The organism is Mesorhizobium sp. SARCC-RB16n, assembly GCF_008520305.1.
Taxonomy (GTDB): domain Bacteria; phylum Pseudomonadota; class Alphaproteobacteria; order Rhizobiales; family Rhizobiaceae; genus Mesorhizobium.
Genome location: NZ_ML703278.1, coordinates 1 through 57,671, shown reverse-complemented (window position 1 = coordinate 57,671; position 57,671 = coordinate 1). Strand labels below are relative to the sequence as shown.

The window sequence follows — 57,671 nt, the reverse complement described above, 5'->3', positions numbered from 1 at the left end:
CTTTCTCTTTCCTTTCCGGAGCGGCGCCCCATGAAAAAGGCCGGTCCGTCGTAGGACCGGCCTCGTCAACGATGTGACGGGCGAGGCTGAGGCCTCGCCCTGGCGGGCTCAGCCGAGAGCCGCCATCTGCAAATCGGCCGCCTTGCGGTCGACGGTCTGGCCGGGGTTCTCGATGGCGCGCTCGAAGGGTTTCCAGCGCTCGCCGACGACCTGCTCGTAAGCGGCGACCGCACCCTCGGCCGCCACGCGCAGCGCATGGGACTGGAGTGCCATATCGGCGGCGAACTCGCGCTTGCGCTGGGCGGCGCTGTCGAAACCGACCGGCCCGTCGAGGTCCTCGTCGCGGGCGTCGTTGGCGGACTTGGCCGTCGCATCGCGCGCTTCGGTCACGGCGCGGCTGTAGAACTGGCCGGCGCCGTGCGCCGATCCGACGAAGGCGCCAACGATCCGCTGCAGGTGGATCTGCATCGCGCGTTCGCCCAGGCCCTCGCTCAGGGCATCGGCCGTCTCGATGATGAGCTTTTCGTGAAGATCGCGAATGCCATCACTGTCGAGAAGGGGCAGGCCGAAGCTTTCGGAGATGAGGCTGGCCTGATTGGCGTCCGGGCAACAGAGCCGGACCATTTCGATGGTGGTGCCTTTGCGCAGCGGCACAACGCGGGCAGACTGACGGGAAGTACGAGCGGTCTTGGTCATGGGAGTTCCTTTGCTTCGGTTCCGCCGAAGGCCTGGACCGGCTCCCTGGCCGGCCCTCCCTTCGGGCGAGGTCCAGACAAAACCGGCGGAAAGACGGGCGCTTCAGGGTCCGGGAGGGCCAATCGAGCAGGGTGGGTTTGCGTCCAAGCAGGGCTTACCAGCCCTCGCGCGGGACGCGGGCCCGCCGTGCCGAGAGCGGCCTCTACCGGCCGCCCCGCGGCGCGGAACGCGGCCTTGAAGCGCACGGCCGCCGGTTTAGGACCGCACACCGAACGAAGGGAGGCCGGCCAGGGAGCCTGATCATCGACAATGAGGACCGTAGGACAGGTTGCCGTGACCAACCGCCTTCAAAACCAGTCTGATTGTTGTTGTACCGCATGTGTCGCCACCGGATGAACCGGCTATGCCCGTCAATTCGGCTGCCGCGCCCGCCGGAAGGCACCTGCTTCACCTCGCGGCAAACAGGCCGATCGTCACGCCGCGCGTCAGAAGTATAAGGTCGACAAGGGTTGCAAATCGAGACAACCGCCATGCCGCTCGAGGAATCGGGCGATCGCAAGATCCTGGCGTGCCAGCTTTCGGGACAGGGCATCGATCTCCGGCTGGCGCTCCGCGGTCAGGCCGGCAAGATGTGACCGATAACGCTCGAGGAAGGCGCTCGCGTCCGGCGCCCTCCCGCGACGATAGCCTGACTGGCGCGGCTGCAATTGCGGGATCAGCGCCGTCATGCAGCGTGTGATCTGCCGGTCGATCATGTCGAGCTGGCGCTTGACGGCGGGCTTCCTCCATGCGCAAGAGTTCGGCGCGGCGCTTAGGCGACAACGTCATGAGCCCAGCCTCCCCTGCCAGCCGACGAAGCTCGACGGGCCGCCATAGACGACGTGGCGATCCGGATCGATGACGAAGCCAAAACGGCCGATCTCGTACTCATCGGCGGGGACGAGGAAGCGGCGTTCCTCAATGCCGACGCCACGCCTGCCACCTGGCGTGGCAATGCATTCGACGAAGCCCTTTTCATGGTCCGACGTGATTGCGGAAACCACGATCCAGTCGTCGGCGTGTTGCGCCTCGAAGTCACGTTGATCTTTCTCGCGGGATTCGCCGGGTGTAAGCACCTTGCCGGTGATCGCTTCCCAGGCATCGGGAAAGCTGTCCTTCATGGTACGTTCCGCGCTACGGCGCTCGAAGCTCGTGAAGAGATGAGGGAAGGTGAAGGCGACGATCGCCCAACAGACATCTTCCTCATAGAATCCATCGGCCGCGCGCAGCCGGGCGTGGACCTTGGCGTTGCGTTCCGGCGAGAGATGGAACCCGCCATGGCTCGCGGTCGAATGACAGGTCACCCCGTCCGCGAAGACCGTGGCGCCCTGCGATGGCCCCATGGCGTTTGCGCCGTGGACCAGATCTCCCGCCGTCCGAGCGCGCGCCTCTCGCGTTGATCCCCGGCGTTCTGCTCGACTTTTGTCCGGAACGCGGCCTCGTCGGCGAGCGCGCCGCAATGGCCGTAGAAATCGGAGCGCATCCACTCGGCGATAGGACGCCGGATACGCCAGCCGGTTGCCAGATAGTGCCGCCCGTCGCTCGCGGGCAGCATCGCAAACGCCGTATCACCGGTGCGAGCGACCAAGAAGCCGTCAGCGCTGCGGCCGATCTCCACCTCCGGATATCCGGATATGGAGTTTTCGTTCGAACTTGCAGGAGCATAGGTCATCACGCGGCCCTTCCCTCGACATGGTCGGCGGCGACCTCGTCCGCTGTGATCTGATCGAGCACCGCGTTCGGATAGCGGTGCTGCGTCAGCCATTCTTCGGCATCGGCGCGATTTCGGGCGAGATGGACCAGTTCGGCGTTCTCGCCGGGCCGATCAAGCACGCGGACCGCGCCGATGGCCGGGCGTTCGAGAACCATGAAGCGCAGTCGGCAATCAAGCGAGAATGTCCGATAGATGCGGACAGCGACGACCCCGCTGGCACCGTAATCCGCCTCATGCAGCGTGAAGCTCGCCGGCAGGCCGACGTTGGCGACGGCTCCCTCGCGCTGCTTTCGGATCAGGCGACCCCTGCTGTTATTGGTCTGCCATTGCGACAGCTTCTTGTGGTGGCGTTCCGGCGGTCGTTTCGTGCCGTCGGACCAGGCGATGAGCGAACCGATGGGTGCGCGGAAGATGAGATGCGCGGACATGCATGTCCTCCATGTGCTGATTGTCAAAACAGGACCGCCGCCAGCGTTTGCCGGCGGCGGGATGGCGATCAGAAGAAAGATGCGGGAGCGCTATTCGGCGGCCTCGCGGAAAGCCTGCTCGGCCTCAGCGTCGCCAGCGTCGGCAGCCGCCTGCGGATCCTCGAGCTGATCGTCGGGATCGTCTTCCCCGCTGGCGGCCTTCCTGGTCAGCCACGACGAAAGCCTGGCCTTGTCCGGCGCGAACAGGGCGGCCGGATGAATGAGGCGCCCTTCTCTGAAGTGCTCGACGAGCGCGGCGCGAGTGTCCTTGACCTTCTGGCGCGGCAGGACCGGCGTGTCCTTGCAGGAGCCTTCCAGTGCCGGCCGCGACAGGCAGGAGAGGAATTCTTCGCTGCCCATGTTGGGCAGAAAATTGTCCGCGCCGATCGCATCGCCGGCCACGCGCGCGACAATGCCGCTGTTCGACCTGTTCTCGCGGCAAGAGAGCACGTCGATCAGCACGGACCGCACCGCGGAGCGCAGCGTGTCCATGTCGAACTCGAAGACGCCCTCCGGATTGAACAATCGCGCCGCGTGTTGCCCGAGGCTTGCGGATCCAAAATACGAGATGTCGCGGGCGCCGGATGCGACGCTGACATTCTGGCCGGCGAAGGCCAGAACAAGCAGCGCCATCAGCGTGTCGTCCTCGATCGGGGCGCGGGCAAGCGCCTCGTGGAGCGCGTCGGTACGCAAATCGCCGATGATCTCGATTCCCTTGCGGGTGACATCCGGGCGCGACGTCGAGACGATGCCGGTGTCGTCCGCACCGCCAGCGCCGGGGCCGCCATCGTCCCTGGCTTTGGCCTTCTTCGCCTCGGGCATGCGGTAGTGCACCGACTGCACCTTGCCGTCGCGGTCGAGATACATCGCCGTGCAGTCCGACTTCGCGGGCTTGCCGTGGACGCGTTCTGCCTTCTGCGGCAGTTCCGGCTGGCCCCAACCGTTGACTTCGACGAGCATGCCCTTCTTGGGCAGATTGTTCGTCATCCATTCCTGCTGCGCGCCGAGGAAAGCCTCGACGTCGCTCGTATAGCGGCTGTCCTCGTCGGCTGGCGCGAACAGGTCCTCGACCCAGGCGATGCCATAGGCCTGGGCCAGGTCATCGCCGAAGCTCGCATCGCGCGCATACATGCGGGTCTTTGTGAGGCCCTGCGCCACACTCCACCACGACACCTGCGGATCGGCCTTCGACGGCCTATGCTTCTTCCAGACCTCTTTCTGCTCCTCGAGCGAGGCGGCCGCAATGGTGCGGAGCTGGCGTTCGTCGGGCATGTCGCCCTTGGCCATATGGTCCAGCATCGCCGGCAGCACGTTGGCGAGCAGCCTCAGCTTCTTGATCTGGCGCACCGACTGAGCGAGCGCGACGCCGATCGCCTCCTCGGTCCAGCCCAGGGCAACGAGCCGTTCGATCGCGCGCCACTGGTCGACGGGATTGAGCTGCTCATGCGCGATCGTCGTGACCAGCGAGCGCATGGCGCCGCCATCCTCGGCACGGGGAACGACCAGGACGGCGATTTCCTCGAGGCCGGCGGCGATTGCCTGCTTGACGCGCCGGTGGCCCTCGTCGATGACGAAGCCGTTGCCGCCGTCCGCCTCGGCGGCAACGACAGGGGGCTGCACGATGCCGACAGCCTTGATCGTCGCCAGCAGCAGCGCGTCAGCCTGCGGGCTGGACTTGGAACGGCGCGCCTTGTCGGGATTATCCTTGAGCGCGCGCGGATCGACAAATTTCAGTTCCATGGAGATACTCCTTTGGGGATTGCGGACGCGGCCTTTTCGCCCGTCCTTTTCCGTCTTCTTCCCGAAGACATCCCCCGGCACCGCGGAGCGGGCGGGCCGGTGCAACTGCGGTCGAGCATCCCTGCCTGGCCGGACCAGCGGGGCTTTCAGCCCTGCGCAGGACGACGGGCCGGGATCGCGAGCGGCGCGGTTGAGCGTAAGCGCCACTGGTTCGGGCGATCGGCGAACCGGTTTTTTTCCCCCTCCTCCTCTCCTTCCATTTCCATTGCTATTCCCATTGATTGCCACGTTGGCTGGCACTATATTGCGTCAAGTTGAGTGGCATCAAACCGGCAAGAGATAGCTTATGGGTCTCATCCAGTATTCCGATAATGGCCTCTTCGCGCCGCGCAAGATCGCGGAGGCGTTCCGTACGACCAGCGAGGAAGTCGCGCGCACCGCGGGGCTCGGCAGGGACGCGGTCCAGCGCAAGGACCGCATTCGGTCGGACAAGACCCAGCGTCGACTGCGCGAGATGGTCGAGGTGATCAACAAGGTCGAGCCGCGCTTTGGTTCGCAGTTGATGGCCTATGCCTGGTATCGTTCGGAGCCGCTACCGGGCTTCTCCGGCCAGACGGCTATGCAGCTGGTGCGCGGCGGTCGTGCCGATGACGTGCTGGACTATGTCGACGCGGTCGACGCCGGCGTGCACGCCTGACCCGGTGTTTTATCGTGGAAAGCTCTATCGGGCGTTGAATCCCATTTATGCGCGCGAGCCGCTGTCGGGCCGTGGCGCTGAACTCTACGGTGGACGATTCAATCCGAAGGGTGTTCCGGCGCTCTATGCGTCACTGTCGGTGATGACCGCGCTACGCGAAGCAAACCAGGTCGGCAATCTCCAGCCGACGACGCTCGTCTCCTACGACGCACAAATCGATGATGTCTTCGACGGCCGTGACGCAGAGGCTTTGTCGGCCCAAGACATGGATGCGGCCACGCTCGCCGACGGCACATGGCGTGACCAGATGAAGGCGACCGGAGAAGCGCGGACGCAAGCCTTTGCCCGCCGCCTCATGGACAAGGGTTGCAACGGCCTGCTTGTCGGCAGCTTCGCACCTGGCGCAACCAGGCAGGATCTGAACCTCGTGCTCTGGAAATGGGGTGATGCGGCCCCGCACCGCCTCACGCTGATCGACGACGAGAATCGCCTGTCAAGATAGCAAAGCCGTCAGGCCGCGATCCGATCGCTCCTGGGTTTGTCGCCCGATGCCTCGACATCGCGGGCAAGATCCGCGTCAACCTTTGCCAGTTGTTCCAGCTTCATCTTCAACTCGGCCTCGAAGGCAAAGGCTTCACCGACGCGCGGTCGATACGACGCAAGACGCTTGCGAGCATCGTCGAGCCGCAGGCGATAGTTTTCCTGTTCGCCCTCGAAGTTGTCCAGTGCGTGCTCGAGCCGGGCGATGGCGCCGATCGGCGTCGTGGTGACGGGCAACTCGACCTCATGTCCGGCGCCGATGCGCAGCAGCATGGTCGTGTAGCGGAAGCCGTCCTTGCCGAAGCGCTCGCCGGCAAATTTCAGATCGAAGTCGCCGATCGAGGCAATAACCTGTTCGCCATCATGCTGGAGCTGGACCAGCGTCAGGATCTCTTTCATCAGCGCGCGGCCGGCGCACTTGCGCTCGGTGAACGCCTCGCCTGTCACGGTCATGGCGAAGGCATCCCCTGCCGTTGGCACCAGCCGCTCGATGTCCTGTGCGATCTCACCGATCCTGCGGATCGCCAGTTCAATGTCGCGCTCGGCATCGCGGATCTGGCGACGGATAGCATGCTGATCGTCGATATGGGCCGCGCAAAGACGCTCGAGACGGGCGATCTCGGCCTCCAATCCGGCCTTCTGCATCAGGCGCGGATCGCCGGACGCGATCGCCTTGGCTAAAGCGAACTGGTTGGCCTGGCCCTCGCCGATGTCTGCCAGGCGGCGGATCGAGGTATCGCCGGAAAGGGCCGCGGCGATGAAGCGGGCCTTGCGCTCGTTGTTCTGCCACATCGTGGCATCAAGGCTGCCGAGCGTTGCGTAGGCGTAAATGCCCACCTCATCGTGCTGATTGCCTTGCCTGATTATACGCCCCTCACGCTGCTCGATCTGTGAGGGGAGCCACGGGACATCAAGGTGATGCAACGCCTTCAGCCGAAGCTGCGCGTTGACCCCGGTTCCCATCGTCTCGGAAGAGCCGAGCAGGAACCTCACCCGGCCCGACCGGACATCGCCGAACAGGCGCTGCTTGGCCTCAGACTTCCGAAAATCCTGCATGAACGCGATTTCGGAAGCGGGGACGCCCATCCGGACCAGTTCATCGCGGATCCAGCGATAGGCGGAGAAGCCCCGGGTCTTCTCGACGTTGATGGTGCCGAGATCGGAAAAGATCATCTGGGCCGCCCCTGGCAGCTCAAAGACTTGCCCGTCTGGCCGGACATAGATGTTTTGCGCCGTGTCGCGCCAGATGTGAAAGGCGTTGGCTATAAGCGCGTTGAGCTTGTTGCCAACTTCATTGTCCATGGCCGGCATGACCAGCCGAAGATCGATTGCCGCATGCCGTCCGTCGGTGATCACCGACAACAGGATGTCGTCGCCCGGCTGCGCCGGTCCGTCACGTTCCTCGATCGCCTTGATGCGTTCGGCGAGCACCAGCTGATAGGCCTTGAAGGCTCGGGTCGGCTCTGCCGTGATGATCTGGCGCTTGCCGCCGGTGATCTCCGGCACCTTGACATAGTGGCGCAGGTCCGCCGGCATCACCACATCGGCAAACGACCGGAATATCGCGATCAGTTCGGGAACGTTCACGAACTGGGCGAAGCGTGTCACCGGCTTGTATTTGCCGGACGGCTGCAGTTCGAGCTCGGTCGAGGCATCGCCAAAGGTCGAAGCCCAGGCGTCGAACTCGTGCAGCCCGCGCTGTGCAAGACCTGCATTGTCCATCAGCCGCTGGACGGTGAACATTTCGCCGAGCGTGTTGGTAATCGGGGTGCCTGACGCCAGCACCAGCGCCCTGCCCGGATTCCTGGTGTCGACGAAGCGGGATTTTACATAAAGATCCCAGGCGCGCTGCGAGCCGTTCGGATCGACACCCTTCAGTGTCGACATGTTGGTGGCGAACGACAGTTTTCGGAACTCCTGCGCTTCGTCGACGATGATCTGGTCGACGCCGATCTCGCCGATGGTCACGAGATCGTCCTTGCGCGTCGACAGCGCCTCCAGCCGCTCCTTGTGGCCCTCCTTCATGCGCTCGATGCGCTTGCGCGACAGCCGATCCTCTCGCTCGACCTTGGTCAGCAGCTCCTCGTAGGCTACGAGTTCATCTTGGATCATCTGGGCCTCGAAGGCCGAAGGAACGGCAATGAAGCGAAACGCCGAATGGGTGATGATGATCGCGTCCCAGTTGGCGGTCGCGGCGCGCGACAAGAAGCGACGACGCTTCTCCCTCACGAAGTTCGTCTCGTCGGCGACGAGAATGCGGGCGGAAGGGTAGAGCGCGAGAAACTCACGCGCGGCCTGTGCCAGGCAATGGCCGGGCACGACCATCATCGCCTTGTTGATCAGGCCGAGCCGACGCTGCTCCATGATCGCGGCGGCGATCGACATGGTCTTACCGGCGCCGACGGCGTGGGCGACATAGGTGCTGCCGGCGGCAATGATCCGCCAGATGACCCGCTTCTGGTGGCCATAAAGAGAAAAGGCGCCCGAGGCGCCTGGAAGTTGCAGGTGGTCCCCGTTGAATCTTCGCGGCACGATGTTGTTGAAACGGTCATTGTAGATACGGGCCAAGCGGTCGGTGCGATCGGGATCGGACCAGATCCAGTTCTGGAAAGCCGTCTTGATTTTTTGCAGCTTCTCCTTCGCCGCCTCCGTGTCGACGACATTGAGGACACGGCGCTCGGTATCGCCGTCCTTCACCGTGTCGAAGATCTGCGGGATCGAGGAGTTGAGCGCATCGGACAGAAGCTGACCGGCGTCACGGCGATGGGTGCCCCATTGCGTCGTGCCGGCGGCCGAATATCGCAGGCCATGGGCCATCACCGTCCAGCAGGCAAGCTCCGGGGTGTGGTGGATGGTGATGTCGGCGTCCATCGTTTCCTTGACGAAGCCGATGATGTCGGCCGCCGGTATCCATGGTGCGCCAAGACGCGCGGTGATGTCGGAGGGCCGGAGATCGGCAGGCTGCACAGCCTTCAGCGCCGAGACATTACGGGCGAAAACGGGATCAAGTGCAGCCGCGGCCTCGGCAACCGCAAGCTTCGAGCGGACCGCGCCGGAAAGATAGGCGTCCGCCGCCTGCCATGCTCCTGAAGCCGGGTCCTGGAAGATCGCCGGTCCCAGTTCCTCGATGATGGCGGCGACATCGCGATGCAAAAGCTCAGCGATGTGATCGGGATCGACATGGCCACGTTCGTTGAGGACTACCGCGAGCGCGTCGGCGGCATTCGTGATGACCGGCGCCGGCGGCGGCGCGATCACGCGCTCGGAAAAGATCGGCCCGGGCTTGGCCGTATTGCTCTCCAGGTCATAGTCCTCGATCGAGGCGACCAGCCAGCAATCCGGATCATCGAGAAAGGGCTGGATGTTCGGCCGACGATGCGTTTCGCGAACCTCTCCGGTCTCGTCGTCCTGCGACGTCGAGACGGTGGTAAAGTTGATCGGCCCGAACTCGCGCACGAAGTTCGACCAAGCGATGCGCAGCGTGACTTGTGCCGGCTTCCACGGCCGATGCAACTCTTGGCACCTCAGCACCTCGCGCACGGCATCGCGGATCGGGATGAGCTTGCGGAGGATGCGCGCATGCTTGTCGAGGATGCCATCGGTCCCCCGGCCCCGCTTCACATTGACGGCGACAGGAATGCCGTCAATCATTTGCATCAGGGCGCCACTTTTCGCCAGAAAATAGCTGCCCTCGCGGATCGCCATGCCATCGGCTGCCGGACTGGCGGACGGCCCGGCAAGATCCTCGTCCAGACTGGGACCGATCTCTTCAGGATCGCCGCCGTAGATGGCTTCCGGAAGAAAAAACATCGCCGCGTTGAGAGCAGCATCGAGGTCCTCACCGGCGCGCGGCAGGCAGGTATAGGTCTCGTCGGGACCATGGATGCCGCGCCGCAGCGCATGCTCACCCAGCACCATGTCGGGGTGCTCGGCGAGCCAGCGGTTGACGCGGATTGCGCCCTCGTCCTCGGTTTCCGCCCGCACCTGCGCCAAATCGAGCCACGCATCGGAACCGGGCATCTCCCCGGGGCTACGCTTGCGGAAGAACAGGATATCGACCACGACGTCGGTACCCGCGTCGGCGCGAAAGCTGCCTTCAGGCAGGCGGACTGCGGCGATAAGATCGGCCATGCCGGCTATTGCTGCGCGGGCGCGACTATCCGCCTTGTCCATCGTACCGGCCGAGGTGACAAAGGCGGCGAGGCCTGCAGGCTTCAGACTGTCTATCGCCTTGACGATAAAATAGTCGTGCAGGCGCAGCCCAAGCGAGCGGAGCGCCCGGTCGCTGCGCACGATGCGGTCCGAGAACGGGGGATTGCCGATGGCCAGATCGAAATGCGCCGGCAGATCGACATGCGCGAAATCCCGGTTGAGGATTTTTGCACGTGGCTGCAGCAGCCTGGCGATCCGGGCAGTGACCGGGTCGAGTTCGATACCGGTGATGTGGGAGACCGCGCGGAACCGTTCGGGCATCAGCGCTGCAAATAGCCCGGTGCCAATACCCGGTTCCAGAACGCGGCCGCCGCGCCAGCCCAGCCGCTGTAGTCCGTTCCAGATGGCCCGGACGATGTATTCCGGGGTGAAGTGAGCGTATTGCGTGCACCGGGCGAGCGAAGCGTAGTCACCGCTGTCTGTTGCAGCCTCCAGCTGCGCGCCGATTTCGTCCCAGCCCTTGCGGAAGCGCTGTTCGCCCGGCCGGCGGAAGACGCCATTGGCGAGCTCGCTGGCCCCAAAGCCGGTGAACTTGATTAGCGCCGCCTGTTCATCGGCTGTGGCCGCGCGTTGTTGGTCAACGATCCCGGCGGCAAGGCGAATGGCGGCGAGATTGTCCCGGGCTCGGTCGCGCCAGGATCTGGCGAGGCAGCGCGCGCCGGCGAGATAAAAGTTCGTTCCGCTTGGCGACTTGCGCACGGACCCCGCATCCGCCGCGATGGGCTTGGCGGGTGCGAGGGGCGAGGGTGTCGGGTCATCATCGTCAGGATCGTCGGCAAATGCGGCCGAAAAGGCGGTAACGCCGAGGCCAAGACCGGAAGAAAGAGCGGTATTGCCGAACAGGTCGAGGGTGAAGGGGTCGTCTTGCGCCATCGAAAAATCTCCTTGGAATTTTGGCGAGCACGATCACGCGGACGGCGTTGTCGGCCGCGTGAAAGGCTGGCGAGGGGGAAGGGGCTAGCGGGCGATCAACGACAGCGAGACTTCTGTCTCGGTCAGCTGCACGTGCAGATGTGTGCAGTGCAAGTGCCGATCAAACAGCGGTATAAGCCTCTCGGCGTCGATGAATTCGATCCCGTCATCACCGCCGAAATGGCGGGTTTTGTAATGGAACCAGTCCGGATTGCCGACCGGATGGCACTCGTCCGAATAGATCACGAGCGGACGGTCGCTGTCGGCGAGTTTGCCGTTCGAGATCATGTAGACCCCCTGGTCGCCAACCAGCCATAGGCCGGGGATCTCGCCCTCGCCGTAGTACGGGTTGCGAAACCCGCCATTGGCTGCGGCGTCGGCAATACCGCGATCGACGACCTTGCGAACGCCGGGAATGGGAAACGTGAACATGGCTGCTTCCTCACGCCGCGATTGCATCAGGGAGGTAGCGCAGGTGCACCGGAAGCTTTGCGGAGACCTCTGCGTCAGTGAGGCGGTCAAGCAGCTTCAGGGCGCTGCCGCGACGGCCGCAATAGACAAAAACGGTGCGCGCGCCGCGATCGGCTTCGGCCCAACCTTCACTGGCATAGCCGCGAAAATCGTCATGCGTGCTCGACCAGATGTGATCGAGCCGCTCTTGGCGCGTCATTGCGCGAACCGGGCGGGATTCGCGCTCGACAATCGCGTCGCGCATGCGCTTGTAGGAGCCTCTGTCCGACAGGTCGCAATAGCCGTGATAATGACGGAGTTGGGCGTCGATCGTCAGCGCGAAGAAAACGCTGGTGACGCTGCCGGTCAGGAATTCCCGCAGCGCGAACATGCCCTCACGCATCCAGAGTGGCGGCAGAATCTCGAACATATGGTCGTGGTCGCGTTCGCTGATCGCGAACCACTCGCCGGTGTAGAGCGCGCCGGCATCGTCCTGCCAGCGGTTGGGCCGCTGCGCGTGGCGGTCGAACATGCGAAACATCTGCCGGCGGTCGGCGACACCCTGATACACCTTGCGGATCGGAGAGAGGGTCATTTGCGGGCTCCTTTCAGCCTCGTCGGGCTGGAGCGCGGCTCATCCTTGCGATTTCACCGTCAATTCAGCCCTTCCTGACCCCTCCTCCGCGGCGCCTCTCCGTCCGGGCGGGTCAAGGGCCGGCGAAGCCGGGCGAAGCTTCACCCTTGACGCGGCCGGCGGGCATGCGGCAGCCGGTCTTCCTCCTCTCTCCTTCCTGCCTTTGGCCCACTCTTCACTCCTGCCCTCAGCTCGGCGTTCCAGTCCTCCTCTCGCGGCCGCAGACGTTCGAAGCCGCAGCCGGCCTCGCCGGCGAGCGCTTCGAGGCGATCTGCGTAAACGTCGCCTTGGGGATTATTGTCGGTCGCCGCGACCAGCAACACACCTGACCGTGCCGCCAGCAGCCGTATCGCCGCCGGGGTGGCGGGAGCCCAGCCGCCGCCGGTGCTCAGATAAAGGCTGTCGCGCCGTTCACCCTCCAGCGCCGCAAGGCTCATGGCGTCGATCGCCGCCTCGGTGACGCACAGACGCATCGCATCGCGGGAGCCGAATCTGAACAGCACCTTGGCGCCCCCCGTCGCGAAGCCGCGCCACTGCGGACCGCGCTCTTCCCAGCCAGTGAGACGCCCCTCCCCGTCCCTGTGGGCAACCCACACGCTGCCACGGGGCCCCTCCCGCAGCAGGTCCTGGCGGATGGCGGATCGCATGACAGAGTCCGGAAGATGACGCCCCTCGCGCAGGTAGCGCCAGGTGCTGGAGCCCGGCCACGGCTTGTGGCGCCTGCTCCATCGCTCGGCCGCGCTGATGCCGGGATTGCGCTCCGGGGCCTGCCTCTCCCACACCGGCTGGCGCGGCTGATAGTCGATTAGCCGGGCGACCAGCGTCTTTGCCTGCGCAAAGCCGACCGTGTGCAGATGCGACATGAGCGAAAACACATCTCCCTTGGCGTCCGAGAGCGGGTCGAACCAGCCCTTCCCCTCATGGATAACAATGATGATCGCCTCACCACGCCGGTACTTAATCGCCCGTCTTGTGCTTTCCTTCAGGTCGATGGCGTAACCGGCATTATCCAGCGCAGCCGCGCAGGGCACGCTATGTCTCAGCTCGTTGAGTTCATCCCGATCCATTATCCTCTTTCGTGCGCCGCAGGCGCTCGCCTTTCCTTCAGGTTTTCTCACCGCAGCCTTGCGGGACAGCTTCCGGACGCCGCGAAGAGAAAGGCGGCAAGGGCGCGGCTGGCAACGTGCAAATCCGCACCTCGGGCCCTCACCGCTGGCCAGCCGGGGCGAAGCTTCCCTTGCCGCCTGCTGCTCGCGAGCGGCACCTCCGGGAGCAGAAAGCCGGCTCAATGAGCCGGCCCGTATTCGTGGGGATCGAATTCGTGGATGATGGCAACCTCGCCGCCGTCCAGTTCGTGGCTGACCATGACGCCGTACTGTCCGTCGACCTCGAACAGCGTGACCGGGACCATCAGGGTGCGCGAAAGCTGGAAGGCGTGGTTCTGTGCGGTGGCAAGATCGGACATCTGAGGCTCCATCTTCGGAGCGGGCCATTCCCGCTCGATGGCTCCGTCGGTGTCCGGCCCCGGTCGCGATCACCGCGAGGCGTGAGCCGAAGCGGCGGCACGCTCGCGTAGCCGACCCCGCGCGGGTTGATCGTGGAAGATCCGGGGACGGACCAGGAAGCCATCGCATGAGAGCGGGATTGGATTGCCTCCTGTGGAGAGCGCCTATGAACGCAAATCTTGCTGGCTGCGAGGCTCCGACAAAGCCTCCGCACCGTTTAGGGATCACACTTGTTCAGGTGACCGTCGAAATCCGTCGAGAAGCCGGACGCGATAAAGGAGCGCAGAACCATACGTTCCTACCCCAAATTGCGGGTGAGAGGCGATCCTCACTATTCTTGCATAGCTGCAATGCACGAAATCTATTTGCGCCGTGCACAAATTCTAGCCATTAAGCCTACAGCTGAAGCAGGCGACGGTCTCCTCCCAGTCCATCGCATCAGCTGTTCCCCTCTGGAGGCTTTTGCCTTCACACTTAAAGGGCCTCGGTTTTCCGATGGCCCTATTTTTTTGGCGCACTGTCCCACAGCTAACGCGTGGTTTTGAACGGGTCCAAGGGTTCCGACAGCACGGTCGCAGCGCAGAATTCGTGCTTCGAGCGCGGCAGCGACGAAGGCTCGTCGGCAGATGGTATGTGGCAAAAACACTAACATTGCCGAGATAAGAAAAGCCCGTCACAGCTAGTGAGCGTCGGCGACGGGCTTCCTGCGATTAGGCGCGGCTACGCCCCGAGGGATCGCCCAAAGGGAGAGCAGCAACAGCGACCAAGCGCATCGAACCGGTGCGGCCTCGCCTGTCGCGAGTTTTATCGGCGCCGGCCGCTTGGAGACTGCTGGTGGACACGTCCGAACCGTGCCGACGACGACTTTGCCGCGATCGCCGCGCAGGACTACCTCAACACCAGACGCTATGAAAGGATTGCGGGACGAGCATCGCATGAGCGCTGCCGAGGCACATTGCTTTCGGCGGCGGGCATCACTATGGGGTGGAACTTCGCCGACTGCTGATAATGCCAGAAGGAGCGTTCCGTGACAGACGAAGCCGACAACAACACAACTGATGCCCTCATCGAACTCACCGCCGATGTCGTCTCGGCATATGTCTCGAACAATCCGGTTCCGGTCGGTGAGCTCCCAGCCCTGATTGGGCAGGTGCATGCTGCACTGAAGGGCACGGCCGGCGGCGCCGCGCCTGAAAAGCCGCAAGCTCTCAATCCCGCCGTGCCGATCAAGAAATCGGTGACGCCCGACTTCATCATCTGCCTGGAAGACGGGAAGAAGTTTAAATCGCTGAAGCGGCACCTGTCGACCGACTACGGGCTGACGCCGGACGAATATCGCGCAAAATGGGGTCTGCCGGCGGATTATCCGATGGTGGCGCCCAACTACGCAGCCGCACGTTCGGCATTGGCCAAGGCCATGGGCCTCGGCCGGAAGCCCAAAGAACCGGAAAAACCGGCGCCTGCGAAGCGGACCCGCAAGAACGCCACAGCTGATTGATCGCCGATCCGTCGTTCGGCGCGTAGCAGCTGCCCCTACTGATCGCCAGCGAAGTCGTCGCCGATCTGGTGAAGGTCACGAGGGGCGTCTAACATCTGGGCCTGTCGCTTGCCAGGCCGGGCAAGATTTGCTTGAAGCCCCTCGCACGATCAAATGGCAACTCTGGCATGGTAAGGTCTATCGAACCCGTGACGAAATTGCCGACCTGCAATTCGATGCGGAAGGTTTGGAAACAGGCTATCCAAACATGCGCAAGTTCCTCACCGCCATCGGCGGCTTCCAGGCCTGCCTTCGTCGAGGCCACCGTCGACGCCGTCATCTCCAAGCGCTTCGCCAAGAAACAGCAGATGCAGTGGAGCAGGATCGGCGCGCATCTTCTGCTGCAAACCCGCACGCAGACCGCCCGTGCCGCATGGCCGCCCCATAAATCTTCATGCTCCCGTGTCCCACCGCTCTTGGTCCGCCAACGGGAAGAGAGCTGAGTCCTTAAGATCTCACAAGCGCCGGAACGCTTCTTACGCGGTGAGGCCTCACTCAGTTTATCAAGTTGCCGGTGACAAATATCGTAATGCCAGCACGGGTGGGCCCACTTCCTGCTTGCCACCCATCTGTTGCGGATCGTAAACGGGCGTACGGCCACCAGGGCGGCACGCGATGAAGCGGCTTCCCCCTCTCATGATCACGCTGGTTGGAGCCCCTCCGGCGAATGCCCTGATTTGACCAAGGACGACAGCATGACCGATAAGGAAGCTTTTCTCACCGATTACGAAATTGCACTGCGCGCCGCGATCAACGTGCTGCGCGACACGATCGAAAGCCACCGGATGCCTTCCGGCTTGCCGCTCGAGCCGGACGCCGCCGCTCTGCATGAGCGCGCCATCGAGCGCCTGGAAGCGCTTCTCCGATCAGCCGCCAATGATGGACAGCGGTGAACGAACTCTTCCCGCTCATCGCCGCGCAATCTCTCACTGCCCTGGTCGAGGGCGCCGGCTGTCGGTTCCCCTGAATTCATCAAAAGTTCGTATGTGGAATCCGGAGACCCACCGGGCCTGCGGTAAGTCAGCTAAAGAAAAGGCGCCAATGGAGATACTTTTTTCACGTCGAACCGTGCTCGCGGCGATCGACACTCTGGAAATTGTCTCAACACAAGCTGAGACCAGCGCGCTCTTTCTTGAATTCGGGCCCGACGTCTATCGCCATCTGCGCGGTGAGAGCTTCAGCGTCAAGAAGCGCATGAATGACCTCAAAACGTTCGTGGATGCGAAGCCTAAGCAACAGGTTTACGGCGGCTTACTCGAGAATGTGTTGGTGGAGCGCGCGGCGCCACATCTACCGTCCGAGGTTCTCGAATACCCGTGGTCCCAGCCAGTCGTGTTGCATTCAGTCATGGCGCAATTCAAACACGCCCTTGCACAGGATGACTATGTGGTCATCGAGGGCAAACTGCGGCGTACGCTTCCCGAGGATATCGGCATGCCACCGACCCAGTCCGAAATGACGGTGTTGCTTGATCGGCACGGCTTTATCATCGCCCAAGGACATCTCGACCAGGCGCTGGATGCCCATGCTCGTGGCAATTGGGCGTCGGCCAATAGCCAGCTTCGAACTTTCTTAGATGCCCTGCTCGATGACCTGGCAGCGAAGATCGATCCGTCAGCGGTAGCACTTGGCAGCGGACAGCCGCGCCGGACAAAGCTGTCGGCGGCGGGCTTTCTGAGCATCCCGTTGAACGAGTGGGACAATGACGGCCGTGGTTTTGTAAACGGCCTTTTCAAACGGCTGAGTCCTGCAGGGGCACATCCCGGCCTGTCGGAACTCGATGACAGCACTTTCCGATTGCATATAGTGCTGCTGACTGCAGCGCTCTTTCTTCGTCGGTATGATGCTTGGGGACGGCAATGAACCCCCTCATCACTGGCTTCGACGGCCAACTTGGCGCGTCTCCCCCCTCGTCACAATCCTGTGTGCCGGTATTAGTACCCAGCCTGGGGAGGCTCTGTGACCGATAAACTGCCCATCGGAGATGTTGGAAAACTGGCACTTCAGGACGTTCGAGCGATGGAGGCGTCTGACCTCGCCGATGGCGATTCTTCAGCTCCTTCGGCGGGCGCGGGTTGCAGCGCCATTTGCTGGAATTGTGAGTCCTATCCTTCGCGCTGCTCCATAGCACCCCCTCGCAGGCCTAGCACTCGCAACCACGCATCGACCTGGCCGAAGGCGTCCTGCTGCCATTGCTCGGGTGTACGGCCATCGAGGATGTCCGTCTCAGCTACGAATTTGCGCACGCTTGTCGCGCCGTAGCCGTCAGGCGCGTCGAACTTGTCCGCGATGTATTTGTAGCCCTGGGCTCCGCTTTCGTGGTCGAGCAGAGGTTTGCAGGCTTCGGCCAAGGCCTCGATTCCATCGGGATAGTTGCGAATGCAGTAGTAGATATCGTAGGCGTCTTTCTGCTTATGCCGGCCATTGAGCGCATAGCCTTTCATGGCGAGCAAAGCTGGGATGGAGCAAACGGCAATCTCGACGCGATTAGTGCCGCCGTCCGGCATGTCGCCCGAGATGGCGACCAGTTGATAGAAGCGAAGAGCGAGATCCGCGCCGTCGGCCCGCTGGACGGCGAAATCATTTAGGATCGGTGGACGGTTTTTCACGATTTCCGCATCACGTGGCATGAGGAAATCGACGACTATGTCGATGGACGTACCCCCATCATCGACAGGCACCTCACGGACGAGCTGAAAGCGTCGAAGCTCCTCGCGCTGTTTGTAACCTTGGCTCATCAAGGCTTCGACCAACGTAACGTACTCGCCGTCACCCAGAGCTTCTGCATCGAGACTGAGATCGACATCGAGCGTTCCGACGTGACGCATGTCCTCGTTGTCGAGAAGCAGCCAGGGAACTGCGCCGCCGATCACGGCAAACTTTCCCTTGAAGCTGCCGAGGATCTGCCCGATTTCGACCAAGACACCTTTAACGGCTTTCGTCGTGCGGTCTTGGTAATCCGCCGCAGACTGAGGGTCAGGCGGCACTATCTTGGCCATGGGAGGAGTTCCTGTCTTAGATGTTGCGCAGCTTCGGCTCCTCGTTCTCCGGCAACGCCAAGGTCGAGGTAAGTCTGGACGGGGCTGGTGCAAACCACTCCCGGGGCAGGCTGGGTGACATCGTTGAAAAGCCCATGATCCTTCAGCACCGTAATTATCACATTCGCCCCTGAGGTAGACGGAGACAGTTTCAGAGCATCGCTTAGCGCCGCAAGTCCAGCCGAGTCCGCGTAGAAATATTGGGTGGACACCCGACCATAAGGCGCCAGCCAATGCGCCGCCGAAAACGATGCGAACACGGCGTTTGGTGTGGCTCGTCCGGCGCTCAGGGCGCGACGCGCCGAGACCTCGAAAGATTGACCATGGAGCGTCGTATAGAACCCCATGCGCTCGCCGACCGGTGGTTCGTAGGCGTCACGCCAGGCATCCAGGAGCCCGCCGGGCTGCGACAGCCGTAGGCCGTCATCCGTCACCTCGGCCCATTCGCGATCAACCAGCTCGCCGCGGACGTTGCTGACGTGGCCCAGGCTCACGTCGGAAGCTTGGGCGAGATCGGCGACGCGCCACGCGCGATCAGGATCGCGGAGAAGCACCCGGAGAACCTGCGCGGATTTCGGTTTGAAGATGGATTTCAGGTTTCGCTGAATGGCAGGCGGCTTTGCATCAACCTGGCGTTCGATGAATACGGTATCGAACGCGATCCGGGCATTTCCAACCAAGTCAAGATAGCCCACATCGAATTCCCGGCAAAGCGCTTGCGCTTCCTGAGACAGGTAAGGCGCGATGAAGATCGGCATCGCCGGAGGATCGTACTTCTCCGCAGTCTTCCGAAGCTGAAAGAGTGCCGCACGCACATGCCGCGGCTGACCGATTGGTTTGACTTCGCAAGCGAGAAAGCGACGATTTCCGTCCAGGCTAAATTCCGCGAAAATATCGATGCTGGAACTGGGCGGCGTCAGTTCCACCTTCTCCACGTGGATGGCGGGGACGCTGCGCAGCAATGCGGCGACGGCCTCGGCTGCCTGGGTCTCAAGATCGTTCACTTCTAGGTGAGTTTTCAGCATTTGCTGAAAATGCATCGTTCAGTGAAATTCGTCAACTGATTTCAGCTAAAAGCCTATTTTCAGCAAATGCTGAACGCCTTTGACCGATGAAAAGGTCCAGCGACCGATGGCAAGATCGACACGGTCAGTCACCTCGAGATCGTCTGAAATGCCACCCAAGCATAACGAATACGAGGGCAGCAAAGTTAATTGACGCGCCGTTCCCTTTGCGTGCGAGGCGCCGCTTTCCCGATGATATCGCGCACGGTTTGCTGATCGAATTGAATCGAGATTCCCCGCTTCGCAAAATATAGCAGATCAATGCTAAGGGCAGCGAGCGCCTTCCTGATTTGAAGAGGTGGTTCGCCAGGCAGCACCATCACCTTCTTGCACGTTTCGCCGCCGAGGTGTTCGTACAGCAGAAGCTGACCGAGTGCACGTTGGATGTCCGAGGCCGTCGCATCGGACTTGATTTCAAACAGAAGTCTGTTCCGTCCCGCTTGAGCGAAGAGATCTGGACCATACCGTCCGAACCGACTGTTGGAATGCGGAATGTCCAACGCCTCGAGAGTTCTGGTCAGCGCGTGCCAGATGTCCGCATGCCGACGTTCAGCGGTTCTTGCCGCGACAGGCGGGACATTGTAAGCGCCCTGTTTTTCTGGATTGGACGAACCCTCTGCCTCGCTGACACGGTCGAACATGTCCTGGGCTACAGCGCCGAGCTGAAAGTGGATCCGAACCCGGGCGCAAAGCTCGACGAACGCGGCAACGCAGTCCTGCACCTCGGGGGCCGGCCGATCGAGGTCCGCGACGCGGTGGCACGATGCCACCGTCCCGTCCGCATAGCGAACAGGAACCCGCTTCGATTTTGCAACGGTATCGAACATTTCCTCGGTGATGCGAATGCCGCGCGGATGGAGGCGACCCTGGTGCAGCAGCCAGCGATGGCCTTGTTCATCTGTGGCAAGTACACCCTGCCGGTTCAGGTTCTTGCCAGTGCCCGGGGGATTGATCTCCACCAGCATGTTGTCGCGCAATCGTGCCGGCTGCTGTCCGAAAACATTCCAGTACTTCTCAGGAGGCGTCGCCCGACCGCTCTCCGAAAAGTAGCCCCATACCCCAAGCCGTTCCTGCCAAATCGCCCCGTGCTTCAGCCCGGAGATTTTCCGCCCACCTATTGCAAATTTGTGCTCGAACAGGTTCACACATGCATGGATCGCTGAACGCGACTCTACTGCTTCCAACAATATTAGCACCCTCCCAAGCCCGGCATCTGCGCCCAGTGCGCACACCGTCCCTGCGGCCAGCCTATGCCGATCCGATCGTCCAGTTCTCAAAGGCCGCGGCGACCAGCGCGGGGCCTGCTGCCTTTCGCTGCCGTTTCGACATGTCGACAGCGCGGTCGATGAAGTCCGTCGTGCTGGAGCCGGGTGAGCGAGCGATGTCGGCGACTATTCGCGGCTGGCCACAGACGAGTTTGATTTCGTTCTCATCCCTTCCCATCGTCTCAATGGGTAGCTCAATCAATACCGTGTACTGCACACCCGCCAGCTCAACTGTCAGGGGCGCGAGAACCGTGTCTTGCGAATCCACGATGCCGTCGTCGTCCCAACGCGGAAAAAACAAGTTAGCCCCGGCGATCGAGCCCAGCGCCAGAAGATCCTGATGTTTTTCTATCCATTGGTAGAAGTCTGAGAGCACGACATAGGGCGCATCGGGTTTGGCATGTCTTTCGATGACGGACGCCATGCGACGAAGCATGGGCGCCACCGGAATCCAGTTGTGAAACGGCCCCGGTTCGCCCTCGGCCGCCGGCAATTCCAGTGCTGCGGCTCCCATTTCGATCTTCACCTTCTTGTGCGGACGGGCCAGTATCGCGCCAACCTCGACTATCGTGACTGCTTCGTCCAGCTCGACCGACCGCGACCCACTATAGTCAAAGTTCATGCCTGCCCATTCCTTTTCGAAATCGAGGATGATCTCGAAGAACGCGTTGGCCATCCGGATCGGGGCGCTCGGTTCGCCGTCCGGTAACGGCAGCACCGCGAACACCTGGACCGGAAATCTCGTCCATTGACCGTCGTCCGGGTCAGCGAGCTCAACAGATGCCGACATGAGAGGCGGCGCCTGAAACTCCAGGATCGCACTGTGGAAGAAGTCCGTGTCGTTCTCCAGAGCGATGCCGAACCGCCGGCGCTCGATGGTGAGATCCATGACGTCGATTTCCCGACGACTACCGAGGAATAGGCTGTGGATCTTCTCCCGGGCATCTTCGCCGGGAACAAAGAACCTGCCGACGACAGAACCGTCTTCAAAGCCGCACGTCTGTCGCTGTCGGATCTTGCCTTCGATATAGGCGGACAAGGATCCGCCAAGCATGCCGTCAAGGGCAGCTGACAACCCTTCACCGCCGCTGCCCAGCTCGACTGCGTGTTCCAGCGGGATCGGAACCGTGACCTTATGGAGCTTGCGATTTCCCCGCGCCTCTTCCCGTCGCACGCGGCGCAGTGTCCAGTAAATGACCGCTCCATCCACCGGAACCATCAGGCTGCGCATGGGCAACCTGTTTCCGATTCCGAATTCGAGCACGGCGATCGCTGCCGGCAGATCGGCATCGACGAGATGCTTGAGGGCCGAAAGCTTGATCCTGGGCACCTCCCCTGCTCGGTCCGTCGATTTGACTTGGACGAGGAATTTCGGGAGGTCGTTCTGGCTGTCCAGCGGCATTTGCGTCGAGCGAACCGGTTCACGTTCGAGTAGGAAGTCCCAACCCAGCCTGTCGACCAGACATTTCTGAGCGCGGAACCCTTCGGGCTCGCACCAGCTTATGAACTGGTTCTCTCCCAGCATACCGACATCCCGCCCTTCCATGCACTTCCCCCTAGTTGTCCCACGTTAAGCGCGGATGTCCCTTGCACGCCTCAAAAAAGCAGGTAGATCAACTACCAAGTGAAGTTCGGTCGGCATCGCAGAGCAACGCTCATTGCCTGCGGCAACGGGGTGAAGGAGCGTGACGGGGCGATGGCTGCCTACGACTGCCCTGGTCCATTTACTGAAGTTTCTGCAAAATGTAGCCGGGAAAAATCACCTCACTGCAGACAAGCTTTCCAGTGATTTGCTTCAACGCCTCTAGATCTTCACTAGTAGAAAAAATGACCTGCTGATTTCGCCGGCCAGCACCAGACGCCCTCTTCAATAGATTCTCGAAGCTCACCTTCGAGGAAGACTGCTGCCGCGGCTCGTCGAACACAAGCAATCCCGGGTGGTTGGTGTGCTTTGCGTTCGCAAGCTCGAGCAAGCTTAGCTGATACGCCCACTTCAACCGAATAGCATCGCTCGCCGATGTCTCGAAACCGATTTCGAACCCCTCCTTCTCGGGGCGGTAACTGTCTTCGGAGATCGACAGCTCAGAAGGCGAGAATGTACTGAAACCGAATTCTCTTGCCTGACTTTGGAGAAGCTCCGTCAGGAGCCTCAGCTTATCCCGATCACTGGAGGAGAGCTTATCTCCGGGGATTTGTTCACGCTCCTCGAGAAGCTTCCTGTAAACGTCCTGTAAATTCCTCAAACGCTCAATTGCGTCATCAAATACCGCCTGAAGACCTTCTAGATCCCGGACCTTCGCTTCTGCCCGGATGCGTTCTTCAATGACCGCCGCTGAAGGATTCGACCCCGGCGCGACCAGCTCGGATCTAAGCAGCCGAATCTGTGCGTAGTGATCAAAGAGTTCTCGGCTGATTGCGGACAGCTGATCGCTTCGTTCGGTCTCCTCGGCCTCTTCCCGAGCGAGAATGTCTTCAAACATTCTCTTTTGCGATCGAATATATTCGATGTTGTCAGAAACCGGCATAACGGCTGAAAGGGCATCTTGGGACAACAAGGTGTCGACGAGTGCCTGCTCGCACGTTGGGCACCTGTCGGGCGTTAAGGTCGCCGTTATCCCCGAATAACGTTGTAGTTTCTGTACATCCAGATTCTTGGACAGATCATCATCGAGGGTATCGATGCGCCTTTCCAGAGACTGCATATCGGCCAATTTGAGCTGCTGAAGATTGTGAAGTTTGACCCGCTGCACATTGAGGGTATCGACCCGCTGGGTCAGCTCCTGGAGCTTTTCAGCGACCTCATCTGATTGGTCCTCCACATCAGGCACCGGGACCGATGCAAGAGTAGCTGCGGTCCCTCGATATCTGGAGACCATTGCGGAAAGGCCGGTCCATTCCGTTCCGTCCGCAAGCTGAATGTGCGCGCGAGCCAACGCATCGGGATCGGCAAGGGGACTCTCGCTCAGGGCTGCGATCCTGCCACCGCCCCGCGAAACGAACCGCTCCAGCTCCTCACGAATTGCAGACCACTGCTTGGCATTTGAGCCGATCCGCTCGGCCAAGCGCTCCCGCAACATCTCAAGCTTGTAAACGTCGAGGTCCATGACAAATTCGACGGCGCGCTTATGAACTTCCCTAATTCTCATGTAGGTGGGAATCGCCGCGGGGATCGCAGACCATCCGAACTTTTGCTCAACCCAGAAAAGGGGAAAGACGGTCTCCAGGTAGAGTTTCGTCTCTGGCGCGTCGTATCGTCGGACGTTAGGAAGCTGCCAGCCGAGGAAGCCCTCTAGGAAGTGGTGAAAGCCGTCTTCCCGCTGCGCAGCTCCTGGATCTAGTACAAAGAAGTTCTGTCTTTTGAGGGATGTCGCGTCCTCTGACAGCGCCGGTCCGAAATCCACGGTTATCAGGCGAGTGTCTGTGCTTGCCTTTACAGCACGAGTAACAGTGATGACTTGCCCTCGCCCGTTTTCGATTTCAAGCGAAACGTTTGATTCAAGAACATCAACCCGTTTGTCGTCGTCGGTGTCCAGGTAGCTCGTCATCGCATGCGGCAGCGGAATCTCTCTGCGCGGGCTCAGCATCCGCTCTAGGCCGAGGGCGTACAACATGCCTTGCATGCATGTTGACTTCCCCTTGGTGTTGTCAGCCCACAGGACGGTCAGGCCCCGGCCGAAGGGCACATCGGCACCATAGACACCATCCGTTGCTACAGCGCGGAGCCTTAGCCTTCGAAAAAGCAGCGTCAAAGCAGATCCTCCAAGCGCCACACCCGCTTCATTAAGGCGTCAGTCATGCGAGGGGCGACGTCATTCAGAAAGCGCATCTCATCCGTCAAGATTTCCCCCTCCTTCACTATCGCTTCCGACGTCCGTACGCCTTGGTCGGTGAGCGAAACTGACGTGCCCTTTTCGATCTTTACAAGCCCAAGGGCATGAGCAAGCGCGACCGCTCGATTCAGCGACGGTTCAACTCTCACCGAAACGTCAGTGGGCTTGTACTCCCCAGACAAGAGCCCGCGAACCTCTTCACGGCCTTCCGGCAGTCGAACTGAATGGGCCAGAAATTGAAGCTTCTGGAAGTTCGATTTCTTTCCGCGGCTGTAAAACAGAGCCAAAATGAGTACCGCTATACCCCACGACATGCGGAGGTCCCCGGGAAGTGGATTAGGACGGGCTGTATAGGTGAAAGCCCCGTTCAGGATCGCTTGGCGAAGCACCGATTCATTGGACATTGGGAAAATCCAGCGGACAACGCATGATCCATTCGCATATCGACCCATAGGCTATCTGCTCTGCATTCTCCTCCGAAAGGTTCGGCGCCGCCGTGCGCATCGCCGAGATGAGGGAATCCAGCTCGGTGTGCAAAATCGAGCCAGGTGTCTGCACCCCCTGCGGCCCTGCAAATTGCAGGCGACGAGCCCGGCTATTTATGGCTGACATAATTTTCTCATGGAGGTCTGGAGAACCGTTGCGAAGGGCGTCGAGCAAGGCATTCCCCTGCAGGAACGATTTAGCAGCTTCCGCAACTGCCTCGTGGACGTGATCCGGACCGGTTCTCTTGCCCAACTTCTGCGTTGCATTTGTCAGAAGGTTGGATGAACCCGCCGCCCACGTATCAAGTTCTTGTTGCGAAGGAGTAGGGATTGACAGCTTTACGCTGGAGACAGTGGACATGCCCACAGCGACAGCGTCTTTCGGAAACGAGCCCGGATCGTGAATGCCAACCTCAAAGGTGATGTCGAGCGCTGGACATTTCGCATCGCGCATGTCCAGGGTCTTTTTCGAGCAGTGAAGATTCACTTCCTTACTGTCGTGGTTCGGAGCGAGCAGAACCCAGTGCTTTATGGGCACGCCCATAAACAACTTCGCGATCTCGACGGAATTGGCTATTATCTTGCGAAGATCTGTAGTGATTTTTTTCTTTTGCCGTTCCGCCCGTGTGGCGATGTCGACCGGCTCTTCGACAACATAGCATTGGTAGGCAACCGCCTCTTTAGCGCAATAGTAGTCGATGCCATAGTCACCTTTGTGTGCTGCCGGTATCTTGTGCACGTTCAATGTGCCGTGACGATGTTGAAGCAAACTAAGTGAAAACAATTCCCAGTCGTCTGGATTCCAGACCTGAACAGCACTTGTCACCGATTGCCACCCCCAATGCCCTCGCCATGTTACGCTTCTTCTACGAGCGATCAACAGCCGGCTCCACGTTCATCTCCAAGTTCCGCGCTAGGTGATCCCCCATGCACGGTACCGGCCTCTCCCCGTCATTTCCCTAACGCCGAGTTCGGAAATCAAATTGAGTGCGCCGCGCGGGCTGATCTTCACTTCCTTGGCGATCATTGCTGCAGACACAAGTGGCCTGGAGAGCACAAGTTCTATGACGCTAGGAAGACTGCTTGACGACCGACGGTTCCGAAGCCGCCGTTCCATTAGATCCTTCGCTTGGACAAGTCGATCGAGCTCTTTCATTCCCGCCTCGGCCGCGCTCGACAACGCATCAAGGAAAGCCGTCAGCCGGGTCGTTCGGACCGGTGACCGCCGACGCTCACGCGAGATGGATTTGAGTCCGGCATTGATGCCCAGCAGATGTGTGCCAACCTTCCGTTCTGACCGCAGAATGGAGGCCGCCAGTTGCGCACCCAGCCAATGTTGGCGTTGCAGCGGCTCGAGTGTTTCCCATTCTTCCCAAGCCAAGGCTGCGGCTAGCGACGGCGGCACGCCAGCAGTGTCGGAAACCAGCTCCTGCCAACGCGCCAGACGCTCAGCTTCATCCCAGTCCTGATCATACACGAGTGGATCGCGTTCCTTCCCCTTGACCGATACCGCCGTCGGAGGAGCAGCCGCATGTTGTGTTAGAACACGCTCCGACCGCGCGAGGACCGCATCAAACTCTGCAAACTCGTCCGAAAGGGGATCGACAGCTTCATGGTCATCAACATCATCATCATCATGTTGCGCGTGGAGATTTCCTTCCCCTGGCACCGCCGGATGAACGTCACCTGATTGACCGCGCAGCGTCGCTAACCCCACGTCGCTCAGCGCCCAGCCCGGTTCGGCTGCCGCAATCCTGCGCCGCGTTCGAAGGATGGAGTGCGCAATCACCAACTCATGCGTCGGGGCGCGGACATCCATATGGGCATCGTGAAGAACGAGGTCCTCGACATGGACAAGTTCGCCGGCGACCCACATGCTGGCGGCAGCGTCGAAGAAATGCCCTCGCTCAATGAAGCCGGAGGTGACTGGGCTTCGACGTGCTCGCTCATCCAGGCGAGCGAGCTGGTCCTCCGCCCTCATTACGTGCGGAAGGAGCTCTTCCAAGGGTAAATTGGCTGAACGGTATCCCATTGCGAACACTTGAGGATTTTATCGAAACGGAAACTAACACGCCATTGGCTTCCGTCATAGGGTGTTTTCTCCGACACCCGTCGATATACAGAGGGCGAGCTGCCTGGGCATTGAACAGGTGCCCGCCTATCGACCTTGCTAAAGCTCGAAACCGTTTATTTCCAAGGTTTGCGCAGCCACAGCGACGGCGGAAAAGTACCTAGAGACGTTTACAAACGATCGTTTATCCGTATCTTCTGCAATTGGAAAATCGCCGCTCGACGGTCTCTGGGGCGCTGCAAATGGCTGGTGATGCACACAATCGCTCTTCTCGCCGGCCTCAGGGCCGGCTTATCGGCTATGCGCGGGTCTCGACGGAGGAACAGGCGACGGAAGCGCAAGAGATTGAACTTCGCTCGGCCGGCTGTGACGTCATCGTCCAGGAACACGGATCCGGAGCGTCACGGGCGCGCCCTGCCCTTTCCAGGCTGCTTCGTGAGATCGACGCCGGTGACACGCTCGTGGTCGTGAGGCTCGATCGTCTGGCGCGGTCCGTCGGCCATCTGCTCGAGGTGATCGAGGATCTGACCACGAGGAATGCGCATTTTCGCTCGCTGCACGACCCCATCGATACGACCACGCCGCAGGGAATGTTTTCGCTCCAGGTGCTGGGCGCCGTGGCGCAGCTCGAACGCGCGCTGATCTCCGAGCGTACCAAGGCCGGCATCAAGGCCGCAAAGGCAACGGGTCGATTGTCCGGCAACCCCGGTATCCGGGAAAAACGCCCCGAGGCGCTGGCCAAAATGACCGCGGTGCAGAAAGCCGCCTACGGCGATCGCATTCAGGCTTCCGCTAACCAGTGGCTTCCAATCGTTCGCCGCATGCGGCCGGATCACACCTGGGACGACATCGCCCGCGTGCTCGAGCAGCGCGGTCTCGACTGGACGCCGGAACGCCTTCGCCGCGCCGTAAAATGGCTGGTCGCGGAGCGCATGGCCGACCCGGCATTGCTTCGCAAGTCTCCTCCACGCCTGCCCGAGGATCGCTTGATGACGCTGGTCGCCGGCATTCATTGGTCGAATCCCGATCTGACCTTGCGCGAAATCGCCGTTCAGCTCGAAAGGTTGCACGAGCGCACCCCGCGCGGCGGCTCCAAATGGTCGCCCTCGTCCGTGAAGAACCTCATCGACCGGGCCCGCCGATCGGGTTTGATTGCCAGCGCCGGCGACACTGCCTTTCCTATGGCCGGATAACAGCGCTGCCTTCATCGCGATTTCGGCCTCTGCAGGCTCTTCAACAGCGAATCCGAGACCTGCAGGCGATCTTCGGCTTCACCGTCACCATTTGACCGCCAACCATCCAGCTTCTCAGCTGGCTTCTGCGCGTCCAGTTTAGCCCGGAGCAGTGCCATGATCATCGGCCAGGTCGAGAACTTCCCGTCCTTGGCCCGATCGGTCAGGCTACGCAGATAGCCGCCGGCGTTGTTGATCTGCCCGGACCTCTGATAGATCGCGGCCAGGGTAATCCCGGCATGTTGTTCACCCATGACCTCACGGGCCTCCCGCCAGGCGCTCGGGCTGATCCCCAGCATTGGCCGGGCGACCTCCGCCGCGGTCAGCAAGTCGCGCCAGTGCCGGATTGCGCTGCCTTTTGCCAGCTCTCGGATTTCCGGGCAGGCGTCCAGCACGATCCCCAAAGGCAGCTCCCGTTTCGGCAGGCTCCGTACCTTGTCGGTTTCCGCAACGGTGCCGCCCGCTTCATCCTCATTTCCCAAGCCATGTTCAGATTCAAAATTAGAGTCTGGATTTGAATTCTGTATGTGGCGGCCGAAATGGGACTCATTGGCGTCCATATTCTGTGATTGTGTGAATGATTCCAATACCTCACGGATATCCGTGCAAAGCTCGTGCAGCTCTTGCGCGATGCTCTCGACAAGCTGGCGAGGAGCCGAGCGTGGCAACCGGAGGATGATCTGTTGATAGGTCTGATGCACCCTGCCCCAGTTCCCTGGAACGCGCTCCTCAATGCAAGTCTCGATCATCTTGACGATGTCACGCCGAAGCAGGGTCAAGCGCTCCTTGGCGACCCGGAAGGCCTTCTTCTCAGCCTGCACTGCATCAGCCAGGTCTCGGAACTCTTCCGCACGCGCTACGATCGGCGAGAGGTCGAAGCCATAAGCCTGCTCGAGCTCGCCGCCCCTGCCCTTGCGGGCGAAACGTTTGCCGTTCGGGCTGTCGCGACGGATAATCAAACCGCAATCGACCAGGACGGCGAGATGCCGGCGCAGCGTCGTCGCGGGCATACCATTTGCCCGCGCCATGAGCTGCTCGTTCGACGGCCAGACGATAAGCTCCGCATCGCCTGCAAGGGCCGTTTCTGGATGGAAGGTGAGCAGGGCGTTCAGGATCGCGAGCGAGCGGTCCGTGGCCCCGATCAACTCGCGCGCTTCGCGAATATGCTGAAAAACCTGCCACTTGTGAGCGACAGCGTTACGTGAGACCGTCTTTGCGGTGATCTGACTTGCAATATGGCCAAGCTTTACCGGCCGCCGCCCAAAGGGCGTCGTTGAGACGTACGTCTGCATTTCCTTTACCTTTTGTTAGGCAAAAGAATTCCGCTCGCCGAATCGGCGTTGAGCCTCAGAAGGCTCTTGACGGTGATTCTCGGAAATGCGATTCTCTTAGTTGCGAGACTACAGAGAAGGGCTTCCGGAATTCGTTTCGGTGGCCTTTTTCTTTTGCGACTAGTGGTTTTCTATCCCTACCCAGCGTCGCTGGGTTGAAGAAGGTTTCACTCTTGGTCGGTTGTCCCTCCTCCGCTGGTTTCGATAAATTGGGCATACAAACGATCCAACTGGTCTGCGACATATTCTCCGAATGAGGGCACCAGCTTCTCGTCGAAAATTAAGGCTGTCCTGCCGATCTCTTGCTGGATCCGCGCCGCTTTTTTCCCCTTCGGCGTACTCCAAGCTTTTACCTTCCTGGAGGACTTGCTAGGACGCTTCGACGCAAGATCGAAAATGAGCGCGAAGCGAGTGTCGCTATCTGAGGCTTTGAACCGTTCAGATTCCAGAACCGTCTCGACAGCGTCCATGACCCTGGGCTTCGCTATACTCTCAGCGAGCGCAATCCAGCGCGATCTTCCAGCCTTTGAGGCCGGGCCTATCTGAGCTGCAAGTTTTTCAGGTACGGTTCGTGCGACGGCGATATAGCGGCTGACGTCAGACTTGTCAGTTGAGAGGGCAGCGGTGATGGTTGTGCGATCGAAGCCCGCGTTCTCAAGTCTTAGCGCAAAAAGGGCTTTCTCAATGAACGAGAGATCAGCACGGTCCAGATTCTCCCGACCTTGAGCTACCACCAACTCACGATCAGTCAGGTTTCTGACAATTGCCGACACCGCCTGACCCAGATCGACGGCGGCCCGCAACCGTCGCCGCCCATACGCAATCTGATATCGGCCGGTCATTTCTGGATGTGGTCGAACAAGGATCGGAATTTGCTGCCCGTTCTCCGCAATGCTCGCCTTTAGCTGATCGAACTTTGGATCGATGGCTGTAGGCAATCGGTCAGCGATCGTTGATCCTTCGACTGTGGATGGATCCAGGGCAATGACAGCCTCGCCAGAGGCTAACTGATCTTGTAGCCGAGCTGCGTTTTTTGCTCCTTCCGCCATTTCCTGTAACGACGAGCCCATGGCGGAGATAGCACCGGTGCGGACACGAGCAACTGACTTGTCCGTCGGGGCCTTCTCGCTCGCTACGGGCTTCTTAAGGAACAATGAGTCGATTGCGTCCTTGCGGCTCATGGCACTGATCTTTGCGGGCTAGTTTCGAGGCAGCATGGTTTCGCCGGTAGGAGCTGCTTGTTGGGAGCTCCCAACAAGCGAAGTCGCAGGCGGGCTTGCCGGACGTCCGCACAAAATCCCTGGTGTGAATTCGACAGGCAGGGGCGCTGGGCAGCAACACGGAGCAGCCAGGGCAGCGCTCTGTTGGGAGCTCCCAACGAGTCGTCATGATTCGTGCCGGCCATCATGCCCGCCCCCATGCAGTCTTGATCAAAGCCTCGATTTCGGCGTTTACCGAATCCAAAGCCTCCATCGCCCGATCATATGTCGACCGCGTTAGATTCTCTCGGCCGATCTCGTAGAGGGTCTGCTTTGTAAGACCGGCATCGGAGACGGCTGCAGATTTCACCATTGGATTGGTGAGGACATGATCGTCAAACATGTTGCGCAACAGCGCCGCGACCTTCGTCTGCGGCGCATCCTGAGGTTCAAACCGGGTAAGCAGATAGCGGATGAAATCATATTGGAGATTTCCCCCGGCCTCCTTCACGACGCCGAGGAGGTCGCGGGTCATAAGTAGGAACTGGCTCATGGACGCGACATCGAGCATCTGAGGATGCACAGTGATGACCATTGATGTCGCGGCGCACAGGCCACTTAGGGTCAAGAACCCAAGCTGGGGAGGGCAGTCGATTACAACCACGTCATAGTCATCGGCGACCTCATCAAAAGCCTGGGCGACACGGGTGAAAAAAAGCCCCTCGCGTGAACCGCGGTCGCTCAAGGCTTTTGGAGTAGTGTGCTCAAACTCCATAAGCTCAAGATTTCCAGGAACGAGATGCAATCCGTCAAAGTACGTCGGGCGAATAACCTCTTTGAGAGGCCGTCTCGCGTCGTCGTAGCGGATTGCCGCATATAATGTCTCGTTGGAAGCCACATCCGTCTCTGGAAGAACCCCGAGGAGTGCCGAGAGGCTGGCCTGGGGATCGAGGTCAACGGCGAGTACTCTGTACCCCTGCAGCGCAAGATACTGAGCAAGATGAGCCGACGTCGTCGTCTTGCCCGAGCCGCCTTTGAAATTGGTAACCGCGATGACCTGCAAGTGCTCCGAGCCTCGTCGATGGGGCACGAACTCGATGCTTTCGCGTCCACGAGCAGAGCCCGCCAGCATATGCCGGATCTCATTTATCTGACCTAGTGTGTAGAAGCGCCTTCCGTTGCTGGCGAGTTCGGGCTGCGGCCCTTCACCCGCCAAAGTCATCTTTCGAAGCGTTGAATCGGATATCTTCATTAGGCGGGCTGCTTCACCCGACGTGAATTTGCGCAAACTCTTGTGCGAGGTGGGAGGAAACAGTGTCTCGCTCATAGCTTGAAGCTGGGAGCTCAGCTGTTCGGCATGCTCACCAATAGTAACATCTACCGAAGGGCGATCATTTCGGGATATGGCCACATTGCTCACGGTGGAAAGCTCTTGTCACGGTTAATCGGCACGTACTGCCATTTTTCCGTGACGATTACCGAATGCACGTTCGGTTGCAAGGCGTTTTTGGTTAATGAAGGGTTAACGTGAGCTCCCACAATCCTCCAGAAAACTCCGATTTATCCATATTCCTCCGCAGGTTAGTTCGCCTTCCCGTTTCGAGGCGTCGGCCGGAAATGCAGATCTGCATATCGATCATCCACACGTTCATTGATCGTCTACACGCCAATAGACGGTGATTCTCCCGACTCGGCGAGGTGCAAATCTGCACGTAGCCACAGGTGAGTCGTGATGATTTCTGTATGCCCCAGTTCGATTCGCGGAGTGGAGCATGCACATCACAATAGTTTCGCCGGACCTCTACGAGCAGTATTCTGACCTGCTCACGCAGATGCATTGCCTTCGTGCGATGATCTTTAGATCGCGCATGGGCTGGGACGTGGCGGTCAGTGATGGCGAGGAAAGAGACCGCTACGACGGTCTCAGACCGACCTATGTTCTAGCTGTCGATGACGGCGATCGGGTCGCTGGCTGCGCGCGCCTGCTTCCCGCGTCTGGCCCAACGATGCTGGAGTGCAGCTTTCGGAAACTGCTGGCCAACGAGTCGCTCTCTCCTCACTCCGGCATGGTCGAGAGCTCACGCTTCTGCGTCGACACCTCGCTTGAAGTGGGGAGAGGAGAGGGCCAGTTGCACCTAGCAACGCTCACGATGTTTGCCGGCATCATCGAGTGGTCGATCACCAACGGCTATACCGAAATCGTCACAGCGACCGACCTTCGTTTCGAACGCATTCTGAAGCGGGCCGGGTGGCCGATGACGCGGCTCGGCAAGCCTGCTCCAATCGGCAACACGATGGCTGTGGCAGGCAGTCTTCCCGCCGATCGCGCGAGCTTCGAGCGCGTCCGCCCGCCGGATTACCATTCGACCATCGCTGAACACGCCGTCACTTCGGCGATGAGTGCCGCGTGACCCAGCTTCGTTCCCATTCCCGCCTTGTCCGCAAGCTCCAGGACGCACTCGGTGACCAGCTTTGTGTGGCCCTCGACGATGCAACCGTTGTCGAGATCATGCTGAACCCGGACGGGCGGCTGTTCATCGAGCGGCTCGGCCACGGCATTGCTCCGGCCGGAGAGATGTCGGCCGCCGCGGCCGAGGTCGTCATCGGCAGTGTCGCCCATGCGCTGCAAGCCGAGGCGGACCACGATCAGCCGATCATATCCGGCGAACTGCCGATCGGCGGCCACCGCTTCGAGGGGCTGCTTCCGCCGGTGGTGTCGGCGCCGACCTTCACGATCCGCCGTCGCGCCTCGCGCCTCATCCCGCTCGACGATTATGTGAAGAACCAGGTGATGACCGAAGCGCAGGCCCGCGTCATCAGGAGCGCCATTGCTTCACGTTTGAACATCGTTATCTCGGGCGGGACGGGATCGGGCAAGACGACACTGGCCAACGCCGTCATCGCGGAGATCGTCGCGACCGCGCCGGAAGATCGCATGGTGATCCTCGAGGACACCGCCGAGATCCAGTGCGCGGCCGAAAACTCTGTCTGCCTTCATACGAGCGACAGCGTCGACATGGCGCGATTGCTCAAAAGCACGATGCGTCTGCGCCCTGACAGGATCATCGTCGGCGAGGTGCGCGATGGCGCCGCGCTGACGCTGCTCAAGGCATGGAACACAGGCCATCCGGGCGGCGTCACCACTGTGCATTCCAACACCGCCATGTCCGCGCTCCGCCGTCTGGAACAGCTGACGGCCGAAGCCAGCCAGCAGCCGATGCGCGAGGTAATCGGCGAAGCCGTCGATCTCGTCGTTTCGATCGAGCGGAGCGGACGGAGCCGGCGTGTCCGCGACGTGATTCATGTCGAGAGTTTTGGGGCCTCGACCTATCAAACCGAACATTATGCCCAGATCGACGAGGTTACTCATGCAGCCTAAGCGTTATCGTGCCGTGGCCGGCGGCGCCTTTCTTCTTTCGGCAATGATACTGGCCTCTCCGGCATTTGCCTCATCCGGTGGCGGCGGGTTGCCGTGGGAGTCGCCGCTTCAGCAGATCCAGCAATCGATCACCGGTCCGGTCGCCGGCTTCATCGCACTGGCGGCGGTGGCGATCGCCGGCGGCATGCTGATCTTCGGGGGCGAGCTCAACGACTTTGCCAGACGGCTTTGCTACATCGCGCTGGTGGGCGGTGTCCTCCTGGGTGCCACCCAGATCGTCGCCCTGTTCGGAGCAACAGGTGCCACTATCGGCAGCCTCGAGCCGCAGGCGCGGCAGAGTTTCCTCGCGCAAATGGAGCCCGCACAGCGGGAAGGAGAGGGGCCTCATGGCTGACTCCGGCTCCGCTCTCATCAGCTCGCGGATCCACCGTGCGCTCTCGCGTCCCAATCTGCTGATGGGCGCGGATCGCGAACTGGTGCTGCTGAGCGGTCTCGCGGCAGTCATCCTGATCTTCGTCGTGCTGACCTGGTATGCGGCGATCTTCGGAATGATGTTCTGGCTCGTTGCCGTCGCCGCCCTTCGCATGATGGCGAAGGCCGATCCCCTGATGCGTCGCGTCTATCTCCGGCACGTCTCCTACAAATCGTTCTATCACGCCACATCCTCGCCCTGGCGACGGTACTGAGGCCACGAAATGGTAGCCCTGAAGCAATTCCGGAATTCCGGACCGTCGTTTGCCGACCTCGTTCCCTATGCTGGCCTCGTCGACAACGGCATCATGCTCCTGAAGGACGGCAGCCTCTTGGCCGGCTGGTATTTTGCCGGACCGGACAGCGAAAGTTCGACTGACGCCGAGCGCAATGAGATCAGCCGCCAGATCAATGCGATCCTCGCCCGCCTCGGCTCCGGCTGGATGATCCAGGTTGAGGCCGCGCGCGTTCCGACAACCGACTATCCGGCCGAGGCGGATTGCCATTTCCCGGATGCGGTCACGCGCGCCATCGACGCGGAGCGGCGGGCGCATTTCGGGCGGGAGAGGGGGCATTTTGAAAGCCGGCATGCCCTGATCCTGACCTGGCGCCCACCGGAGCCACGGCGCTCCGGGCTGGCACGCTACATCTATTCCGATCGAGCGAGCCGCTCCGCCACCTATGCCGATGGCGTTCTTGAGGCCTTCCGCACGTCGATCCGTGAAATCGAACAATACCTCGCCAACGTCGTGTCGATCCGCCGGATGCTGACACACGAGGCGGAAGACCGAGGCGGCTTTCGTGTGGCACGCTATGACGACCTGTTCCAGTTCATCCGCTTCTGCATCACCGGCGAAAACCATCCGGTGCAGTTGCCGGACATCCCAATGTATCTCGACTGGCTGGTGACATCAGAGCTTCAGCATGGCCTGACGCCTACCGTCGAAAACCGCTTTCTCGGTGTGGTGGCGATCGATGGCCTGCCGGCGGAGAGCTGGCCGGGTATTCTCAATACGCTTGATCTCATGCCGCTCACCTATCGCTGGTCGAGCCGCTTCGTCTTCCTTGATGAACAGGAAGCGCGGGCGCGGCTGGAGCGCACCCGCAAGAAATGGCAGCAGAAGGTGCGGCCGTTCTTCGATCAGCTGTTCCAGACCCAGAGCCGCTCGCTCGACCAGGATGCCATGACGATGGTGGCCGAGACCGAGGATGCGATCGCCCAGGCAGCCTCGCAGCTCGTTGCCTATGGTTACTACACGCCGGTGATCGTCCTCTTCGACGAAGAGCAGCCCCGCCTGCAGGACAAGTGCGAGGCGGTCCGCCGCCTGATCCAGGCGGAAGGGTTTGGCGCCCGCATCGAGACGCTGAATGCCACGGACGCCTTTCTCGGCAGCTTGCCGGGTGTTTCCTATGCCAATATCCGCGAGCCGCTGATCAACACCCGCAATCTCGCCGATCTCGTGCCGCTGAACTCGGTCTGGTCGGGCAGCCCGGTAGCCCCTTGCCCGTTCTACCCGCCGGGTTCGCCGCCGCTGATGCAGGTCGCCAGCGGCTCCACTCCTTTCCGGTTGAACCTGCATGTCGACGATGTCGGCCATACACTGGTGTTCGGCCCAACGGGATCGGGCAAGTCCACACTGCTGTCGCTGATCGCGGCGCAGTTCCGTCGCTATGCCGGCGCGCAGATCTTCGCGTTCGACAAGGGCCGATCAATGTTGCCACTGACGCTTGCTGTGGGCGGAGACCATTACGAGATCGGCGGCGACACGCCGGCAGGAGGGGAGGGGGCATCGCCGCCGCTCGCCTTTTGCCCGCTCGCCGGACTCTCGACCGACGGCGATCGCGCCTGGGCGTCCGAATGGCTGGAGACGCTTGTGGCGCTGCAGGGTGTCACGGTGACGCCGGAGCACCGGAACGCCATCTCGCGCCAGATCGCCTTGATGGCGCAATCGCGCGGCCGGTCGCTGTCGGACTTCGCGAGTGGCGTGCAAATGCGCGAGATCAAGGATGCACTCCATCGCTACACCGTCGATGGTCCGATGGGGCAGCTCCTCGATTCCGAGGAAGACGGCCTGTCACTCGGCGCCTTCCAATGCTTCGAAGTGGAAGAGTTGATGAATATGGGCGAGCGCAATCTCGTGCCGGTCCTGACCTACATGTTCCGGCGGGTTGAGAAGCGGCTCACCGGCGCGCCAAGCCTGATCATTCTCGACGAAGCCTGGCTGATGCTCGGTCATCCGCTCTTCCGCGACAAGATCCGGGAATGGCTGAAGGTCTTGCGCAAGGCCAATTGCGCGGTGGTGCTCGCCACCCAGTCGATCTCGGACGCCGAGCGCTCCGGCATCATCGATGTGCTGAAGGAAAGCTGCCCGACAAAGATCTGCCTGCCGAACGGTGCGGCACGCGAACCCGGCACACGGGAGTTCTACGAGCGGATCGGTTTTAACGAGCGGCAGATCGAGATCGTCGCGACCGCCCTGCCGAAGCGCGAATACTATGTCGCCTCGCCCGACGGCCGCCGGCTCTTCGACATGGCGCTCGGGCCTGTCGCGCTCTCCTTTGTCGGTGCGTCCGGCAAGGAAGACCTGAAACGCATCCGCGCACTTCACGCCGAACACGGTGCCAAATGGCCGGAACACTGGCTGCAACAGAGAGGGATTGCTCATGCAAATATCACTCCTCACAACAACTGATCGACGCTGCACCGTCGCCATGCTGGCGGTGGTGGCAGCGATGGCTCTGCCGGCGCCAGGCATGGCCGGTGGCGTCACCGGCGAGGCGACGGAATTCACCCAGCTCGCCAACAATGCCGAGCTCGTCTCGCTGGTCGGCAAGTCGGCCGAGCAGGTGAACAACCAGGTCACCCAGATCAATCAGCTGGCGGAGCAGATCCAGAACCAGCTGAAGATCTACGAGAACATGCTGCAGAACACCGCGCAATTGCCTGATCATGTCTGGGGCCAAGTCGAAAGCGACCTGAACCGGCTGCAGAGCATCGTCGGGCAGGGGCAGGGCATTGCGTTTTCTATGGGCAATATCGACGACCAGCTCAAGCAGCGGTTCGAGAGCTATGCCGAGATGAAGAGCAACTTGCCCACCAACGCGAGCTTCTCCACCACCTACCAGTCCTGGTCCGACACCAATCGCGACACGATCGCCGGCACGTTGAAAGCCGCGAACCTGACCGCCGAGCAGTTTTCGAGCGAGGAATCCACGATGTCGTCATTGCGCTCGATGTCGGAGAGCGCCGACGGTCAGATGAAAGCGTTGCAGGTGGGCCATGAGATCGCCGCCCAGCAGGTGGCGCAGCTTGAGAAGCTGCGCGGGCTGGTTTCCCAGCAGATGACGATGATGGGCACCTGGTACCAGTCGGAACAGGCTGGGAAGGATCTCGCCCAGGCGCGAAGGGAGAAGTTCTTCAACGCCGAGGTCAAGAGCATCCCCGAAGGTCAAAAGATGGAGCCGCGCTGGTGAACCGCACCGTCATTGTTGTCCTGCTCCTGGTCGTTGCCGCGGTCTCGTCGGTCGCTGCAACGCTGGTCGTCAACTCGAGAGACTCCAGCAAACCTGCACTCACCGAGGAGCAACGCGCCGCCAGGGAAAACTTCTTCGGCGCGAACAAGGAGCTTCCGCCGATCAAGGACGGTCAGGAGATGCGTCCACGATGGTAAAGACCAATATTGGACGTTCGGTTCTTGTCGCTATCCTGCTTTGCGTCGTCTTCGCGGCCCCGGCTTTTGCGCAACAGGGCCAGGTGCTGACGGAGCTGGAAAATCAGATATCGACCGCTGCGAAAGGGTGGGAAACCACCATCATGGATGCGGCGAAGTCGCTGTTCTGGATCCTCGCGGGCATCGAGATCGGAGTTGCCGCGGTTTGGCTGGCCCTTCAGGCCGCATCCCTTGATAGCTGGTTCGCAGAGCTTGTCCGGCGGATCATGTTCGTCGGCTTTTTCGCGTTCGTTCTCACCGAGGGGCCAGGCTTCGCCCGCTCCGTCGTCGACAGTCTCTTCCAGATCGGTGCAGGTGGCGGGTCAGCCTCTCCCGCCGAAGTATTCGACGCCGGCATTCGCGTGGCCTCGCAAATGTCGCAACAGGCGCAATTCGGGTTGTTCGAGGACAATGCACTGGCGATCGCGGCCGTCCTGGCGATGAGCATCGTCGTCATCTGCTTTTCACTGGTCGCGGCGATTTTCGTGTCGGTGATGGTCGAGATGTATGTCGGCCTGCTCGCCGGCATGATCATGCTTGGCCTTGGCGGGTCCTCCTATACCAAGGACTTTGCCATCCGTTATCTGGTCTACGCCTTCGGCGTGGGCATGAAACTGATGGCGCTGGTGATGATCGCCAAGATCGGATCGCAGGTTCTCACCGGCCTCGCCCAGGCGCCGACCGCCTCTTCCGATCAGTTCGTGACCACCCTGGCAATTGCCGGCATATCGGTGGTGGTCTTCATTATCGCGATCTATGTGCCGAACATCATCCAGGGCGTGGTTCAGGGAGCCTCGGTGTCCGGCGGAATGGAAGCCATCCGCCATGGCGGCCAGGCAGCATCGTTCGCGGCCGGCGGGGCGTTTCTGGCCGGTGGTGCGGCCGGCGCCGGATTTGCCGCCGGTCAGGCAGCACGGGCGGCGGGATCGTCGTTTGCCGGAGCCGCCGCACGCGGTGTTGGCACCGGTATCTGGGCCGCCGGACAAGCGGCCGGCTCGGCGGCCAAGGAAAAGGCGATCGGCTCTCCAGGGGCCTATGCCGGCTCGCTGCTGGGTCTGGCGAATGCCAAGCTCGACGGCAACCGCAGTGGCAATGGCGGACGCACTCCACCTCCCGAACGCAACGATCAATCATAATCAAAGAGGACGGGAAAGATGGCAGCGAACCGCGGCCCCGATAACCCCTATCTTGCCGCCCGCAACGAATGGAACGAGCGATACGGCTCCTATGTGAAGGCGGCGTCGGCGTGGCGCATTGTCGGCATCACCGGCATGGTCATGGCCGTGGTGGGGTTTTCCTATGCGCTTTACCAGAGCACGCAGGTCAAGCTCGTTCCTTATGTCGTCGAGGTCGACAAGCTCGGCACGGCGGTGAGCGCCGGTTTCCCGCAGCAGATCGAATATGCCGACCCCAGGGTGGTGCGCGCGACGCTTGGCGGCTTCGTTTCGAACTTCCGCTCGGTCACCCCGGATGCCGTGGTGCAGAAGCAGTATATCGACCGCACCTACGCGCTGCTCAGGACCTCGGATCCGGCGACGGAAAAGGTCAATGCCTGGTTCCGCTCGAACTCACCCTTCGAGAAGGCGAAGAACGCCACGGTCGCCATCGAGGTCAACAACATCGTGGCGCTGTCGAACCAGTCCTACCAGATCGACTGGACGGAATTCGAGCGCGACCGCAAAGGCAAGGAAACGGCTGTCCGCCGGTTCCGCGGCATCGCCACGGTGACGCTGACCCCGCCGCAGGACGAGGGCGTGATCCGTCTCAACCCGATCGGTCTTTATCTCCGCGATTTCGACTGGACCGCACAGCTTTGAAAGGCATGGCCACGCACATGAACATGAAAACAAATACGCGCCGCGCCAGGCTTGTCCTTGCCCTCGCAAGCGGACTGATCACCGGAACCGTGGCGATATCCGACGCGCGCGCGGGCGATGTCTCGGCAAACGAAGAGAAGGGCATCGATATCTCCGGCAAGTGGCGCGGCAGCCGTGGCCTGGTGACCAGGGGAGACGACGGCAAGGTCATCTTCCTCTATGGCGAGGTGCAGCCCTCCGTCGTCTGCTCGCCGCTGCAGGTTTGCGATATCGAGCTTCAGCCCGGTGAGGTGGTCCGCGATGTACTCGTCGGCGATACGGTCCGCTGGAAGGTCGAGCCCGCGACATCGGGTGCGGCTGGTGGCCAGGCGATCCATCTGATCGTCAAACCGGCCGAGGCAGGGCTGATCACCTCGATGGTGGTGACGACGTCGCGCCGCACCTACCATATCCAGCTGAAATCGCATCCGACGCAATATATGGCGCGGGTCGGGTTCGAATATCCGGAAGATGTGTCGGCCAAGCTCGCCGATATCAATTCGAGGCTGGAGGCAAGCACGATTCCCGGCGCGGGCATGCCGGCCGAACAGCTTACCTTCTCCTACTCCGTCTCCGGCCGAGCCGGCTGGCGACCGACGCGGGTCTATAGCGACGGCGAGAAGACCTACATCCAGTTCCCGCGCCGGATCTCCGGCCAGGATGCACCGGTGCTGTTCGTTGTGTCTGGTGGACAGAACCGGATCGTCAACTACCGGATGAAGAACGACATGATGATCGTCGACTACAACGTCGACAAGGCCGTTCTGGTTTCGGGCGTTGGCTGGAAACAGGAGAAGGTGACGATCCGGCGGGGAGGGCGCTGATGAGATGTCCTGCCATTGATCAAATCCGCCAGCTCGCCGCGGCCGGCCTCATCGTTCTGTTTCTTTCCGGATGTCAGACGGCCGCAACGGACGGCCTCGTTGCCAGCGACGCGCCGCCGGACGTTTCCGGCCCAGCCGCAAGCGCCATCGCCGGCGATATGGTCAGCCGTCTCGCCGAGCAGATCGGGCCGGGCAAGGTGACGATTGCCCTCAAGGTCGATGCCTCTCCCTTTGGCCAGGCGCTCGAGGGGGCGCTCAAGGGCTGGGGCTATGCCGTCGTCACGGACCAGAAAACCGATGCCGGCAAGACCGTAATCCCGCTCGCCTACGGCGTCCTGGCATTCGATGGCCAGGTTCTGGCGCGGCTCTCGACCAGTAAAGTCGAGCTTGGCCGCGCCTACACGGTGACCGCCGGTGGCGCGACCCCGGCCAGTGCACTCTCCGTTCTGAAGCGCGGGTGAGGGGGAAAAAGTCGATGGTACAATCTCTGAAGCTCGGCGCCGCCACGACGGAGGACGCTCAGTCCGGCATGCGCCGGATCAACCGGTTGCCCATCATCGTCGTGGTCGTCCTGGTGATCCTGTTCCTCGGGGTGATCATCTACGGCCTGACCTCGCGCGGGCTGTTCTTTGGCAAGAATGCGGGGCTCGATACGAGTACAGGCACGCCCGCCTCGACTTTTGCCGATCAGATGAAGCGAGGCATCACCGACGGTATTATCGGTGACACCGAGCCGCAGGTCACCTTCCAGCCGACGCCGGTCGAGAAGAAGGAAGACAAGGCGACAAATCCGTTCACGACGCAGCCGGAAAACCGCGAGGAGCCGCAAAAGACCCAGGAACTGGAGCCGGAGGCGGTTTGGCGCGCCCGCCTGAAGCGTGAGCAGCAGGAGCAGTATCTACGCGAGCGGCAGCGCCAGAGGATGGCACGACTGCAAGCAAATGACGCAGCCTATGATGCACCTCTCGCCATCGACCGCAGCAAGCTGGCGGCAAGTGCGAAAACCAGCGACCAGACGCCAGCTGAAACCACCACGGCATCGTCAACGACAAACCAAACCATGCCGGACCTTTATGCCGCCGCCCTGAAAAACGGCCTCACAGGTCAGGACGTCGACCAGAACGGGCAGCGATCCAAGGAGGACTTCTTCAACTCCGATCTCAAGGAGCTGGGATATCTGCCGAACCGTGTCGTGCCGCAGCAATCCCTCTATGAACTCAAGCGTGGCTCGGTTATCCCGGCGACGTTGATCACTGGCATCAATTCCGACCTTCCCGGCCGCATCACCGCGCAAGTGAGCCAGAACGTCTATGACAGCGCCACCGGCCACCGGCTTTTGATCCCTCAAGGAGCAAAACTGTTCGGGCGCTACGACAGCAAGGTCTCGTTCGGACAAAGCCGCGTTCTCGTCGTCTGGACGGATCTCATCTTTCCGAATGGTTCAACGCTCCAGATCGGTGGCATGGCAGGCACCGACGCCGAAGGCTACGGCGGGTTCAACGACAAGGTGAACAACCACTATTGGCGGACCTTTGGCTCGGCGGCGCTGATCGCGCTGATCGGCACCGGGATCGATGCGTCGATGCCGGAAAGTTCCACGCTCGCCACGCAGGAGACGGCGTCGGATGCGGCGCGACGGAATTTCGCGGAGAGTTTTGGCCGTGTTGCGGAACAGACGATCAGTCGCAATCTGAATATCCAGCCGACGCTGGAGATTAGGCCGGGATATAAGTTCAATGTCCTGATCGATCAGGACATTGTGTTTCCTGGGTCCTATCGGAGTTAGAATCGGACGTTCTGCGTGCAGTGAGCTCTCCTCACCCGCCGTGAACGTGCATCCGCCCTCTCTATTTTGCTCACACCGGCGTGCGCTACGGCGCTGGGACCCGGCGCTCTCCTTTACAGGGCCGCCCCCGCAGAGATACCTCATCTCGAGCTAGTCCCCAAGGCCATGTCGAGATGCCTCCGTCAGACCCCGACTGCTTGACGGGGGGGCAGCTTCGGACGACATACGGCCCGTAACGATTGCCTTGGGTGTGTCCGTTTCTGTTGCCAGCGTCTCTAAGCATCTATGTAAATGCTCAAAGGACCGGTATCTAGCACCTGCTGGCATGCTGCTAGCATGTGTTACTGGCTCGACTGCTCACTTCGCAACGCAACATCTGTTGCACAAATCACGACGTTGCGCTACGAACTTCTATGGCTAATGGACCTTTCTCTGACCGACTAATCGGGAGCTTCGAATCGCTGTCGGAGCAATTTCAGCTTGCCGCACGGTACATTATTGACCATCCCCATGATGTGGCCTTGCTTTCTATGCGGGATCAAGCCCGATTAGCTGGCGTTCAGCCCTCAACAATGACTCGGCTGGCAAAATTTTTCGGCCTTTCAGGTTATGATGAGATCAGGGGAATGTATGCCGAAGCCGTTCGCAGCGGCGATGTTGGTTTCGCTGGGAAGGCCGGAGCCCAGGCACTTGACCAAAAGCGCAAAGGAGATCATGGGCTAGCTCGCGAAATACTTCGCGCAGAAGCCGCCGAGATCGGACGACTAGCGGAATCCGCGCAGCTCGATGCGATTGTTTCAACGGCTAGGCGTCTCGCCATTGCGCAGCAGGTATTTTGTGTAGGCTTGCGATCAAGTCACTCAATCGCGTGGCACCTGCATTATATACTGTCGATGATAGGCGAGAAATCGATTCTACTGGATGCTATGGGGGGTATTGGCTCCGACATGATGACTCGCGCTACTAGGGATGACGTGCTTTTTGCCGCAAGTGTTTCCCCCTACACGCGGGCGACTGTTGAGATAGCTGAATATGCGCAGCGCAAGAAGATTCCGATTGTTGCCATCACGGACAGTGAGGTCGCGCCCCTAGCCCGCATTGCTGATGATGTCGTCCTCGTCCAGACAAAGAGTCCGTCTTTTTTTCACACAATGACGCCGGCTTTTGCGGTAGCTGAAGTGCTTGGCGCGTTAGTGGCTGGCAGAAACGCAGATGCTACCCGCGAGTCACTTCTCAAATTTGATGCCCATCTCTCCAACCTCAATACGCATCTGAAATCGAAGACCGCACCCCGAAAAGCCAGCGTTTCTGCACGGGGTCACAACGGTAGCGCCCTGGAAGATTGAGGGCGATATCGGCACTTCGGCCACGTTACGCATAGTCTCCCGGCTTCCCTCTGCTGAATTAGTAACCTATAGCTTTCACGATAGCATCTCTATCTCCGCGTTTCCGATTCCGCCGCTTATACGTGTCAGGCTGGGTGGCAGACTACGGAATGTCCCGAGACCTCTCTCAACAATGGCTCATCGACACGGCATCGACCCGTTGCTATTGGGCAGCGTATGTGAAAGCGGCAGCCGGAGGGTGGATTGATCGGGCTTGGAACGTCTCCCTTTAGTGCAACTGCAGTTTTCGTTCGATAAGGGCGAGCGGATGGAACCGAAGAATAAGAGCCCGGGTGTAGGGGTGCCGCGGGTTGCGAAATATCGTTGACCTCGAAGCAAGCTCTACCATTTGTCCAAGGTACATCACTGCCGCACGATCTGAGATATGTCGCACAACGCTGAGGTCCATGAGCCACAAAAAGGTATGTGAGGCCCAACTCGGCTGGAAGATCCTTAAGCAAGTAGACGAGTTGTGCCTCAATCGAGGCGTCCAACGCAGGAACGCGTTCGTCGCACACGACAAATTTCGGCCGGAGCGCTAGACTAGTGCGCGTCCATAAACGGCAAGCTGCTGATATTATTGAATGAATCCTGCTTTTGGGTAGGCAAGGCCCGGCGGGTTCAGATACACTTTGAGATCAAGCCACTGATTCCAAAGCGTTTCTGCCACCGCCGGAGCCGACAATGCGCCAAGAACGCACCGTCCAATCCAGTGTATTTGATCTTTTCGCCGGACACGAGATCGGCTGTGAATTGAAGGCCATGTCGCAATGGCTGGACGAGCATCGCGAGCTTTTGAGCCTGGTGACGCGGGACCTGCGCCGGCACGATCTCAAGGAGACCGGCCGCGAGGGCCTGCCGGCGGAGGCTGTGCTGCGCTGCGCGCTGCTCAAGCAGCACCGCCAACCAAGCTATCAGGAACTGGCCTTTCACTTGGAGGATTCCGCCTCGTTCCGGGCTTTTGCCCGGCTGCCATGGGGGTGGAGCCCAAAGAAATCAGTCCTGCACAAGACGATCAGCGCGATCCAGGCGCCGACCTGGGAAGAAATCAACAAAGTACTGCTGGCAAGCGCCAGGCGAGAGAGGCTGGAAGGCGGCAAGGTCGTGCGCGTGGACAGCACCGTCACCGCCGCACTCGTCCACGAGCCGAGCGACAGCAGCCTGTTATGGGACGCTGTGCGGGTGATGGTGCGGCTGTTGCAGCACGCGGATGCACTGGGCAGCGCCATCCCATGGCACGATCACTGCCGCGCGGCGAAGAAGCGGTCCCGGTCGATCGAATATACCCGCGGCCGCCCGAAACGGGTGAAGCACTACCGCGAGCTGCTCAGGATCACACGCACCACCTTGGGCTATCTCCAGCAGGCGGCTGAGCAGCTGACCCTGGCGGCGAGCCCGGCCGTTGAACTGTGGCAGGCCCAAGTCCGCCATTACCGGCCGCTGATCGAGCGGATCATCGCCCAGACCGAACGGCGGGTCCTGGCAGGCGAGCCGGTCCCGGCCGGCGAGAAGCTGGTGAGCCTGTTCGAACCGCACGCCGATATCATCGTCAAGGGCAGCCGCGACGTCGAATATGGTCACAAGATCAATCTGACCACCGGTCGCAGCGGACTGATCCTCGATCTCGTCATCGAAGCGGGCAACCCAGCCGACAGCGAGCGTCTGCTGCTAATGCTGGAGCGCCACATCGCGTTTTACGGCGAGCCGCCGCGTCAGGCGGCGGCCGACGGCGGCTATGCCAGCCGCGCCAATCTGCGCCAGGCCAAGGCTTGGGGCGTGCGCGATATGGCGTTCCACAAGAAGAGCGCCCTCAGGATCGAAGACATGGTCAGCAGCCGCTGGGTCTATCGCAAGCTGCGCAACTTCCGCGCTGGTATCGAGGCCAGCATCTCCTGCCTGAAGCGCGCCTATGGCTTGGCCCGCTGCACCTGGCGCGGGCTCAACCACTTCAAGGCTTACGTCTGGTCCTCGGTGGTCGCTTACAATCTCGCCCTCTTCACCCGCCTCAGATCGACCTGACCCCCAGTCATCGGGCCGCGTTCACAAGCACGCCGGCGAGCGCCGGCCGATACTCCTATGACCCCATTGCCGCCAGATCGACCCCCGGCCGCAACCTCCATGCCCTTGTACCATCACGCGTCCCCAAAACATCGCTTCACCAGGCCAAAGACCACTGAAAACTCCAGGAAAACAGCCGTTTATGGACGCGCACTAGACTAGAGCACGGGCGATGCCAATGCGCTGGCGTTGCCCCCCGGAAAACTCGTGTGGAAACGATGCGCGTGCTGTGTAGCGAGTCCGACCATGTCGAGGAGTTGGTGGACCCGAGCGTCGCGGTCGGGGCCTTCTAGTTAGCGATAGCGAGCGGCTCGCCAAGAAGCCCTTTTACCCGCATGCGCGGATTAAGCGAGCTAAAAGGGTCTTGGAAAATTATTGGAAATCCTTCCGCCTCGTCTTGAGGGCGTTCTTGGAGAGGCTGACAATCTCCTGCCCCTCAAAGTGATAGTTCCGGCCGTCGGGTCGAGCAAACGCGCCACGAGTCGAGCGGTCGTTGACTTCCGCAGCCTGATTCCCCGACAAGGCCGAGCGTTTCACCGCCGGCGGATGTCGAAGGATATCTTGGCTACGGCATACACAGTTGCCGAATCGCGGAAGAGAAGGCTGCTTTTGGCACTCCTGCGATGGACAAGCTGCTCATCACGATGATTGGACCCATCACATTCGGGAGGATGTGCTGACGCATCACACGGATGTCGCCCGCACCAAATGACGTGCTTCCTCAGCACACCTGCTACGCGGTTCTCAGTTTCAGGCTCATTTCGGGGCCGGCTGGCCCATCGCTCAATCGAGTATTGTCACCATGATCATAAGCCAATCGGGACTGCAACAGTTATTTCTTGTTTGCACAATATGATCCTTCTGGGTCATCTGCGATGCGAGAAGGCTCCATCCTTCAGAGGTCTCAAAAAGATGGGACGGTGGCTCGTCATCCATGTCAATGTGACCCGTCCGGGCGATCGATAAGTATCTGATTCCTAGGATCGATTTTATGAGGTTAGTAAAAGGGAATCCCAGGCCCTGCGCTCCGCCGTCATGAGAAAGCAACAAGAGGCTGGCACGATGACAACGTATGCATCATCCCACGAATAAATAAAACACATGTTGCATTGACCAGAAAATTCTGCAAACTGATAAAAAAGGCTCGAAAACCAACCGGACGGCGAGATTGAAATGAGCAAGATTCTTCACCGAACAATCGGTGCGAACCTACCAATGGCCGTAGCAGGAGGGGGGATCTACATCACGGACGGTGGAGGGCGCAGCTACATAGACGGCTCCGGCGGGGCCGCAGTTAGTTGCTTGGGCCACAATCATCCCGAAGTTCTTGAGGCGATGAAAGTGCAGATGGGGCGCATCAGTTACGCTCATACATCTTTCTTTACGACCGACGTTGCTGAACAGCTTGCTGAGCAGCTCGTTGATCTGGCGCCAAGCGGTCTCGACTATGTGTACCTAGTCTCTGGGGGATCCGAAGCTGTCGAAGCTGCTCTCAAGATGGCACGTCAGTATTTCGTGGAGATTGGCCAGGCTGAGCGACGCCATATCATTGCGCGTCGGCAGAGCTATCATGGCAATACGATCGGGGCTCTGGCAACCGGTGGAAACGCGTGGCGCCGTGCGCAATTCAAACCGATCTTACCAGAAACACATCATGTGTCGCCCTGCTATGCCTACCGCGATTTGCAGCCGGGCGAGACGGCTGAGGCCTACGCCGAGCGCCTCGCCACCGAACTCGAGGCCAAGATTGTCGAGCTGGGAGCCGAAAAGGTCATGGCGTTCGTGGCTGAACCGGTGGTCGGCGCGACGCTTGGAGCCGTAGGGCCCGTGGCGGATTACTTCAAGCGCATCCGCCAGATCTGCGACAAGTACGGCATCTTGCTTATCCTCGATGAAGTTATGTGCGGAATGGGCCGCACCGGAACGATATTCGCGTTGGAGCAGGAAGGAATCGTTCCTGATCTCGTCACTATCGCGAAGGGATTGGGTGGTGGCTTCCAGCCGATTGGAGCGGTACTGCTGTCAGAAGAGATTTATCGTGCATTCGCGGAAGGTTCGGGACTGTTCCAGCACGGACATACGTATATTGGTCACCCCATAGCTGCGGCCGCCGCCAACAAGGTTGTCGAAATCCTCAAGCGTCCAGAGACGATATCCAACATCAGAAGAATGGGAGATCGACTCGAGGCCAGCCTCAACGCGGCTCTCGGTCAATCTCCCTACGTGGGCGATATCCGCGGCCGCGGCCTATTCCGTGGCGTGGAAATCGTGGCGGACAAGGAAAGCAAGCAGCCGTTCGATCCAGCTTACAAGGTTCACGCCAAGATCAAGAAGGAGGCAATGCAGCGGGGCCTGATGTGCTATCCGATGGGGGGAACCATTGACGGCATGAATGGCGATCACGTCCTGCTGGCCCCTCCCTACATAATTCAACCCGAGCAGATCGATATGATCGTGGAGCGGCTCGCCGCAGCGATAGATAGTGCCGTTGCAGGCTCAGGCTGTTTGTCATGAATTTCTCCCCTCAATCGCCATCTCCCTGTCCGCCCCTGGCCGACGAAGACTGGCCCGCGGAAATCGCTGATATGAAGGCCGGCTTCGCCGGAGCGCTTAACGTCTACAGAACGATGGCGCGCCACCCGGCACTGCTGAAAGCATGGGCTCCGCTACGCCAACATATCGTCAAGGACAGTGCTCTGGGGGACGTCCGATCAGAACTTGTTATTCTGAGATCTGCCCATCGCATACGTTCGGATTATGAATGGGCCCATCATGTGAGCCGCGCCCGTGCGCTCGGCATTGCAGACGCGCGAATTCAAGCGATGCGAAATTCGCCAGACGGAGAAGACGGCCTTATTGCATCTGCGGTCGACGCGCTGTTTGACAAGGGATATCTGGCTCCGGAGATAGAAGGTGCCGTTGCCGAAGCGGTGGGTCAACAGGCTGTATTCGACTTAATAGCGACAGTCGGATTCTACTCAATATTAGGCTTTATCTTGAGGACTTACGAAACACCTATAGACCCCGCTGTCGCAGGCGAATTCCAAAAGCGCCCCCTCTGAACCCAGTCAGCGGCATGCATCGGCCATCGCCAAATGCAAAATGCAAAATGCAAAATGCAAAATGCAAAATGCAAAATGATCAAATTCATGAAATAGCTATTGCTGGGAAGTAGAATTGGTCAGTTTCCTAACTAGTTTTGACTGTAGAGGATCTCACACACGACGCAGAGCGAGACCAAGATATTACGAGGTCACCGTGGAATGAATACAGTCCCGAGCGGCTTCGGCCATGAACGTTTGTCCGAAGCCAATCGGGGCGCGGGCACGGTTCGTGCGGTCGTCACGGCAGCGTCCTGAAGCTGCTTGACCGCCTCATTAGCGCAGAGGTCTCCGCGAAGCCGGTGCACCTGCGCTACTCCCCCCAATGCAATCGCGGCGTGTAGTGTCGGATATTCAGTCTACCATTCTCTGCAATTCAAAGGTCATCGAACGCGGCGAGACCGACGACGCCGCTAACGGCGAATTCCACATCTTACTATTTCAATGCGGGGGCGAGGTCCCCGGCCTCTGCTGGTTGGAGAGACCAGGGGGTCTACGTGATCTCGAACGGCAAACTCGCCGACGGCGACCGTCCGATCGTTATCTATTCGGACGAGTGCCATCTGGTCAGCAATCCGTGAAGCGCGCACAATGTCTACGGCAGAACAGTTTCCGCTCTAGGCGCCGATACTAAAAAACTATCGTTTTTTCTGCCCAACCCAATAGACCTGATTTTCACGGCGAAGGTCTTCGTAAGCCCTGATCCGCGCTTTGGCCGCGTCACCTCCGCGCGCAACAAGCAAAGAAATGAGGACGTCGAGCACAGCCGTTGCGCCAGCATAACATCCGAAATGGTGGGTCGACAAAACGGAAACTATAATGGTTTCGTCGGCTTCGAAATCTGGAGCCACGAGTTCGCTGTCCGAGAGCAGAACCAATTTCATGCCCTTGCGTCTCGCAAATTTGCAAGCATCGATCGTTTCTCGAGAGTAAGGATTAAAGGTGATCGCAATCATAACATCAGCTGCGCTGGCTGAATGCAATTCGTCGATTGCGCTGTTCGTATGACGCGGCACCAGTTCCAAAGTCGGCAGCGCCATACGGCCGACGTAATGGAAGTAGTAGGCCATGGCGAAACTAGCTCGGACGGCAGTCAAATAGACCACCCGCGCCTCCAGAAGCATCGTGATCACTCGTTGCAATTGGTCAGGCGCCTGAAGTTCGAGGGACCGCTGAACAATTGCCAGGACATTTGTCGACGCGTCGGCTTGAACCTGTCCGAACTCATCGCCGTCTCTCAATCGTTCAACCCACGCAGGATGATCGAGGACGGCGGAAGCTGAAACAAGCGCATGCCTAAACGGCTCGCGCAAGTCGTCATAGCCCTCGAACCCGAGGCGTTGAGCCAATCGTACGAGCGTATAGGTGCTCACCCCTGCTTTTCGCGCCGTTATACGAATGGGATCCAGACCAAAATCCGATGGATGATCCACGATGTACTTTGCAACCGTTCGCAACCTGCCGGGAAAGCTCCCCAGCCTATCCTTGAGATCGGCTATGATACGGTTCTTTTGAGTCGGATCCAAATCCGCCGTCCGTTGCAAAACATTTGTTATTTTTTGTGCATGTTTACTTGATCCGTTTTTTTATGCAAGGTCATGTCACCGAAAAATGCGCGCTCGTGCGCCCTCGACTGCATTAAGCGTCAGGATAAAAACATGCCTCATCCGCTGCCCTCTCATGCTTCTGTCATCGTTGTTGGTGGTGGAATTATGGGCTGCTCAACCCTCTATCACCTCGCAAAGATGGGTGTTTCGGACGCAATCCTGCTCGAGCGCAACGCATTGACCTCTGGTACGACGTGGCACTCTGCAGCACAGGTCAGAGCTTTGCGGCACTCTCGGAATTTGACGCGAATGATTCAATATTCGGTTGAACTCTATTCGCAGCTCGAGCAAGAGACGGGCCAGTCCGTAGGTTGGATACAGAAAGGATCCTTGTCCATCGCTACGAGCCCCGGCCGGCTAACCCATATTCATCGGCAAGAAGCATTGGCACATGCCTACGGAATCAACGCGCGGTCAATTTCTGCTGAAGAGGCGAAGGACCGGTGGCCGCTGATGAACGCTGACGACGTTCTTGGGGCGGTTTGGTCGCCTGAAGATGGGCGTGTGTCTCCGTCAGATGTATGTGCTGCTCTGATGAAGTCCGCCAAGAGGCTGGGCGCGAAGCTTTTTGAACGAACTGGCGTCACTGGCGTCCTAACAGAGAACGGGCGCGTGCGTGGCGTCGAAACCACGCAGGGTACAATCACCTGTGACGCAATCGCGCTTTGCGCCGGGCTTTGGTCAAGAGAGGTCGGCGCGATGGGGGGAGCAGAGGTGCCCGCACTCGCTTGCGAACATTTTTACCTGCTGACTAAGCCGATCGAAGGAATTGTGGGCAATTCTCCGACGCTCTCCGACCATGATAGCCATCTGTATATCCGGGACGATTCGGGTGGATTGTTGGTCGGATGCTTCGAGCCCATGGGCAAGCCAATTGCGCCAGGCGTACTGAATGACAGCTTCGAATTCGGGCTACTCCCTGAAGATTGGGACCATTTCGAGCCTATGATGGTGAACGCCCTGCACCGCTTGCCCGCACTTGAGAAGGCCGAGGTCAAGATGCTTTTGAATGGGCCAGAAAGCTTTACGCCGGACGGCACGTTCATGTTGGGCGAGACTGCTGAAACCCGAGGGCTATTCCTCGGATGCGGCATGAACTCCGTGGGGATTGCTTCCGGCGGCGGCGCAGGGATGAACCTTGCCCACTGTATTGTCCACGGCCATACAGCATATGACCTAACCGAAGCAGACGCTAAGCGCTTCGCGCCGGTTTTCAACAACATCGAACACTTAATGGCGCGGGCGCCAGAAATCCTTGGAACGCATTATGACATTGCTTACCCCGGAAAGCAGTTGAAGACCGCTCGGGATCTGCGCACGCTTCCGCTGGACAGGGAGTACCGTGAGTCGAAGGCGCATATGGGCCAGTTCTTTGGCTGGGAACGGCCACTTTATTTTGGCAAGTCCCAAGAACCCGTTCTGCGTTTCGATCGACCAGACTGGTTTGAAAACGTGCGTGCCGAAGTGATGGCTGCACATGATCGAGCTGCGGTTTTTGATGCTTCGCCATTTGGCAAAATTGACGTCCAAGGCCCAGATGCGGAAAGGTTCCTTTTGCACGTCTGCGCGGGTCACATGGCGCGTGCGCCGGGGTTTGTGATCTATACCGCCATGCTTAACGAGCGCGGCACCTTTGAGTCAGACCTTACCGCTCAGCGCCTCGCTGAGGATCACTATCGATTGTTCGTCGGCACAACTGCAATAAAGCGTGATCTTGCATGGCTTCGCCGTCGCTCTGATGGCTACGATGTCACATTGACAGATGTCACCGAGGTTTACGCGGTGCTTGGACTGATGGGGCCGGACTCGGCCAGGATTGTCAGCGAATGCGGCGCCCCCGCCTTCAACAACGTCGGCTATTTCAAGCATGATACCGGGGAACTAATCGGAAAGCCCGTGCGAGCCGCCCGCATCTCCTATGTGGGAGAAGCGGGTTGGGAGATGACCTGCCGAAGGGAAGATGCGCCTGAAATCTATGCGGCGGTTGTCAGGGCTGGTGCTCAACCAGCCGGAATGTTTGCTCAAACGTCGATGCGGATTGAGAAAGGCTTCTGTGCGATGGGTCACGAATTGGATGGCGACATCAGTCCGATCGCTGCTGGACTCGATTTCGCTGTCAGAAAAAGTGGCGGGTTTATCGGAGCAGACGCATTGGAAGCCGCGCGCGCACTTGGAGGCGTTTCGCACATCATCTCAATTTCGCTTGATGACGAGACAGCTGTTCCTCTGGGGCATGAGCCGATCTACCACAATGGTCGTATTGTAGGACAAACCTCCTCTTGCGCCTTCGGTTACCGCGTCGGCAAACCCGTAGGTCTTGGACGCACTCGTGAGCCGCTGGCGGGTGGCGAACGGGTCCAAATTGATATAGCGCGGCAAATGCACGACGCCACAGTTAGAATCGGTCCGCTATACGATCCTCAGAGCTTGCGGATGAAACATTGACGGCTGCAAAGCCCCATGCGCCCATCCACCATCGCACCCTTCTCAATCGCAAGGACACCATTGTCGTCCTTGAGGCGCTGATCTTCAGTCGGAAAAGGTTGGATTAGATGGACATTGTAGAATGTAGATCGCGGTGCCGTCATTACTGCCGTGAAAAGCCAGCCTGCGCATTGTATTGGACCGGCTTTAGAGCAGACCGTCGAGGATCCGATGAATAAGATTTGCGAAAACCCGTATGCAGCACTTGAGGGCCTGTTGTTCGACGGGATGTTCATCGCGGGTGGCGGGTTCGGCCTCTGCGGCATCCCCGAGCTTCTGATCGATGCGATCCGCGGGGTCGGTACGAGGGACCTCACCATCGCCTCGAACAATTGCGGGGTCGACGACTTCGGCCTTGGCGTCCTGCTCAAGACGAAGCAGATCAAAAAGATGCTCTCCTCTTATGTCGGCGAGAACGCCGAGTTCATGCGCCAATATCTGAGCGGCGAACTGGAGCTGGAGTTCAACCCGCAAGGCACGCTCGCCGAGCGCATGCGGGCCGGCGGGGCGGGCATTGCCGGCTTTTACACCAGGACCGGGGTTGGCACTGTGGTGGCCGAAGGCAAGGAGGTGAAGTCCTTCAACGGCGAGGCTCATGTGCTCGAGACCGGCATCGTGGCCGACCTGTCGATCGTCAAGGCCTGGCAGGCCGACACGTCAGGCAATCTCGTCTTCCGCAAGACGGCCCGCAACTTCAATCCGCCAGCGGCGACGTGCGGCAAGATCTGCGTGGCGGAAGTCGAGGAGATCGTGCCCGCCGGCAGCCTCGATCCCGATCACATCAACTGCCGGGGATCTATGTGCATCGCCTCATCCAGGGCGAGCATGAGAAGCGTATCGAACAGCGCACGACGCGCGCGGCGGCTTGAGGGGGGAAGCAATGGCCTGGGACAGGAACCAGATGGCAGCACGGGCTGTCCGCGAGCTTGAAGACGGCACCAATGTCAATCTCAGGATCGGCATCCCGACCTTGGTGGCCAATTACATCCCCGACGGAATTCATGTGACGCTGCAGTCGGAGAACGGTCTGCTCGGAATCGGTCCGTTCCCAACTGAGGACGCGATCGATGCGGATCTGATCAACGCCGGCAAGCAGACGGTGACGGCCTTGCCACACTCAGCCTTCTTCGATTCGGCGCAAAGCTTCGCGATGATTCGCGGCGGCAAGATCGCCATGGCGATACTCGGCGCCATGGAAGTCGCCGAGAATGGCGATCTCGCCAACTGGATGATACCCGGCAAGCTGGTCAAAGGCATGGGCGGAGCCATGGATTTGGTCGCGGGTGTCAAGCGGGTCGTCGCGGTCATGGACCACACCAACAAAGCCGGCGACTCCAAGGTGCTTAAAGCCTGCACCCTACCTGACCGCCCAGGGCGTCGTCGACCGGATCATCACGAATCTTGGTGTCTTGGACGTGGTTGAGGGCGGCCTGAGATTGATTGAGGTAGCCGATGGCGTGACGGAAAGCGACCTGCGACGGGCAACCGACGCAACGATCATCAACTGATCCGGTTTTGCCGACAGAGCGGAGGCAGTTTCAGCAGAGGAACTGCTATGCGAGGAAGCGGGCCTTGTGCAACACTTGCCTCAAGAAGGGCTGGCATAAATTCAGCGAACCATCTCTCCGCACATTGACGATATAGAGTCTTTATTAGGCGATGCGGATGGGTCCATGCCGGTCGGGTCGCCATGGAACGAATGGGTAATCGCTGTCTGTAAAACGGCTTTACAACTCGCCCCGAGGCAGCGGGAGACGCATCACGGAGAGCGAGGTCGAAGCTAGATTGACGGGCCGGTCAGCGTGCCGTCGTTTTGCCTTGGCCATAGTCGGAAGAGAGCATGAACTTTATAGAGAGCTAGGGATGTAGGGTACCTGTCAAGACTTGATCTCGGCGCCTTTCGTGAGGACTACCTCTGTCACAAGGGCTCGACTTGCCGCGAACGCCGACTGTTCTTGAGGCATTTGCAATCAGGTATTTGTGTGGATGACCAACGGTTCAATGACGGCAGATCGGGCGTCAGGGAAATACGAACGACTGCGTACGTCAAAATGAGGAGAAGAATAACCATGAGTGTCTCACGGGAGAATGACGATTCGAAGGCGACCGACACATCGCCGCAGCTAGGGGTCACTGGAGCGCAGCAGATGCATGCCTCGATATTCCGGTTCGATCTCCACGGCAAAGCGCTGCGAGGCTCGATGTCCGTCGGCCCAATCGAATCTACTTACCTGACAATGCGCGATGGTGTCAGAATCGCCCTGGATATCGTGCGGCCGATGGACGAGGCAGGCAGTACCAAACGCGACACCATCCTGGTGATGACGCGCTACTGGCGAGGTGTCAGGGGCACCCTGTCGAATGAATATGCCGATCTTTTCGTGCCCCACGGATATGCGGTGGTCGTGGGAGATGTTCGAGGCACTGGCGCATCATTTGGCGTGTGGCCCCATCCGCGCGCGCGCGCCGAGACCGCAGATTTCAGCGAAGTGCTGGATTGGATCGCTACGCAGCCTTGGTCCAGTGGACGCGTGGTCGGCTATGGGCTGTCCTATACGGCTAACACTTCCGATTGGATGGCAGAGCGGAACCATCCGGCCTTGAAAGGCATCATCCCGCGATTTGCCGATTACGATCCTTATGAGGACGAATTTTTCCCAGGGGGCATCCCAAACGCTTCCTTTGGGCGAGACTGGAGCAACGGCAATAAAAATCTCGACTGCAACGTCCGTATCTCGCCCGATGGCGACCGGTCGCCGGGCGTTCGACCCGTCGGCGAGCGCGGTGAGGAGGACCTCGTCAGCGCCCTGCGAGAACACGATGCGGTGCCCTCCCTATGGGAGGGATTTCAGCAGGTGACTTTCAAGGATGATCGTCCCGCAAGTTGGGAGGGCGACTCAATGCTCGATTGGAGCATAGAGCAGGTAGCCAATCGAGTGTCCCGCGCTGGAACCCCAACGCAGAACTGGGCGGGCTGGTTCGACGGTGGGACGGCTCAGGGGGCCATACGTCGTTTCCTGCGCCAAACAAATCCAATGAACATAATTATCGGCCCTTGGGGCCACGGCGCGTTCGAGGCCCGAGATCCACTTCGGTCGGATGGGGAGTTGATCCTGCCAACAACGCCGATCCAAGAAGCAAATGACATCCGCTTCGCGGATATGTGCTTCAGCGATCAAGCCGGTCACCACGGAGGCAAGGCACTCCATTACTATACCCTTGGCGAAGGAACCTGGAAAACTACTCCTACCTGGCCACCAACCTCCACCCGCTGGCGGCTTTACACCGGAAGCGGGTTCTCGTTGCGGGAATCACCTGACGAAACGGGTTTCGACGAGCTTCAGGTGATCCCAGCATTGGGTGACCCCTCACCCACTCGGTGGGATTTCGCACGCACTGTAAATTTCCCGGGAGACCATCGGCGACTTGAGGCTGCTGGTCTCGCCTACATCGGCGAGCCGTTGCGCCGCGATCTCGAAATAACCGGTCATCCCATTGTCAAATTGACTATTTCCTCGACCCGGGAAGACGGCAATTTTTTTGTCTACCTTCAGGCGGTTGCGCCCGATGGCACGTCCTGTTATCTTACCGAAGGTCAATTGCGGGCCCTGCACCGGAAAGTCTTGTTAGATTCTCAATGCCACGTCTTGGGACCTCAGCACAGTTACCTAAAGCGAGACGCCAAGCCCCTCATTCCCGGCAAGCCCGCGATTCTTACTTTCTCATTACTTCCCATTTCTGCCCGCATCCCGGCCGGGTATCGCCTGAGGGTGGTATTTACCGGCAGTGACGCGCCCACCTTCATCAATGTGCCCACACACGGCCCTGCCCCCAATGTGCAATTTCATAAGGGCGCGGAAGGTTGCTATGTCGATCTGCCAATTGTCCATAGCTGAGGGGGCGCGGCAGGCCGAGCTACTGGCCCATCGCCGGCAAGGAGGTCATCTTGAAACACAGGTGTCCGACGGATACCGGAGGTTTTGTACCCGGGATCACGTTATGGCTCGATAACCATCCGTCGGCCATGCGTTCGAAGGGCACGCGGTCTCTGCTTGATCTAGCCGCAGGCACCAAGCCGAGCGGCCCTTCTACTTCTGACCTCATTGAGCTCCGGTTCAGATTTGCTCTGATCCCTGAAAACTGGATCGTTCGAAAGTGGAGTTTTCCGCGGTAACATCCCTTGGCTGGGAGGAGCGGAAGACGATGAAGACATCGAAGTTCTCGGACGCGCAGAAGGCGTTCATTCTGAAGCAGGGATCGGACGGAATCCCTGTCGCGGAGATCTGTCGTCGGGCGGGGATCAGCCAGGCGACCTATTCTAGAGCACAATCTGACCTGATGGAATCGTGAGG

The 57,671-nt window shown here is 60.1% G+C and carries 48 protein-coding genes and 4 pseudogenes; 28 read left to right on the top strand and 24 right to left on the bottom strand.

Features of this window, described 5'->3' with window-relative positions; genetic code table 11:
* Positions 1-108: 108 nt before the first annotated feature.
* The 5 genes and pseudogenes from C7I87_RS22965 to C7I87_RS22945 all read right to left on the bottom strand — a co-directional run bounded on the left by C7I87_RS22965 (position 109) and on the right by C7I87_RS22945 (position 4,656).
* Positions 109-696, bottom strand: coding sequence for a hypothetical protein (locus tag C7I87_RS22965; protein WP_149906348.1), 588 nt, complete (start codon positions 694-696; stop codon positions 109-111).
* Positions 697-1,181: 485 nt separating this feature from the next.
* Positions 1,182-1,451 (bottom strand): hypothetical protein, encoded by a 270-nt coding sequence (locus tag C7I87_RS22960; RefSeq protein WP_373424751.1) that lies wholly within the window; start codon positions 1,449-1,451, stop codon positions 1,182-1,184.
* A gap of 69 nt (positions 1,452-1,520) precedes the next feature.
* Positions 1,521-2,407: pseudogene (locus C7I87_RS22955) on the bottom strand (hypothetical protein).
* Positions 2,407-2,877, bottom strand: a complete 471-nt coding sequence (locus C7I87_RS22950) for a hypothetical protein (protein ID WP_149906347.1) — start codon at positions 2,875-2,877, stop codon at positions 2,407-2,409. Before C7I87_RS22950 ends, C7I87_RS22955 begins: the two are co-directional and overlap by 1 nt.
* Before the next feature lie 90 nt (positions 2,878-2,967).
* Positions 2,968-4,656 carry a ParB N-terminal domain-containing protein gene (locus C7I87_RS22945; protein ID WP_149906346.1) on the bottom strand — a complete coding sequence of 563 codons (1,689 nt, stop codon included), beginning with the start codon at positions 4,654-4,656 and terminating at the stop codon, positions 2,968-2,970.
* 346 nt (positions 4,657-5,002) lie between these two features.
* On the opposite strand from C7I87_RS22945, the gene C7I87_RS22935 reads away from it, so the two are divergent.
* Both C7I87_RS22935 and C7I87_RS22930 read left to right on the top strand, forming a co-directional pair.
* Entirely contained in the window at positions 5,003-5,353 is a 351-nt protein-coding gene (locus C7I87_RS22935) for an MbcA/ParS/Xre antitoxin family protein (protein ID WP_149906345.1), read from the top strand.
* Between the two features lie 4 nt (positions 5,354-5,357).
* Complete coding sequence (locus C7I87_RS22930) at positions 5,358-5,855, top strand: RES family NAD+ phosphorylase (RefSeq protein WP_149906344.1); 498 nt, start codon at positions 5,358-5,360, stop codon at positions 5,853-5,855.
* Between the two features lie 8 nt (positions 5,856-5,863).
* Here C7I87_RS22930 and C7I87_RS22925 read toward each other — a convergent pair whose 3' ends face one another.
* The 5 genes from C7I87_RS22925 to C7I87_RS22905 form a co-directional block, all read right to left on the bottom strand.
* The gene (locus C7I87_RS22925) at positions 5,864-10,978 is read right to left on the bottom strand and encodes an N-6 DNA methylase (RefSeq protein WP_149906343.1); all 5,115 of its coding nucleotides are present in this window, start codon (positions 10,976-10,978) and stop codon (positions 5,864-5,866) included.
* A gap of 84 nt (positions 10,979-11,062) precedes the next feature.
* Positions 11,063-11,449 (bottom strand): DUF3085 domain-containing protein, encoded by a 387-nt coding sequence (locus C7I87_RS22920; protein ID WP_149906342.1) that lies wholly within the window; start codon positions 11,447-11,449, stop codon positions 11,063-11,065.
* 10 nt (positions 11,450-11,459) lie between these two features.
* Positions 11,460-12,062 (bottom strand): DUF1419 domain-containing protein, encoded by a 603-nt coding sequence (locus C7I87_RS22915; protein WP_149906341.1) that lies wholly within the window; start codon positions 12,060-12,062, stop codon positions 11,460-11,462.
* A 140-nt stretch (positions 12,063-12,202) separates the two neighbouring features.
* The gene (locus C7I87_RS22910; protein ID WP_149906340.1) at positions 12,203-13,168 is read right to left on the bottom strand and encodes a DUF3991 and toprim domain-containing protein; all 966 of its coding nucleotides are present in this window, start codon (positions 13,166-13,168) and stop codon (positions 12,203-12,205) included.
* 218 nt (positions 13,169-13,386) lie between these two features.
* The gene (locus tag C7I87_RS22905; protein ID WP_149906339.1) at positions 13,387-13,566 is read right to left on the bottom strand and encodes a hypothetical protein; all 180 of its coding nucleotides are present in this window, start codon (positions 13,564-13,566) and stop codon (positions 13,387-13,389) included.
* 1,067 nt (positions 13,567-14,633) lie between these two features.
* Here C7I87_RS22905 and C7I87_RS22895 point away from each other — a divergent pair.
* On the top strand, positions 14,634-15,104 hold the full coding sequence (locus C7I87_RS22895) for a Ros/MucR family transcriptional regulator (protein WP_149906337.1): 471 nt from the start codon (positions 14,634-14,636) through the stop codon (positions 15,102-15,104).
* 88 nt (positions 15,105-15,192) lie between these two features.
* Here C7I87_RS22895 and C7I87_RS35335 read toward each other — a convergent pair whose 3' ends face one another.
* Entirely contained in the window at positions 15,193-15,429 is a 237-nt protein-coding gene (locus tag C7I87_RS35335; protein WP_188393963.1) for a hypothetical protein, read from the bottom strand.
* A gap of 391 nt (positions 15,430-15,820) precedes the next feature.
* On the opposite strand from C7I87_RS35335, the gene C7I87_RS22885 reads away from it, so the two are divergent.
* Positions 15,821-16,036, top strand: a complete 216-nt coding sequence (locus tag C7I87_RS22885; RefSeq protein ID WP_210250642.1) for a hypothetical protein — start codon at positions 15,821-15,823, stop codon at positions 16,034-16,036.
* Between the two features lie 148 nt (positions 16,037-16,184).
* Positions 16,185-17,006: a hypothetical protein gene (locus tag C7I87_RS22880; RefSeq protein WP_149906335.1), complete on the top strand. Its 822-nt coding sequence runs from the start codon at positions 16,185-16,187 to the stop codon at positions 17,004-17,006.
* Between the two features lie 242 nt (positions 17,007-17,248).
* On the opposite strand, the gene C7I87_RS22875 is transcribed toward C7I87_RS22880, so the two are convergent.
* From C7I87_RS22875 to C7I87_RS22840, 8 genes are all read right to left on the bottom strand, one after another.
* Positions 17,249-18,142, bottom strand: a complete 894-nt coding sequence (locus tag C7I87_RS22875; RefSeq protein ID WP_149906334.1) for a nucleotidyl transferase AbiEii/AbiGii toxin family protein — start codon at positions 18,140-18,142, stop codon at positions 17,249-17,251.
* Positions 18,130-19,221: a type IV toxin-antitoxin system AbiEi family antitoxin gene (locus C7I87_RS22870; protein ID WP_246696358.1), complete on the bottom strand. Its 1,092-nt coding sequence runs from the start codon at positions 19,219-19,221 to the stop codon at positions 18,130-18,132. Before C7I87_RS22870 ends, C7I87_RS22875 begins: the two co-directional genes overlap by 13 nt.
* A 170-nt stretch (positions 19,222-19,391) precedes the next feature.
* Positions 19,392-20,432 carry a hypothetical protein gene (locus tag C7I87_RS22865; protein WP_149906333.1) on the bottom strand — a complete coding sequence of 347 codons (1,041 nt, stop codon included), beginning with the start codon at positions 20,430-20,432 and terminating at the stop codon, positions 19,392-19,394.
* A 61-nt stretch (positions 20,433-20,493) separates the two neighbouring features.
* The gene (locus C7I87_RS22860; protein WP_149906332.1) at positions 20,494-22,056 is read right to left on the bottom strand and encodes a hypothetical protein; all 1,563 of its coding nucleotides are present in this window, start codon (positions 22,054-22,056) and stop codon (positions 20,494-20,496) included.
* Between the two features lie 178 nt (positions 22,057-22,234).
* Positions 22,235-24,259 carry a hypothetical protein gene (locus C7I87_RS22855; RefSeq protein ID WP_149906331.1) on the bottom strand — a complete coding sequence of 675 codons (2,025 nt, stop codon included), beginning with the start codon at positions 24,257-24,259 and terminating at the stop codon, positions 22,235-22,237.
* A complete protein-coding gene (locus tag C7I87_RS22850) occupies positions 24,256-24,744 on the bottom strand; it encodes a hypothetical protein (RefSeq protein WP_188393951.1) in 489 nt (162 codons plus the stop codon). The genes C7I87_RS22855 and C7I87_RS22850 overlap by 4 nt, the downstream gene beginning before the upstream one ends.
* Entirely contained in the window at positions 24,734-25,651 is a 918-nt protein-coding gene (locus C7I87_RS22845) for a hypothetical protein (protein ID WP_149906330.1), read from the bottom strand. The genes C7I87_RS22850 and C7I87_RS22845 overlap by 11 nt, the downstream gene beginning before the upstream one ends.
* Before the next feature lie 87 nt (positions 25,652-25,738).
* Complete coding sequence (locus C7I87_RS22840; protein WP_149906329.1) at positions 25,739-26,857, bottom strand: RHE_PE00001 family protein; 1,119 nt, start codon at positions 26,855-26,857, stop codon at positions 25,739-25,741.
* A 281-nt stretch (positions 26,858-27,138) separates the two neighbouring features.
* Between C7I87_RS22840 and C7I87_RS22835 the strand changes: the two genes are divergently transcribed.
* Positions 27,139-28,089 (top strand): recombinase family protein, encoded by a 951-nt coding sequence (locus C7I87_RS22835; protein WP_149906406.1) that lies wholly within the window; start codon positions 27,139-27,141, stop codon positions 28,087-28,089.
* An 11-nt stretch (positions 28,090-28,100) separates the two neighbouring features.
* Here C7I87_RS22835 and repC read toward each other — a convergent pair whose 3' ends face one another.
* The 3 genes from repC to repA all read right to left on the bottom strand — a co-directional run bounded on the left by repC (position 28,101) and on the right by repA (position 32,078).
* Positions 28,101-29,420, bottom strand: a complete 1,320-nt coding sequence (gene repC / locus C7I87_RS22830; protein ID WP_149906328.1) for a plasmid replication protein RepC — start codon at positions 29,418-29,420, stop codon at positions 28,101-28,103.
* Between the two features lie 206 nt (positions 29,421-29,626).
* Positions 29,627-30,640, bottom strand: a complete 1,014-nt coding sequence (gene repB / locus C7I87_RS22825) for a plasmid partitioning protein RepB (protein ID WP_149906327.1) — start codon at positions 30,638-30,640, stop codon at positions 29,627-29,629.
* Between the two features lie 223 nt (positions 30,641-30,863).
* A complete protein-coding gene (gene repA, locus C7I87_RS22820) occupies positions 30,864-32,078 on the bottom strand; it encodes a plasmid partitioning protein RepA (protein ID WP_149906326.1) in 1,215 nt (404 codons plus the stop codon).
* A gap of 352 nt (positions 32,079-32,430) precedes the next feature.
* Between repA and traI the strand changes: the two genes are divergently transcribed.
* The 13 genes from traI to C7I87_RS22755 all read left to right on the top strand — a co-directional run bounded on the left by traI (position 32,431) and on the right by C7I87_RS22755 (position 44,030).
* Entirely contained in the window at positions 32,431-33,069 is a 639-nt protein-coding gene (gene traI / locus C7I87_RS22815) for an acyl-homoserine-lactone synthase (RefSeq protein WP_149906325.1), read from the top strand.
* Entirely contained in the window at positions 33,066-34,037 is a 972-nt protein-coding gene (gene trbB / locus C7I87_RS22810; RefSeq protein ID WP_149906324.1) for a P-type conjugative transfer ATPase TrbB, read from the top strand. Before traI ends, trbB begins: the two co-directional genes overlap by 4 nt.
* Complete coding sequence (gene trbC, locus C7I87_RS22805; protein ID WP_149906323.1) at positions 34,027-34,431, top strand: conjugal transfer pilin TrbC; 405 nt, start codon at positions 34,027-34,029, stop codon at positions 34,429-34,431. Before trbB ends, trbC begins: the two co-directional genes overlap by 11 nt.
* Positions 34,424-34,723 carry a conjugal transfer protein TrbD gene (locus C7I87_RS22800; protein WP_149906322.1) on the top strand — a complete coding sequence of 100 codons (300 nt, stop codon included), beginning with the start codon at positions 34,424-34,426 and terminating at the stop codon, positions 34,721-34,723. The genes trbC and C7I87_RS22800 overlap by 8 nt, the downstream gene beginning before the upstream one ends.
* A 9-nt stretch (positions 34,724-34,732) precedes the next feature.
* Positions 34,733-37,201 (top strand): conjugal transfer protein TrbE, encoded by a 2,469-nt coding sequence (locus C7I87_RS22795; protein WP_149906321.1) that lies wholly within the window; start codon positions 34,733-34,735, stop codon positions 37,199-37,201.
* Between the two features lie 19 nt (positions 37,202-37,220).
* Entirely contained in the window at positions 37,221-37,982 is a 762-nt protein-coding gene (gene trbJ / locus C7I87_RS22790) for a P-type conjugative transfer protein TrbJ (RefSeq protein WP_149906405.1), read from the top strand.
* Positions 37,979-38,179 carry an entry exclusion protein TrbK gene (gene trbK / locus C7I87_RS22785; protein WP_149906320.1) on the top strand — a complete coding sequence of 67 codons (201 nt, stop codon included), beginning with the start codon at positions 37,979-37,981 and terminating at the stop codon, positions 38,177-38,179. The genes trbJ and trbK overlap by 4 nt, the downstream gene beginning before the upstream one ends.
* Entirely contained in the window at positions 38,173-39,354 is a 1,182-nt protein-coding gene (gene trbL, locus C7I87_RS22780; protein ID WP_149906319.1) for a P-type conjugative transfer protein TrbL, read from the top strand. Before trbK ends, trbL begins: the two co-directional genes overlap by 7 nt.
* Positions 39,355-39,372: 18 nt before the next feature.
* Positions 39,373-40,035: a conjugal transfer protein TrbF gene (locus C7I87_RS22775; protein ID WP_149906318.1), complete on the top strand. Its 663-nt coding sequence runs from the start codon at positions 39,373-39,375 to the stop codon at positions 40,033-40,035.
* 23 nt (positions 40,036-40,058) lie between these two features.
* Positions 40,059-40,898, top strand: coding sequence for a P-type conjugative transfer protein TrbG (trbG, locus tag C7I87_RS22770; RefSeq protein ID WP_149906404.1), 840 nt, complete (start codon positions 40,059-40,061; stop codon positions 40,896-40,898).
* Positions 40,898-41,359: a conjugal transfer protein TrbH gene (trbH, locus tag C7I87_RS22765; protein ID WP_149906317.1), complete on the top strand. Its 462-nt coding sequence runs from the start codon at positions 40,898-40,900 to the stop codon at positions 41,357-41,359. Before trbG ends, trbH begins: the two co-directional genes overlap by 1 nt.
* A gap of 14 nt (positions 41,360-41,373) precedes the next feature.
* Complete coding sequence (gene trbI / locus C7I87_RS22760; protein ID WP_149906316.1) at positions 41,374-42,684, top strand: IncP-type conjugal transfer protein TrbI; 1,311 nt, start codon at positions 41,374-41,376, stop codon at positions 42,682-42,684.
* A gap of 413 nt (positions 42,685-43,097) precedes the next feature.
* Complete coding sequence (locus C7I87_RS22755) at positions 43,098-44,030, top strand: MurR/RpiR family transcriptional regulator (protein WP_149906315.1); 933 nt, start codon at positions 43,098-43,100, stop codon at positions 44,028-44,030.
* 125 nt (positions 44,031-44,155) lie between these two features.
* On the opposite strand, the gene C7I87_RS22750 is transcribed toward C7I87_RS22755, so the two are convergent.
* Positions 44,156-44,485 carry an oligopeptide/dipeptide ABC transporter ATP-binding protein gene (locus tag C7I87_RS22750; RefSeq protein ID WP_246696368.1) on the bottom strand — a complete coding sequence of 110 codons (330 nt, stop codon included), beginning with the start codon at positions 44,483-44,485 and terminating at the stop codon, positions 44,156-44,158.
* A 268-nt stretch (positions 44,486-44,753) separates the two neighbouring features.
* Between C7I87_RS22750 and C7I87_RS22745 the strand changes: the two genes are divergently transcribed.
* From C7I87_RS22745 to C7I87_RS36050, 4 genes are all read left to right on the top strand, one after another.
* On the top strand, positions 44,754-46,088 hold the full coding sequence (locus C7I87_RS22745) for an ISNCY-like element ISMlo5 family transposase (protein WP_149906314.1): 1,335 nt from the start codon (positions 44,754-44,756) through the stop codon (positions 46,086-46,088).
* Positions 46,089-47,300: 1,212 nt separating this feature from the next.
* Positions 47,301-48,641, top strand: a complete 1,341-nt coding sequence (locus C7I87_RS22740) for an aspartate aminotransferase family protein (protein WP_149906313.1) — start codon at positions 47,301-47,303, stop codon at positions 48,639-48,641.
* Entirely contained in the window at positions 48,638-49,189 is a 552-nt protein-coding gene (locus C7I87_RS22735; protein ID WP_149906312.1) for a carboxymuconolactone decarboxylase family protein, read from the top strand. The genes C7I87_RS22740 and C7I87_RS22735 overlap by 4 nt, the downstream gene beginning before the upstream one ends.
* 536 nt (positions 49,190-49,725) lie before the next feature.
* On the top strand, positions 49,726-49,809 hold the full coding sequence (locus C7I87_RS36050) for a DUF3085 domain-containing protein (RefSeq protein ID WP_246696367.1): 84 nt from the start codon (positions 49,726-49,728) through the stop codon (positions 49,807-49,809).
* 57 nt (positions 49,810-49,866) lie between these two features.
* On the opposite strand, the gene C7I87_RS22725 is transcribed toward C7I87_RS36050, so the two are convergent.
* Positions 49,867-50,754: a MurR/RpiR family transcriptional regulator gene (locus C7I87_RS22725; RefSeq protein WP_149906311.1), complete on the bottom strand. Its 888-nt coding sequence runs from the start codon at positions 50,752-50,754 to the stop codon at positions 49,867-49,869.
* Between the two features lie 132 nt (positions 50,755-50,886).
* On the opposite strand from C7I87_RS22725, the gene C7I87_RS22720 reads away from it, so the two are divergent.
* The 5 genes and pseudogenes from C7I87_RS22720 to C7I87_RS22700 all read left to right on the top strand — a co-directional run.
* Positions 50,887-53,280, top strand: coding sequence for a GcvT family protein (locus C7I87_RS22720; protein ID WP_149906310.1), 2,394 nt, complete (start codon positions 50,887-50,889; stop codon positions 53,278-53,280).
* A gap of 210 nt (positions 53,281-53,490) precedes the next feature.
* Positions 53,491-54,188: pseudogene (locus tag C7I87_RS22715) on the top strand (CoA transferase subunit A).
* 11 nt (positions 54,189-54,199) lie between these two features.
* Positions 54,200-54,827 (top strand): annotated as a pseudogene (locus C7I87_RS22710) (3-oxoacid CoA-transferase subunit B).
* 561 nt (positions 54,828-55,388) lie between these two features.
* On the top strand, positions 55,389-57,215 hold the full coding sequence (locus tag C7I87_RS22705) for a CocE/NonD family hydrolase (RefSeq protein ID WP_246696355.1): 1,827 nt from the start codon (positions 55,389-55,391) through the stop codon (positions 57,213-57,215).
* Between the two features lie 307 nt (positions 57,216-57,522).
* Positions 57,523-57,636 (top strand): annotated as a pseudogene (locus tag C7I87_RS22700) (transposase); the annotation flags it as partial.
* Positions 57,637-57,671 lie beyond the last annotated feature (35 nt).

What these genes read in the sequence shown, in the direction of transcription:
- C7I87_RS22965 (WP_149906348.1), bottom strand. Translation starts at nt 696, where the DNA reads ATGACCAAGACCGCTCGTACTTCCCGTCAGTCTGCCCGCGTTGTGCCG.
- C7I87_RS22960 (WP_373424751.1), bottom strand. Translation starts at nt 1,451, where the DNA reads ATGATCGACCGGCAGATCACACGCTGCATGACGGCGCTGATCCCGCAA.
- C7I87_RS22950 (WP_149906347.1), bottom strand. Translation starts at nt 2,877, where the DNA reads ATGTCCGCGCATCTCATCTTCCGCGCACCCATCGGTTCGCTCATCGCC.
- C7I87_RS22945 (WP_149906346.1), bottom strand. Translation starts at nt 4,656, where the DNA reads ATGGAACTGAAATTTGTCGATCCGCGCGCGCTCAAGGATAATCCCGAC.
- C7I87_RS22935 (WP_149906345.1), top strand. Translation starts at nt 5,003, where the DNA reads ATGGGTCTCATCCAGTATTCCGATAATGGCCTCTTCGCGCCGCGCAAG.
- C7I87_RS22925 (WP_149906343.1), bottom strand. Translation starts at nt 10,978, where the DNA reads ATGGCGCAAGACGACCCCTTCACCCTCGACCTGTTCGGCAATACCGCT.
- C7I87_RS22920 (WP_149906342.1), bottom strand. Translation starts at nt 11,449, where the DNA reads ATGTTCACGTTTCCCATTCCCGGCGTTCGCAAGGTCGTCGATCGCGGT.
- C7I87_RS22915 (WP_149906341.1), bottom strand. Translation starts at nt 12,062, where the DNA reads ATGACCCTCTCTCCGATCCGCAAGGTGTATCAGGGTGTCGCCGACCGC.
- C7I87_RS22910 (WP_149906340.1), bottom strand. Translation starts at nt 13,168, where the DNA reads ATGGATCGGGATGAACTCAACGAGCTGAGACATAGCGTGCCCTGCGCG.
- C7I87_RS22905 (WP_149906339.1), bottom strand. Translation starts at nt 13,566, where the DNA reads ATGTCCGATCTTGCCACCGCACAGAACCACGCCTTCCAGCTTTCGCGC.
- C7I87_RS22880 (WP_149906335.1), top strand. Translation starts at nt 16,185, where the DNA reads ATGGAGATACTTTTTTCACGTCGAACCGTGCTCGCGGCGATCGACACT.
- C7I87_RS22875 (WP_149906334.1), bottom strand. Translation starts at nt 18,142, where the DNA reads ATGGCCAAGATAGTGCCGCCTGACCCTCAGTCTGCGGCGGATTACCAA.
- C7I87_RS22870 (WP_246696358.1), bottom strand. Translation starts at nt 19,221, where the DNA reads ATGCATTTTCAGCAAATGCTGAAAACTCACCTAGAAGTGAACGATCTT.
- C7I87_RS22860 (WP_149906332.1), bottom strand. Translation starts at nt 22,056, where the DNA reads ATGGAAGGGCGGGATGTCGGTATGCTGGGAGAGAACCAGTTCATAAGC.
- C7I87_RS22850 (WP_188393951.1), bottom strand. Translation starts at nt 24,744, where the DNA reads ATGTCCAATGAATCGGTGCTTCGCCAAGCGATCCTGAACGGGGCTTTC.
- C7I87_RS22840 (WP_149906329.1), bottom strand. Translation starts at nt 26,857, where the DNA reads ATGGGATACCGTTCAGCCAATTTACCCTTGGAAGAGCTCCTTCCGCAC.
- C7I87_RS22835 (WP_149906406.1), top strand. Translation starts at nt 27,139, where the DNA reads ATGGCTGGTGATGCACACAATCGCTCTTCTCGCCGGCCTCAGGGCCGG.
- repC (WP_149906328.1), bottom strand. Translation starts at nt 29,420, where the DNA reads ATGCAGACGTACGTCTCAACGACGCCCTTTGGGCGGCGGCCGGTAAAG.
- repB (WP_149906327.1), bottom strand. Translation starts at nt 30,640, where the DNA reads ATGAGCCGCAAGGACGCAATCGACTCATTGTTCCTTAAGAAGCCCGTA.
- traI (WP_149906325.1), top strand. Translation starts at nt 32,431, where the DNA reads ATGCACATCACAATAGTTTCGCCGGACCTCTACGAGCAGTATTCTGAC.
- trbC (WP_149906323.1), top strand. Translation starts at nt 34,027, where the DNA reads ATGCAGCCTAAGCGTTATCGTGCCGTGGCCGGCGGCGCCTTTCTTCTT.
- C7I87_RS22800 (WP_149906322.1), top strand. Translation starts at nt 34,424, where the DNA reads ATGGCTGACTCCGGCTCCGCTCTCATCAGCTCGCGGATCCACCGTGCG.
- C7I87_RS22795 (WP_149906321.1), top strand. Translation starts at nt 34,733, where the DNA reads ATGGTAGCCCTGAAGCAATTCCGGAATTCCGGACCGTCGTTTGCCGAC.
- trbJ (WP_149906405.1), top strand. Translation starts at nt 37,221, where the DNA reads ATGCTGGCGGTGGTGGCAGCGATGGCTCTGCCGGCGCCAGGCATGGCC.
- trbL (WP_149906319.1), top strand. Translation starts at nt 38,173, where the DNA reads ATGGTAAAGACCAATATTGGACGTTCGGTTCTTGTCGCTATCCTGCTT.
- C7I87_RS22775 (WP_149906318.1), top strand. Translation starts at nt 39,373, where the DNA reads ATGGCAGCGAACCGCGGCCCCGATAACCCCTATCTTGCCGCCCGCAAC.
- trbG (WP_149906404.1), top strand. Translation starts at nt 40,059, where the DNA reads ATGAAAACAAATACGCGCCGCGCCAGGCTTGTCCTTGCCCTCGCAAGC.
- trbH (WP_149906317.1), top strand. Translation starts at nt 40,898, where the DNA reads ATGAGATGTCCTGCCATTGATCAAATCCGCCAGCTCGCCGCGGCCGGC.
- trbI (WP_149906316.1), top strand. Translation starts at nt 41,374, where the DNA reads ATGGTACAATCTCTGAAGCTCGGCGCCGCCACGACGGAGGACGCTCAG.
- C7I87_RS22755 (WP_149906315.1), top strand. Translation starts at nt 43,098, where the DNA reads ATGGCTAATGGACCTTTCTCTGACCGACTAATCGGGAGCTTCGAATCG.
- C7I87_RS22745 (WP_149906314.1), top strand. Translation starts at nt 44,754, where the DNA reads ATGCGCCAAGAACGCACCGTCCAATCCAGTGTATTTGATCTTTTCGCC.
- C7I87_RS22740 (WP_149906313.1), top strand. Translation starts at nt 47,301, where the DNA reads ATGAGCAAGATTCTTCACCGAACAATCGGTGCGAACCTACCAATGGCC.
- C7I87_RS22735 (WP_149906312.1), top strand. Translation starts at nt 48,638, where the DNA reads ATGAATTTCTCCCCTCAATCGCCATCTCCCTGTCCGCCCCTGGCCGAC.
- C7I87_RS22720 (WP_149906310.1), top strand. Translation starts at nt 50,887, where the DNA reads ATGCCTCATCCGCTGCCCTCTCATGCTTCTGTCATCGTTGTTGGTGGT.
- C7I87_RS22705 (WP_246696355.1), top strand. Translation starts at nt 55,389, where the DNA reads ATGAGTGTCTCACGGGAGAATGACGATTCGAAGGCGACCGACACATCG.